Annotated in this window: 41 protein-coding genes; 20 read left to right on the plus strand and 21 right to left on the minus strand. The window is 67.9% G+C overall.

Annotated features, from left to right (window positions below; all coding sequences use genetic code 11):
• Window positions 1-41: 41 nt before the first annotated feature.
• The 3 genes from hslU to ROR02_RS04665 all read right to left on the minus strand — a co-directional run bounded on the left by hslU (window position 42) and on the right by ROR02_RS04665 (window position 2,561).
• Complete coding sequence (gene hslU / locus ROR02_RS04655; RefSeq protein ID WP_147162852.1) at window positions 42-1,352, minus strand: ATP-dependent protease ATPase subunit HslU; 1,311 nt, start codon at window positions 1,350-1,352, stop codon at window positions 42-44.
• Window positions 1,349-1,909, minus strand: coding sequence for an ATP-dependent protease subunit HslV (gene hslV / locus ROR02_RS04660; RefSeq protein ID WP_147162853.1), 561 nt, complete (start codon window positions 1,907-1,909; stop codon window positions 1,349-1,351). Before hslV ends, hslU begins: the two co-directional genes overlap by 4 nt.
• Window positions 1,910-2,123: 214 nt before the next feature.
• A complete protein-coding gene (locus ROR02_RS04665) occupies window positions 2,124-2,561 on the minus strand; it encodes a helix-turn-helix domain-containing protein (protein ID WP_170244962.1) in 438 nt (145 codons plus the stop codon).
• 204 nt (window positions 2,562-2,765) lie between these two features.
• Between ROR02_RS04665 and hisB the strand changes: the two genes are divergently transcribed.
• The 6 genes from hisB to ROR02_RS04695 all read left to right on the plus strand — a co-directional run bounded on the left by hisB (window position 2,766) and on the right by ROR02_RS04695 (window position 6,632).
• A complete protein-coding gene (hisB, locus tag ROR02_RS04670) occupies window positions 2,766-3,401 on the plus strand; it encodes an imidazoleglycerol-phosphate dehydratase HisB (RefSeq protein ID WP_147162855.1) in 636 nt (211 codons plus the stop codon).
• A 254-nt stretch (window positions 3,402-3,655) separates the two neighbouring features.
• Entirely contained in the window at window positions 3,656-4,312 is a 657-nt protein-coding gene (gene hisH, locus ROR02_RS04675) for an imidazole glycerol phosphate synthase subunit HisH (RefSeq protein ID WP_147162856.1), read from the plus strand.
• A 28-nt stretch (window positions 4,313-4,340) separates the two neighbouring features.
• Window positions 4,341-5,066 carry a 1-(5-phosphoribosyl)-5-[(5-phosphoribosylamino)methylideneamino]imidazole-4-carboxamide isomerase gene (hisA, locus tag ROR02_RS04680; protein WP_147162857.1) on the plus strand — a complete coding sequence of 242 codons (726 nt, stop codon included), beginning with the start codon at window positions 4,341-4,343 and terminating at the stop codon, window positions 5,064-5,066.
• Window positions 5,067-5,099: 33 nt separating this feature from the next.
• Window positions 5,100-5,861, plus strand: coding sequence for an imidazole glycerol phosphate synthase subunit HisF (gene hisF / locus ROR02_RS04685; protein ID WP_147162858.1), 762 nt, complete (start codon window positions 5,100-5,102; stop codon window positions 5,859-5,861).
• A 25-nt stretch (window positions 5,862-5,886) separates the two neighbouring features.
• Window positions 5,887-6,228 (plus strand): phosphoribosyl-ATP diphosphatase, encoded by a 342-nt coding sequence (locus ROR02_RS04690; RefSeq protein ID WP_147162859.1) that lies wholly within the window; start codon window positions 5,887-5,889, stop codon window positions 6,226-6,228.
• A 35-nt stretch (window positions 6,229-6,263) separates the two neighbouring features.
• Window positions 6,264-6,632 carry a histidine triad nucleotide-binding protein gene (locus ROR02_RS04695; protein WP_147162860.1) on the plus strand — a complete coding sequence of 123 codons (369 nt, stop codon included), beginning with the start codon at window positions 6,264-6,266 and terminating at the stop codon, window positions 6,630-6,632.
• 116 nt (window positions 6,633-6,748) lie between these two features.
• Here ROR02_RS04695 and ROR02_RS04700 read toward each other — a convergent pair whose 3' ends face one another.
• The 6 genes from ROR02_RS04700 to ROR02_RS04725 form a co-directional block, all read right to left on the minus strand.
• On the minus strand, window positions 6,749-7,255 hold the full coding sequence (locus tag ROR02_RS04700) for a helix-turn-helix domain-containing protein (RefSeq protein WP_147162861.1): 507 nt from the start codon (window positions 7,253-7,255) through the stop codon (window positions 6,749-6,751).
• A gap of 50 nt (window positions 7,256-7,305) precedes the next feature.
• On the minus strand, window positions 7,306-7,623 hold the full coding sequence (locus ROR02_RS04705; protein ID WP_147162862.1) for a DUF4258 domain-containing protein: 318 nt from the start codon (window positions 7,621-7,623) through the stop codon (window positions 7,306-7,308).
• A 159-nt stretch (window positions 7,624-7,782) separates the two neighbouring features.
• On the minus strand, window positions 7,783-8,640 hold the full coding sequence (locus ROR02_RS04710) for a hypothetical protein (protein ID WP_147162863.1): 858 nt from the start codon (window positions 8,638-8,640) through the stop codon (window positions 7,783-7,785).
• A 35-nt stretch (window positions 8,641-8,675) separates the two neighbouring features.
• Window positions 8,676-10,583, minus strand: a complete 1,908-nt coding sequence (locus ROR02_RS04715; RefSeq protein WP_246135404.1) for an acetoacetate--CoA ligase — start codon at window positions 10,581-10,583, stop codon at window positions 8,676-8,678.
• A 243-nt stretch (window positions 10,584-10,826) separates the two neighbouring features.
• Window positions 10,827-12,407, minus strand: a complete 1,581-nt coding sequence (gene purH, locus ROR02_RS04720; RefSeq protein ID WP_147162864.1) for a bifunctional phosphoribosylaminoimidazolecarboxamide formyltransferase/IMP cyclohydrolase — start codon at window positions 12,405-12,407, stop codon at window positions 10,827-10,829.
• A gap of 336 nt (window positions 12,408-12,743) precedes the next feature.
• Window positions 12,744-13,535 (minus strand): winged helix-turn-helix domain-containing protein, encoded by a 792-nt coding sequence (locus tag ROR02_RS04725; RefSeq protein ID WP_147162865.1) that lies wholly within the window; start codon window positions 13,533-13,535, stop codon window positions 12,744-12,746.
• A 186-nt stretch (window positions 13,536-13,721) separates the two neighbouring features.
• Here ROR02_RS04725 and ribA point away from each other — a divergent pair, with 186 nt between their 5' ends.
• The 3 genes from ribA to ROR02_RS04740 all read left to right on the plus strand — a co-directional run bounded on the left by ribA (window position 13,722) and on the right by ROR02_RS04740 (window position 17,521).
• Window positions 13,722-14,849 carry a GTP cyclohydrolase II gene (ribA, locus tag ROR02_RS04730; RefSeq protein WP_147162889.1) on the plus strand — a complete coding sequence of 376 codons (1,128 nt, stop codon included), beginning with the start codon at window positions 13,722-13,724 and terminating at the stop codon, window positions 14,847-14,849.
• A 233-nt stretch (window positions 14,850-15,082) separates the two neighbouring features.
• Window positions 15,083-16,804 carry a hypothetical protein gene (locus tag ROR02_RS04735; protein ID WP_147162866.1) on the plus strand — a complete coding sequence of 574 codons (1,722 nt, stop codon included), beginning with the start codon at window positions 15,083-15,085 and terminating at the stop codon, window positions 16,802-16,804.
• Window positions 16,805-16,957: 153 nt separating this feature from the next.
• A complete protein-coding gene (locus tag ROR02_RS04740; RefSeq protein ID WP_147162867.1) occupies window positions 16,958-17,521 on the plus strand; it encodes a L,D-transpeptidase family protein in 564 nt (187 codons plus the stop codon).
• A gap of 17 nt (window positions 17,522-17,538) precedes the next feature.
• Here ROR02_RS04740 and ROR02_RS04745 read toward each other — a convergent pair whose 3' ends face one another.
• Window positions 17,539-18,252: a YggS family pyridoxal phosphate-dependent enzyme gene (locus ROR02_RS04745; protein ID WP_147162868.1), complete on the minus strand. Its 714-nt coding sequence runs from the start codon at window positions 18,250-18,252 to the stop codon at window positions 17,539-17,541.
• Between the two features lie 84 nt (window positions 18,253-18,336).
• On the opposite strand from ROR02_RS04745, the gene ROR02_RS04750 reads away from it, so the two are divergent.
• The 5 genes from ROR02_RS04750 (at window position 18,337) to holA (ending at window position 24,075) form a co-directional block, all read left to right on the plus strand.
• Window positions 18,337-19,023: a thiamine phosphate synthase gene (locus ROR02_RS04750; RefSeq protein WP_246135400.1), complete on the plus strand. Its 687-nt coding sequence runs from the start codon at window positions 18,337-18,339 to the stop codon at window positions 19,021-19,023.
• 175 nt (window positions 19,024-19,198) lie between these two features.
• Window positions 19,199-19,717, plus strand: a complete 519-nt coding sequence (locus tag ROR02_RS04755) for a DUF3576 domain-containing protein (RefSeq protein ID WP_246135401.1) — start codon at window positions 19,199-19,201, stop codon at window positions 19,715-19,717.
• 79 nt (window positions 19,718-19,796) lie between these two features.
• A complete protein-coding gene (leuS, locus tag ROR02_RS04760) occupies window positions 19,797-22,385 on the plus strand; it encodes a leucine--tRNA ligase (protein ID WP_147162870.1) in 2,589 nt (862 codons plus the stop codon).
• Window positions 22,386-22,447: 62 nt separating this feature from the next.
• A complete protein-coding gene (locus tag ROR02_RS04765; protein ID WP_147162871.1) occupies window positions 22,448-23,017 on the plus strand; it encodes a twin-arginine translocation pathway signal protein in 570 nt (189 codons plus the stop codon).
• Between the two features lie 20 nt (window positions 23,018-23,037).
• Entirely contained in the window at window positions 23,038-24,075 is a 1,038-nt protein-coding gene (holA, locus tag ROR02_RS04770; RefSeq protein WP_147162872.1) for a DNA polymerase III subunit delta, read from the plus strand.
• A gap of 135 nt (window positions 24,076-24,210) precedes the next feature.
• Here holA and ROR02_RS16550 read toward each other — a convergent pair whose 3' ends face one another.
• Window positions 24,211-24,384 carry a hypothetical protein gene (locus ROR02_RS16550; protein WP_170244963.1) on the minus strand — a complete coding sequence of 58 codons (174 nt, stop codon included), beginning with the start codon at window positions 24,382-24,384 and terminating at the stop codon, window positions 24,211-24,213.
• A 661-nt stretch (window positions 24,385-25,045) separates the two neighbouring features.
• Here ROR02_RS16550 and ROR02_RS04775 point away from each other — a divergent pair.
• Window positions 25,046-26,521 carry a M23 family metallopeptidase gene (locus ROR02_RS04775; protein WP_246135402.1) on the plus strand — a complete coding sequence of 492 codons (1,476 nt, stop codon included), beginning with the start codon at window positions 25,046-25,048 and terminating at the stop codon, window positions 26,519-26,521.
• Between the two features lie 93 nt (window positions 26,522-26,614).
• Here ROR02_RS04775 and ROR02_RS04780 read toward each other — a convergent pair whose 3' ends face one another.
• From ROR02_RS04780 to ROR02_RS04800, 5 genes are all read right to left on the minus strand, one after another.
• Window positions 26,615-29,449, minus strand: coding sequence for an ATP-binding protein (locus ROR02_RS04780; RefSeq protein ID WP_147162874.1), 2,835 nt, complete (start codon window positions 29,447-29,449; stop codon window positions 26,615-26,617).
• Window positions 29,446-30,642, minus strand: a complete 1,197-nt coding sequence (locus ROR02_RS04785) for a hypothetical protein (RefSeq protein ID WP_147162875.1) — start codon at window positions 30,640-30,642, stop codon at window positions 29,446-29,448. The genes ROR02_RS04780 and ROR02_RS04785 overlap by 4 nt, the downstream gene beginning before the upstream one ends.
• 223 nt (window positions 30,643-30,865) lie before the next feature.
• On the minus strand, window positions 30,866-31,666 hold the full coding sequence (locus ROR02_RS04790; RefSeq protein ID WP_147162876.1) for an RNA methyltransferase: 801 nt from the start codon (window positions 31,664-31,666) through the stop codon (window positions 30,866-30,868).
• 100 nt (window positions 31,667-31,766) lie between these two features.
• Window positions 31,767-33,365 carry a citramalate synthase gene (cimA, locus tag ROR02_RS04795; RefSeq protein ID WP_147162877.1) on the minus strand — a complete coding sequence of 533 codons (1,599 nt, stop codon included), beginning with the start codon at window positions 33,363-33,365 and terminating at the stop codon, window positions 31,767-31,769.
• A gap of 76 nt (window positions 33,366-33,441) precedes the next feature.
• Window positions 33,442-35,028: a benzoate-CoA ligase family protein gene (locus tag ROR02_RS04800; protein WP_246135403.1), complete on the minus strand. Its 1,587-nt coding sequence runs from the start codon at window positions 35,026-35,028 to the stop codon at window positions 33,442-33,444.
• A gap of 323 nt (window positions 35,029-35,351) precedes the next feature.
• On the opposite strand from ROR02_RS04800, the gene fdxA reads away from it, so the two are divergent.
• Both fdxA and ROR02_RS04810 read left to right on the plus strand, forming a co-directional pair.
• Window positions 35,352-35,684 (plus strand): ferredoxin FdxA, encoded by a 333-nt coding sequence (gene fdxA, locus ROR02_RS04805; RefSeq protein ID WP_147162878.1) that lies wholly within the window; start codon window positions 35,352-35,354, stop codon window positions 35,682-35,684.
• Window positions 35,685-36,211: 527 nt separating this feature from the next.
• Complete coding sequence (locus tag ROR02_RS04810) at window positions 36,212-36,709, plus strand: CarD family transcriptional regulator (RefSeq protein ID WP_147162879.1); 498 nt, start codon at window positions 36,212-36,214, stop codon at window positions 36,707-36,709.
• A 114-nt stretch (window positions 36,710-36,823) separates the two neighbouring features.
• Here the strand turns inward: ROR02_RS04810 and ROR02_RS04815 are convergent, their stop codons facing one another.
• Window positions 36,824-38,383, minus strand: a complete 1,560-nt coding sequence (locus ROR02_RS04815) for a DHA2 family efflux MFS transporter permease subunit (RefSeq protein ID WP_147162880.1) — start codon at window positions 38,381-38,383, stop codon at window positions 36,824-36,826.
• 4 nt (window positions 38,384-38,387) lie between these two features.
• On the minus strand, window positions 38,388-39,566 hold the full coding sequence (locus tag ROR02_RS04820) for an HlyD family secretion protein (RefSeq protein WP_147162881.1): 1,179 nt from the start codon (window positions 39,564-39,566) through the stop codon (window positions 38,388-38,390).
• A 226-nt stretch (window positions 39,567-39,792) separates the two neighbouring features.
• Between ROR02_RS04820 and ROR02_RS04825 the strand changes: the two genes are divergently transcribed.
• Window positions 39,793-40,440, plus strand: coding sequence for a TetR/AcrR family transcriptional regulator (locus ROR02_RS04825; protein ID WP_170244965.1), 648 nt, complete (start codon window positions 39,793-39,795; stop codon window positions 40,438-40,440).
• Window positions 40,441-40,563: 123 nt separating this feature from the next.
• Here ROR02_RS04825 and ROR02_RS04830 read toward each other — a convergent pair whose 3' ends face one another.
• The 3 genes from ROR02_RS04830 to mutS form a co-directional block, all read right to left on the minus strand.
• The gene (locus tag ROR02_RS04830; RefSeq protein ID WP_147162883.1) at window positions 40,564-42,552 is read right to left on the minus strand and encodes an acetyl-CoA carboxylase biotin carboxylase subunit; all 1,989 of its coding nucleotides are present in this window, start codon (window positions 42,550-42,552) and stop codon (window positions 40,564-40,566) included.
• A gap of 164 nt (window positions 42,553-42,716) precedes the next feature.
• Window positions 42,717-44,249, minus strand: a complete 1,533-nt coding sequence (locus ROR02_RS04835; RefSeq protein WP_147162884.1) for an acyl-CoA carboxylase subunit beta — start codon at window positions 44,247-44,249, stop codon at window positions 42,717-42,719.
• A 511-nt stretch (window positions 44,250-44,760) separates the two neighbouring features.
• On the minus strand, window positions 44,761-47,613 hold the full coding sequence (gene mutS / locus ROR02_RS04840; RefSeq protein WP_147162885.1) for a DNA mismatch repair protein MutS: 2,853 nt from the start codon (window positions 47,611-47,613) through the stop codon (window positions 44,761-44,763).
• A gap of 326 nt (window positions 47,614-47,939) precedes the next feature.
• Between mutS and ROR02_RS04845 the strand changes: the two genes are divergently transcribed.
• Together ROR02_RS04845 and ROR02_RS04850 are read left to right on the plus strand one after the other, a co-directional pair.
• A complete protein-coding gene (locus ROR02_RS04845) occupies window positions 47,940-50,204 on the plus strand; it encodes an NADP-dependent malic enzyme (protein WP_147162886.1) in 2,265 nt (754 codons plus the stop codon).
• 330 nt (window positions 50,205-50,534) lie between these two features.
• Window positions 50,535-51,962, plus strand: a complete 1,428-nt coding sequence (locus ROR02_RS04850) for an ATP-binding protein (RefSeq protein WP_147162887.1) — start codon at window positions 50,535-50,537, stop codon at window positions 51,960-51,962.

The raw sequence follows: 51,962 nt of genomic DNA on the forward strand, positions 1-51,962 counted from the left end.
GCGGGGTCTGGGGAGGTCCGGCCTCCCCAGACTTCCATTCCCTACAAAATGAACCGCGACAGGTCGGCCTTGGCCGCCAGCTCGCCCACGCGCTCGCGAACCATCTCGGGGGTGACGACCACGGTTTCGCCGGCGCGGTCGGTGGCCGTGAAGCTGATTTCTTCCAGCAGGCGTTCGAGCACCGTGTGCAGGCGCCGGGCGCCGATATTCTCCACCGCGCGGTTGATTTCGGTCGCGATGGCGGCAATGGCTTCCACGGTTTCGTCGGGGAATTCCAAGGTCACGTCCTCGGTCGCGAGCAGGGCCTTGTACTGCTTGAGCAAGCTGGCCTCGGGCTCGGTGAGGATGCGGGTGAAGTCCTCGGCCGACAGCGCCTTCAGTTCAACGCGGATCGGCAGGCGGCCCTGAAGCTCGGGCAGCAGGTCGGACGGCTTGCTGATGTGAAACGCGCCCGAGGCGATGAACAGGATATGGTCGGTTTTGACCGGGCCGTACTTGGTGGTCACCGAGGTGCCCTCGATCAGGGGCAGCAGGTCGCGCTGCACCCCTTCGCGGCTGACATCGGCGCCCCGGCGTTCGGTCGAGCCGGCGATCTTGTCCATTTCATCCAGGAAGACGATGCCGTTGTTTTCCACCGCGATCAGGGCCTGGGCCACCACCTGGTCCTGGTCCAGCAGCTTGTCGGCTTCCTCGCGCACCAAAACATCGTGGCTTTCGGCCACGCTGAGGCGGCGCGTGCGGGTGCGTCCGCCAAAGGCCTTGCCCAGCATGTCGCCCAGGTTGACCATGCCCATCTGCGCCCCGGGCATGCCGGGGATATCCATGGTGGGCAGGGACAGGCCCGAGCTATCCTGGACCTGAACCTCGATCTCGCGGTCGTTCAGCTCGCCTTCGCGCAGCTTCTTGCGGAACTTCTGGCGGGTTTCGCTGGAGGCCCCGGTGCCGACCAGGGCATCAAGCACCCGTTCCTCGGCGTTCAATTCGGCCTTGGCGGTGACCATCTTGCGCTGACGGTCGCGTTCATGGCCGATGGCCACTTCGACCAGATCGCGAATGATGCTTTCGACATCGCGGCCAACATACCCAACTTCGGTGAACTTGGTGGCCTCGACCTTGATGAACGGGGCCTGGGCCAGCTTGGCCAGGCGTCGCGCGATCTCGGTCTTGCCGACACCGGTGGGCCCGATCATCAAAATGTTCTTGGGCAGGACCTCGTCGCGCAGGGGGTCGGGCAACTGCTGGCGCCGCCAGCGGTTGCGCAGGGCCACGGCGACGGCCCGCTTGGCGTCGCGCTGACCGACGATGTAGCGGTCCAGTTCAGAGACGATTTCGCGGGGGCTGAAAGCGGTCATAGGCGTTCCAGGGTCAAGGAGGTGTTGGTGTAGATGCAGATGTCGGCGGCAATGGCCATGGACCGCCGGGCAATGGTCTCGGCGTCCAGGTCGAGATCGGGACCCGACAGGGCGCGGGCGGCGGCCAGGGCGTAGGCGCCACCGGATCCGATGCCAATCAGGCCGTCGTCGGGCTCCAGGACATCGCCGGTGCCGGTCAGCACAAGGGAAATATTCTTGTCGGCCACGGCCATCATGGCTTCCAGGCGGCGCAGGTAGCGGTCGGTGCGCCAGTCCTTGGCCATTTCGACGCACGCGCGGGTAAGCTGGCCGGGGTGTTGTTCCAGCTTGGCTTCCAGGCGTTCAAACAAGGTGAAGGCGTCGGCGGTGGCGCCGGCGAAACCCGCGATGACCGTGCCATCGGCCAGCGGGCGCACCTTGCGCGCCGTGGCTTTCATCACCGTGTTGCCGAACGTGACCTGGCCATCGCCGGCAATGACCACCTCGCCCTTCCGGCGAACGGCAAGGATGGTGGTTCCATGCCAGGGGGCGGAGGAGTCGGGCGGGGAAACACTCATGAAGGGCCTCTTTCCACGCGGGAGGGGCGAGAAGGAAAATGGACGGCGCACGGCTCGCCCCAGGCCTGGGCGACGTCGGGAGGAGAAACGGCCGGCAGGCGCAACGCCCCGGGGAGGGCGTTCGGGCGGGCGCGCCTGGGGCCGGCGGGAAGGGGTGGGCGGCGCGGGCGGCGCGAACCGGAGGCAAGGCCGGCCCGCACCTACCCGGCCGATCTCATTCCCGTCCGGACAGGCTTTTGAGCAAGTCAAGGGCGCGCTTGCGCACATGCTCGGTGGGCAGGCGCCAGTAGGCGCGGATCAACTCCAGGGTTTCGTTCTTCTGGAGGGGATCTTGCTCGTAGGCGGGGATGGCCGGCTCGGCCAGCCCGGTCAGGTCGGGGACCACCGGGGCCTTGCGCACCGACGTCACATCCTCGCCAATATCCTCGAAGAAAAAGGCGACAGGCACGCCAAGGACCTTCGAGATATCGTAGAGACGGCTGGCGCTGACCCGGTTGGATCCCCGTTCATACTTCTGGATCTGCTGGAACGTCACGCCCACCGCGTTGGCAAGCTGCTCCTGGCTCATCCCCAGCAGGGTGCGCCGCAAGCGCAGACGCCGGCCGACATGCACGTCCACGGGGTCGGGCGACTTGTTGACACCGTCTCCCATGACCTCTTCGTTTTTTGACCTTCTCACGTTCTTGCCCCATGATCTATGCGGGTTTATCCATATGGACCCGGTCCTGAAACCGTAGCGTGTCCGGGCCCACGACTCCAGCGTTTTAACCGGCCAAGGTGCGATGAGGGCGTTGTTTCACCCGTCCTCCTCCCCAGTATACACTTATAAAGCGCACATTCAAGGAGGTTGCACGGAATGAGAACGGCCACCGTCACACGGCTGACCCGGGAAACCGAAATCACCGTCTCGGTTGACCTGGATGGCACGGGGCGCTCCACGATCGCGACCGGTATCGGTTTCCTTGATCACATGCTAGAGCAACTCTCGCGCCATAGCCTTATGGACTTATCTGTGCACGCGAAGGGGGATATCCAGGTCGATGATCATCATACGACCGAAGATATAGGCCTGGCGCTCGGTCAGGCGGTGTCGCAGGCCCTGGGCAATCGCCAGGGAATCCAACGCTATGGGTCGGCTTTAATCCCCATGGATGAAGCCTTGACCCAGGTCGCGCTTGACCTGTCGAACCGCCCCTATCTGATCTGGAAGGTAGACTTTAGCAAGGAGCGCCTGGGCGATCTGGCGACCGAGGTGATCAAGGAATGGTTCCAGGCATTTTCGCAAACCGCGGGAGTGACCTTGCACGTTGCAAACCATTATGGGGAAAACAATCACCATATCGCGGAGTCGTGTTTCAAGGGGCTGGCGCGCGCGTTGCGCGAGGCGTGGGCGATTGATCCCCGCCGCGCCGACGCCATTCCCTCGACAAAGGGCGTGCTCGACAGCCTGGGCAGCGCGCCGGGGATGATCGGATCCCCGCCCGCGCCGTGAGTGCCGCCCGACGGCGGTGGTTGTGGTGAGTTCCGCCCGACGGCGGCGGTTCATGTGATTGCCGCTCGACGGCGGCGGTTCATGTGATTGCCGCTCGACAGCGGCGGTTCATGTGATTGCCGCTCGACAGCCGCCGCCGCGCGGATGCTATGATCGCCCCGGCCAGGCCCGGGGGACCCCGTGGCACGGGGGCACCGCCTGGCCCTGGCGACGGTTGTCTTTTTCGTGTTTGTCTTCTCCCATCGAGGATCGCCATGCTGGTTGCGATCATTGACTACGGTTCCGGCAACCTGCGCTCGGCCGCCAAGGCGATCGAGCGGGCGGCGCGCGACGCGGGCCTTTCGGCCGACGTCCGGGTGACGCCCGATGCCCGGGTCGCGGCCCAGGCCGACCGCCTCGTCCTGCCCGGCGTGGGTGCCTTCGCCGATTGCCGGCGCGGCCTGGAAGCGCTGCCCGACATGATCGAAACCCTGGGCGTTGCCGTGCACGACCGTGCCCGCCCGTTCCTGGGGATTTGCGTGGGCATGCAGCTGCTGGCCACGCGCGGCCTGGAACATGGCAACCACCCCGGCCTGGACTGGATCCCGGGCGAGGTGCGGGCCATCGATCCCGCCGCAGGTGCCGGCGAGCCGCCCTTGCGCGTGCCGCACATGGGATGGAATGCCCTGGACTTCGAGGCCGGCGCGCACCCGGTGCTCGATGGCCTGGACCCGGGCACCCACGTGTATTTCGTCCACAGTTATCACCTGGTGCCCGACACCCCGGCCCACCGGCTGGCGGCCGTGTCCTATGGCGCGCCGCTCAGTGCCGTGGTTGGCCGCGATACCCTGGTGGGGACCCAGTTCCACCCCGAAAAAAGCCAGGCCGCCGGCCTGCGCCTGCTCACCAACTTCCTGCGCTGGGCGCCCTGACGCCCCCGGCCCACTCACGGATTGCCCGATGATCTTGTTTCCGGCCATCGACCTGAAGGACGGTCAATGCGTGCGCCTGCTCAAGGGCGACATGGACAAGGCCACGGTGTTCGGCGTCGACCCGGCCGCCCAGGCCCGGCGCTTCACCGATGCCGGATGCCGCTGGCTCCACGTGGTTGACCTCAACGGCGCCTTCGCCGGCCGCCCGGTGAACGCCGACGCGGTCAAGGCCATCCTGGCGGCGGTCAGCGTGCCGGTGCAACTGGGGGGCGGCATTCGCGACCATGCGACCATCGACCACTGGCTTGATCTGGGCGTGCGCCGGGTCATCCTGGGCACGGTGGCCCTGCGCGATCCCGAGCTGGTGCGCGAGGCCTGCCGGCGTCATCCCGGGCGGGTCGCGGTGGGCATCGATGCCCGCGACGGCATGGTGGCGGTGGAAGGCTGGGCGGAAACCAGCACGGTCAGCGCCCTGGAGCTGGCCCGGCGTTTCGAGGACGCGGGCGTGGCCGCCCTGATCCACACCGACATCGACCGCGATGGCGCCATGGGGGGCCCCAACGTCGAGGCGTCGGCGGCCCTGGCCGAGCAGGTGAGCACCCCGGTCATCGTGTCGGGGGGCGTGTCGTGCCTGGAGGACCTGCTGGCGGTCAAGGCCCAGGCCCATCGGGGCATCGAAGGGGCGATCAGCGGCCGCGCCTTGTATGACGGACGCCTGGATCTGGCCGCCGCGCTGGCGGCGCTCGCGGCGTGATCGGGATCTTCGAGTGAGAAAGGGGGTTGGCGGATGCTGACCATGCGCATCATTCCCTGCCTCGACGTCAAGGACGGCCGGGTGGTCAAGGGGATCAATTTCGTTGACCTGCGCGACGCCGGCGACCCGGTGGAGCAGGCCCGCCTTTACGACGCTGCCGGCGCCGACGAGCTGTGTTTCCTGGATATCACCGCCAGCCACGAAAACCGCGACACGCTGTTCGACGTGGTGGCGCGCACCGCCGAGCAGTGCTTCATGCCCCTGACCGTGGGCGGTGGCGTGCGCACGATCGAGGACATTCGCAAGCTGCTGCTGGCCGGGGCCGACAAGGTGTCGATCAACACGGCGGCCGTGCACAATCCCGAGTTCGTGGGCGAGGCGGCGCGCAAGTTCGGCAACCAGTGCATCGTGGTGGCGATCGACGCCAAGGCGGTGGGGCCCGGTCGCTTCGAGATCTTCACCCACGGCGGGCGCCGGCCCACCGGCATTGATGCCGTGGCCTGGGCCCAGCGCATGGTGTCGCTGGGCGCGGGGGAAATCCTGCTGACCTCGATGGACCGCGACGGCACGGGAGAGGGCTTCAACCTGCCCCTGACCCGGGCCATCGCCGACGCGGTGCCGGTGCCGGTGATCGCCTCCGGGGGGGTGGGCACCTTGGACCATCTCGTGGAAGGGGTGCGCGAGGGTCACGCGACCGGGGTGCTGGCCGCGTCCATTTTCCACTTCGGCACCTTCACCATTGCCCAGGCCAAGGCCCACATGGCGGCGGCCGGCATTCCCATGCGCCTGACCTGATCCCCTTCATCTTGGAAGCGTTGCCATGAGCCAGTCCGCCGCCGTTCCCGGGCCCGAGATCATTGAAGCCCTGTACGCCGTGATCGCCAGCCGGCGCGGGGTTGATCCCGATCAGTCGTACACCGCGCGGCTGTTCGCCAAGGGGCGCGTCAAGATCTGCAACAAGATGGGGGAAGAGGCGTTCGAGGTGGCCGCCGCCGCCCTGGCCGAGGGACCCGATCATGTGGTCTCGGAAAGCGCCGACCTGCTCTATCACCTGATGGTGCTGTGGGCCGACACCGGGGTAGAGCCCGCGTCGGTGTGGGCCGAGCTGGCGCGCCGCTTTGGCACCTCGGGCATTGATGAAAAGGCCGCCCGCAAGGGCTGAGAGGTTTGTTTCCCCGCGACTTCGGAGAGTCTGCCATGGCCTATGACGACAACAACATTTTCGCGCGCATCCTGCGGGGCGAAATCCCGTGTCGCAAGGTGTACGAGGACGAGCACACCCTGGCCTTCCACGACATCAACCCGCAAGCCCCGGTGCATGTGCTGGTGATCCCCAAGGGGCCTTACACCGATTGGAACGACTTCGCGGCCCGGGGTTCGGATACGGAAATCGCGGCTCTGGTGCGTGCGGTGGATGTGGTGGCCAAGCAGTTGGGCGTGGTGGAAGACGGGTTCCGGGTGTTGTCGAACATCGGCGTCAACGGCCACCAGGAAGTGCCCCACCTGCACATCCACCTGTTCGCCGGCCGTCGCCTGGGCCGCATGGTCCCGCCCGCCGAGGCGTGAGCGGCCTTCGTGCCGTTTTGGGCCGGGCCGATATGGGCATCGGAGCGCCGTGGGAGGACGATGGGTCCGGGCGCTCCGACCTGTTTTCATCCGAGATCCCGAACGGTGGTTCCGGGTCACGCGGCGGCCTTGTCCCAGCCCCGAATCCCTTCGTCTTCCGTTCGATCGCGCACCACCACCCGCTCGAAAACGACTCGGGGGAGGGGAGCGTCATCGGATTTGATGATTTTCATCCGCACAATGTCTGCCTGGTCGTAGCGCAGCGTGGGCACGGCCTTGTGAAGCAGGGCGCACACATTGTGCCTTAACAGCTTTTCGGAATAGCCCCCAATCCCCTTTTCCCCCTGCTCCCAGCGGGAAATGGTCTCGGGCGTGACTTCCATGGCCTCGGCGAATTGCCGTCCGTTCATTTCCAGGGCCTTGCGGATGAACCGAACATCCTTGCCGGAAAGCTGCAAGGGATTCAGAGCACGGACCAACGCCACGGCCTTTGCCAATCCCGGGCTATCGGGCATTTCAAAGGTTGTTTCTCCGCACGCTTCGCAGACTTCCCGAATGACGGCGTTTTTGATGACAACAATCATGCCCCCCATGGTTTCCTGATATTCGGGCAGGATTTCCACGCGTGGGGGGGGAGCGCCGCATCCGCAACAAGCTCGCACGATGCCTTTCTTCATGGTCTTCGCACCCAAGCCGTGATGATTTTTATTTTGATCTCTCGTTCGTAAGCGACAACAACGATTTCAAGGCGCCGTTCATCCATGTCGGAACCAACGCAGTTCCACGTTTCCTCGAATTGGTTTTGCTCTACCTTTTGAACCGTGGCGCGCCGCAATACATACTCTACGTCGTTTCGAAGGATGTCGGCTTTCGTCATCTCCTCAAGCGCGTGGAAGGTGTACTTGAATCCGCAATCATGGGCAGAAACCAGAGCGTGAAGACGCTTCGTGTGTGCCGGAAAGATCGGGGTGGGGACGTTCCGGCGTGCCATGTTCCCGCTCCTTCGTTGACGATCGAGGAAGCCTGATGAATTGATCCATCATCAATGCAAAATGTGGATGGAAGAGAACATTTCCGCTGGCTTAGCTTCGTCAAGATGTCAACGATCTTGATCGAGAGTCAAGAAATTTGGTCCCGCCCGTGCCTCTCCTCAGCTTCCGGGGCCTTGCAGGCAGGCGGCGGCGCCCTGGGTGGGATCGCACAGGCGAACGCCCTTGAGCAGGCCCACGGCGGTGTCGCGGTCGGTGGTCGTGATGGGGGGGCCTTCGTTGCCAAAGGGCGAGGTGCGCCAGATGCGTTGCACCATGTAGGAGCCCTGCCGCCCCAGCACGTACAAAAAGAACGACGCTTCCCCCAGGTCCACATCCCTGCGCCGGTGGCATCCCATGGTCCAGAAGGCGCGGCCGATGCCGTCGGTGACGTTGGTTTGGGGCGGCGTGGCCGTGTGGGCGCGGCAGCTGGTTTCGTAATCCTTGGTCGTGCGCTGATGGGCTTCTTGCAGCGACGGCGTGCCGGCGCCGCGCGCCATGGTCACCACCACCATGTCCTTCCAGTTCTGGCCCGATTGTCCCTCGGGCACGAAGACGGCGCGCCGGTAGGTGTCGCCGGTGCTGCTGTTCAGGATTTCCCAGCCCGGAGGCAAGGTGAGAACGAGCATTTCCGCCCCCTGGGGCGCGGCCGGAGTGGTCGGGGGGGCGGGAGAGGCCGAGGGCAGGGCGGGGGTGCCGGGCACGGCGGGACCGGTGGGGGAAACCGGAAGCGCGCCGGCCCCGGCGGCCGAGGGGATCAAGGCGGGCGTGGTGCCGGTGGTGCCCGAGGTCGCGGAGGGGTTCAGCAGGCGGGGGCCCGATCCGCTTTGCTGCGCCCAGGCCGGGGTCCCGAGGGCCAGGGTCCCGAGGGCCAGGGTCCCGAGGGCCGAGGCCCCCAGGGTCAGCGCCAGCACGCTCCCCCCAACCAGAAGCCGGCCGGAGCAAGGGGCGCCATCGGGTCGGAATCGGGGGGAGCGCATGGGCACGGTGTCCTTTTATCTGAAGGCGAGACGGATCAGGCGCGCAGCTCGGGGCGGTTCATGAACTCGTCGAGGGCCTCGGGGTTGGCCAGGGCCTCCTTGTTGCGCACCGCTCGGCCGTGGATGACATCGCGCACCGCCAGCTCCACGATTTTATTCGATTTGGTGCGCGGGATGTCGTGAACCTGCAAGACCCGGGCGGGCACGTGGCGCGGGGTGCAGTTTTCGCGGATGCGGCCCTTGATGCGGCCTTCCAGGGCGTCGTCCAGGACGTGACCCTCGGTCAGCACCACGAACAGGAGCACGCGCACGTCGCCGTCCCATTCCTGACCAACCACGATGGCCTCGCGGATTTCGGCCAGGGTTTCCACCTGGCGGTAAATCTCGGCGGTGCCGATGCGCACGCCCCCCGGGTTCAAGGTGGCGTCCGAGCGCCCGTACACGATGATGCCACCGCGCGGCGTCAGTTCCACCCAGTCGCCATGCGTCCACACGCCGGGAAAGCGCTCGAAATAGGCCGCGTGGTAGCGCCGGCCGTCGGGATCGTTCCAAAACCCGATGGGGGCGCTGGGAAAGGCGCGGGTGCACACCAGTTCGCCCTTGGTCGCGGTGAGCGGTTTTCCGTCGTCGTCGAACACCGCCACCGCCATGCCCAGGCCGCGTTTCTGGATCTCGCCGGCATGGACCGGATCAATCGGGCTCCCCAGCATGAAGCACGACAGGATATCGGTGCCGCCCGAGATCGAGGCCAGGTGAACGTCGGCCTTGATGGCCTCGTAGACGTATTCAAAGCCCTCGGGCACCAGGGGCGAGCCGGTCGAGGCAATCACCCGCAGCCGCCCCAGGTCGTGGGTGTCGATGGGGCGCAGGCCCTGCTTGCGCTGGGCATCCAGCCACTTGGCCGAGGTGCCAAAAAACGAGCACCCTTCCTCCTGGGCGTAGTCCCACAGCACGTTGCCATCGGGGGCGAAGGGCGAGCCGTCGTACAGCATCAAGGTTGCCCCCGCCCCCAGGGCCGCGACCAGCCAGTTCCACATCATCCAGCCGCAGGTCGTATAGTAGAAAACCATGTCGCCGGGGCGGGTGTCGCAGTGCAGGATGTGTTCCTTCAGCTGTTGCAGCAAGGTGCCGCCGTGGCCGTGCACGATGCACTTGGGCACCCCGGTGGTGCCGCTGCTGTACATGATCACCAGGGGGTGGTCGAAGGGCACGCGGGTGAAGGCCAGGGGCGCGGGATCAAGGCCGGCCAGGAAGGCGTCCCAGCTCACGGTGCGGGGATCCTTGGGCGTTTCGGGGCCCGCGCCGGCGTAGGGGATGCGCACCACGGCCGTCAGCGAGGGCAGGGCGGCGGCGATGTCGTTTACCTTGGCGTCGCAGGGGTGGACCTTGCCGTTGTAGAAATAGCCATCCACCGAGAACAGAACCTTGGGTTCGATCTGGCCGAAGCGGTCGAGCACGCCTTGCACGCCAAAGTCGGGCGAAGCCGATGACCACACGGCGCCCAGGCTGGCGGTGGCCAGGAAGCCGATCACGGCCTCGGGCATATTGGGCAGCAGGCCGGCCACCCGGTCGCCGGGGCCCACCCCGGCCCGGGCCAGGGCCTGGGCCACCAGGCTCACCTGGTCGCGCAACGCCTTGTGGCTCAGGCGTCGGCGCACCTTGTCCTCGGCCCGGAAAACGAGGGCGTCGGCCTCGGGGTCGCGCCCGGGGCCAAGCAGGGTTTCGGCCATGTTGAGCGAGGCCCCGGCGAACCAGCGCGCGCCGGGCAGGCGGGTGGAGTCATCGACCACCGGGCCTTCGCCCCTGGAGCCGATCACGCCGCAAAAATCCCACACGGCCGACCAGAATTCGGCCGGATGGTCGATCGACCACTGCCAAAGGGCATCGTAGTGGGGCAGGGGGGATTGGTATTGCTCGGCGATCTGGTGGCGAAAGGCGGTCATCTGGGCGGCGGCGACCCGCTGCGGGGACGGGCGCCACAAGGGTTGAACGTCTTCGGACACGGCTTTTTTCTCCCTGTGGGTGGTCTTGAAGCACACCTCGCCGGCAAGTGTGCGCTCGCAACCGCCCTGCCGCAAGCCAGGGAAAGGCACCAAGGAAAACGCCCGGGGCGCGGGGCTCCGGGCGTTCGGGGGCGCGTTCAAGGACGCGCCGCTGGTCTTTCTTCGGTTTGCCCGAAGCCGCTGTTAGTGGCGGAAGTGGCGCAGGCCGGTGAAGACCATGGCCAGGCCGGCCTCGTCGGCGGCGCGGATGACCTCGTCGTCGCGCACGCTGCCACCGGGCTGAATCACGGCGGTGGCGCCGGCCCGCGCGGCGGCCAGCAGACCGTCGGCGAAGGGGAAGAAGGCATCGGAGGCCACGACCGAGCCCTGGGTGGCGGGCACGGCCTGGCCGGCGGCGGCGGCCGCTTCCTCGGCCTTCCACGAGGCGATGCGCGCGCTGTCCACCCGGCTCATCTGGCCGGCGCCGATGCCCACGGTGGCGCCGTCGCGCACGTAGACGATGGCGTTGGACTTGACATGCTTGCACACCTTGAAGGCGAACAAAAGGTCGGCCATTTCCCGTTCATTGGGGGCGCGGCGGGTGACGACCTTGAGGTCGGCGGCCAGCAGGTCGGCGGCGTCGCGGTCTTGCACCAGGAAGCCGCCGGCCACCGAACGCACGGTCAGCTCGGGGGTGGTGGGATCGGCGGTCACGCCGGTGAGCAGCAAGCGCAGGTTCTTCTTGGCGGCGAACACGGCCAGGGCGTCGTCATCGGCGTCGGGCGCGATCACCACTTCGGTGAAGATGCCGGTGATCGCCTCGGCGGACACGCGGTCCAGGCGGCGGTTCACGGCGACGATGCCGCCAAAGGCGCTGACCGGATCACAGGCGAGGGCGGCCTTGTAGGCATCGACGATCGACCCCGCGCGGGCCACGCCGCAGGGGTTCGCGTGCTTGATGATGGCCACCGCCGGCTCGGTGATTTCGCACACCAGCTCGAACGCGGCGTCGGTGTCGTTGATGTTGTTGTACGACAGTTCCTTGCCCTGCACCTGGCGGGCGTTGGCCACGCCCGGGCGGGTGATGCCGTGGGCATAGAAGCCGGCCTTCTGGTGGGGGTTCTCGCCGTAGCGCAGCGACTGGCGCAGGCGGCCGGCGAAGACGATGTGACGGGGGTTTTCCTCGCCGATGCGCTCTTGGAACCAGCGCGAGATGGCGCCGTCATAGGCGCCGCAGCGGGCAAAGGCAGCCGCCGCGAGCGAGCGGCGCAGGTCGGGGGTGGTGGCGCCGTCGTTGGCGCGCATCGCGGCCATGACCGGCTCGTAGTCCTCGGGGTCGGTGATGACGGTCACGAAGGCGTGGTTCTTGGCCGCGCCCCGGATCAGCGACGGGCCGCCGATGTCGATGTTTTCCACGCATTCGTCAAAGCCGGCGCCGCGCGCCACCGTGGCCTCGAACGGGTAGAGGTTGACCACCACCAGGTCGATGGGGGGAATGGCGTGTTCCTCCATCGCCTGCTGGTGGTCGGGGTTGTCGCGAATGCCCAGGATGCCGCCATGGATGCGCGGGTGCAGGGTCTTGACCCGCCCGTCGAGCATTTCGGGCGAGCCGGTGTAGTCGGCGACCTCGGTGACCGCAAGGCCCGCCTCCATCAGGGCGCGGGCGCTGCCGCCGGTGGAAAGAAGCTCGACACCCCGTTCGGCCAGGAAGCGGGCGAAGGGGACCAGGCCCGTCTTGTCGGAAACGCTGATCAGGGCACGGCGAACGGGAAGGGGATGCGACACGGGCGGGATTCCTCGAAGCAGAAGGCCAGGGGCGAAAAGGGCCCGCCCTCCCGCACGGCGCGCGGGGCAGGGCAGGCGGAATGGAAATGCCACCCGCCGACGGACGCGTCGATCCGCGTGGAGTCGCCGGGGGCGGGGGGAACCCGGGGGGTCAGGGAAGGAACCCGACCGCGCGCCCGGTTTCGGATGAACCAAGAGGATGAGTGTGATCGTTCCGGGGTGGGCGTGTTCGCGATTCGAAAAGGGGGGCTCCCTTTTGAAGGACATGGCTTCGGGGCGCGATCGCGAAAACGGCCCGAAGCAAGCAGAAAGCTTCCCTAGAGTACCATCGGTTCATCAAACCGGCAAGGCAGGGCTGACGCTCAGTCGATAGCCGCCCTCGGTTGTGAGCAGGACCGACTCCTGGGCCGGGTCGGGATCGAGCTTGCGGCGCAGGCGGTAGACGTGGGTTTCCAGGGTATGGGTATCCACCGCGCTGCCATAATCCCATACCTCGTGAAGCAGGGCTTCCCGGCTCGCGCCCGTGTCGCCATGGCGGCACAAGGCGGCAAGCAGGGCGCTTTCCTTGTCGGTCAGGCGGATCCGGGCGCCGTCGGCGCGCCCGATCAGCATCCGCTCGTCGGGGTGAAACCAGAACGCGCCCACGGGCAGGGGGGGGGAGGTCCGCGCCGGCGCGCACGGGCGCAAGGCGGCAAGCCGCGCCAGCAGCTCGGCCAGGCGGACCGGCTTGGTCATGACCTCGCCCTCCTCGGGGGCGTCGGCGGGGAGGGCGTCGTCAGGGGAGACGGTTCCGGGCGCGACCAGGCGCAGGGCGGGGGCCCGCATCCCGGCCTCGCGCAGGGCGGCCAGGGTGGCGCGGCCCGTGGGGTCGGGCGCGGTTGCGTCGATGACGACCAGGTCGGGCACCACGAAGCCGGGCGGCCAGGGACCAGGTGGCCAGGGACCGGGTCCGGTCCGGTCGGGGGAGGGGGCCTCCAGGGCTTCGTCCGAGGGAGGCAGAAGGGCTTCGGCGGCCGAGGCGGCCTCGTGGACAACCGCGAACGATCCCCCCGCGCGCAGCGACTCGGCCAGCGCCCCGCGCAGCAAGGCATCGGCACCGATCAGCAGCAGGGCCTTTCCCGACGACATGAATGAGACTCTCCCCTTTCGGATCCGCGCCCGACAGGAATATCATCCCCGTTCTTTCTTTGGTATCAGGAGAGCGGCCCGGCCTGTGCCGACGTCGCCCTGATCTCCCGGACCCGCTGGATTGACCCTGTGACCGACGCGCCTTTTTCCCTGACCGACCTTCCCTTTTCCGCCGTGCCTGGAGCGATGACCGCCGACGAGGCCCGCGACGGCGCCTTGCTGTTCCGGGTGGCGCGCGCGCTGGCCGAGACCCGGCTGGGGGTGCCCGTGCTGGTGCGCGGGGCCAACCCCGCCCTTGAACCCACCGCCGTGGCCATGGTTCCGGCCGAGTCGATCAGCGACGCGGCCCTGGCGGCCCTGGCCGCGCTGGGAACCGGGGAGCCCGTGCGCGTGGTGCTGACCGGGCGACGGGCCGCCGTGCTGGGGCTGATCGGCCCCGACCAGCCGCCGCTGGCGGTGGCCGTGACCCTGGCCACCGCGCCCGATCGCGCCCGGATTGCCCGCCTGGCCGACCCGTGCCTGGACCTGGAAGGCCCCCTGCCCGCCCTCGCCAGTGTCGAGCCGCTGCCGGCCGACTCGGCGGCCGGGGCTGCCGTGCTGCTGGCCAAGCTGGCCCGCCTGTTGCCCGCCGCCGTGATCTGCCCGGTGGCCTGGGACCGGCTGGGCGACGGGCGTCCGCTGGCGGTCGAGGGTGCCGACGTGGCCGAATACCAGCTGGCGGCGGCGCGCTCGCTGCGCCAGGTGGGCGAGGCGCGGGTGCCCCTGGCCGGCGCCGAGGATACCCGGATCCTGGCCTTCCGGCCCGCCGATGGCGGCACCGAGCACGTGGCCATCGTGGTGGGCACCTTGGACCCGTCGCGGCCGGTGCTGGCCCGCCTGCACTCCGAATGTTTCACGGGGGACCTGCTGGGGTCGCTGCGCTGTGACTGCGGCGACCAGCTGCGCGGCGCGATCGAGGCCATCGCCGCCCAGGGCAGCGGCGTGCTGCTCTACCTGGCCCAGGAAGGCCGGGGGATTGGCCTGGTCAACAAGCTGCGGGCCTATCAGTTGCAAGACCAGGGGTTCGATACCCTGGACGCCAACGGGCAGCTGGGCTTCGACGACGACGAGCGCATTTACCTGCCGGCGGCGCGCATCTTGTCGCAGCTGGGCATCACCCAGGTCCGGCTGCTGACCAACAATCCCTTGAAGGTGGAAGCGCTGTCGCGCCATGGGGTTGATGTGGTGGAACGGGTGCCGCACATCTACGCGCCCAATCCCCATAACCGGCGCTATCTGGAAACCAAGGCCCGGCGCGGCGGTCATCTTTTCTGAACGCCTTCGGGTCCAGGATAGGCGGACCGGGCAGCCGATTCCGGGGCACCGGGCAGAAAGTTCCGCTTGGGGGGCGATCCCCCCCGTTCCCGGAAAGCGGAGTCTGGCCAAGGGGTTGTCCGGCCTTGGCTGTTGGCGTTGGCACGGTTTTTGATTATGATTCCTGGTGACTCTCACGCTTCGTGACCGTCCGGCACCCTCCCTGCCCGTCCTTACCCGCACGAGGGACTCCCATGGCCGTCGACACTTCCGCCGCCCTCCCGGCTTCCACTGCGTCGGCCGCTTCCCCGTCGGCCGCCTCCACCGATGGCTATCGGATCGAAGGCGACAAGGTCATCAACGACGATTTCCTGAGCGATCTGTCGTTTTGGGATTTGCTTGATGTCGTCAATCCCCTGCAACACATCCCCCTGGTGGGCAATGTTTACCGTCACCTGACCGGCGACGAGCTGAAATCCGGCCCGCGTCTGGCCGGGGGATTCCTGTTTGGCGGTCCGTTCGGGCTGGCGGGCGCGGCCATCAACGTCGTGGCGGAAAAAGCCACGGGCGAGGACCTGGGCGACCATCTGATCGCGGCCGTGATTGGCGAGGACGACAAACCCCAGGCCACCGCCTCCGCCGGACAACCGGCCGCGTCGCCGGCGGCCTCCTCGGGGCCGGTCAATCTGTTGACGGCGGCGTGGGCCCAGGGGGGCGCGGCCAGCGCCGCCGGCGCGGGGGGCGGTGCCCCGGGTGCCGCCGGAACGGCCGCCGTGGTGGCCCGGGGCGTTGACCCGGTCAATCCCCCGCTGGGCTACGACGCCCTCACGCCGCCGGGGGTGGCTCCGGCGGCGGCCTCCCCTGCCCCGGCTTCGGGTAGTGGAACGGGCGGCCCGCCGCCCCAGATCGATGTGATCATACCGCAGCAGCAGGCCCGGGCCTCGGGCTCCGCCCCCTCTGTCGCGCCCTTGGGCTACGATGCCCTGGCCCAGGCCACCCAGGAAAGCACGGGGGCGACCCTGGCCGCCCTGTCGGCGGGCCAGGGCTCGGGCCTGGCCCCGCAACTGGCCTCGGCCACCGTGCCGGCACCGGCTTCCGGCGAAGCCGCCCACGCCAGCACGGCCGCCGCCTCGCACGCCCTGCCCTCGTCCGCTTCCCATGCTTCCCGGGCTGCCCATGCCCAGGGGGCGCAGGGAATGAGCCTGTCCGATTACCAGAGCCGGGCCGGCCGCACCGGGCCGGTGGTCCATAACCTGGGCGGGCGGCCGCTGCCGTCGGTGCCCCCGGGCGCTTCGGCGGCGTCTTCCGCTTCGTCGGGCGCTTCGTCGGGCGCTTCGTTGTCTTCCGCTTCGGCCGCGCCGCAACTGGCCGCCGCCGCCCCGGCGCCCTCGTCGGCGCCCTCGGGCCTCACCGATGGCATGACCGCGCGCCAGCTCCTGGAAATGCGCCTGGACCATGCCGGGGCGGCCGCGACCCCGGAACCCGCCGTGGATCCGGCGACCGTGCCTTTGGGCGAGAATGCCTTGCAGACCATGACCGTGGCCTCGGCTCCGTCGGGCTTCATGGCGCCGCCCGCGTCGTCGTCCACCGGCACCTTCCAGGCCGCTGCCCGCACCGAGGCGCGCCAGCCGGCGCTGGCCCAGCGCGCTGCCCTTCCGGCCGGTGCCCCGCTCGCGCCGTTGCCCGCCGTGGGGGGAGAGGAAACGGCCCGCGTCTCGACGCCACCGGTCGAGGAGGCCATGCCGGCCGACTCCGCTCCGGCTCCGGCACCCGCCAGCGCCGCCTCCGGGGAACAGGCGTCCCCCGCTCCGGACGCGTCGCCCTCCCCCTTGGGCGAAGCCCCGGCGCCGTCCACGCCCGAAGCCACCGGAACCAACGATCAGGGTTGGTACATGGAGCGGATGCTTCGGAACCTGGAAAAATACGAAAAGGCACGCGGCGCGATCCCCCTGGGCGGAACCCGCATCAATGCCTGAATAGCCGGCCTCTTGCCTCTTTCCGATCCATGAAAGAGAACGAATGGGATCCCGGCCATCGTCCGGATTGGGCATGGGCGCACGTCCGCCGACGGCGGGCCGCTTGTTCGATCCCATGTCGGAACAAAAGCCACGTGTCCTTGAGGGGGGGTGATGTCGGTCTGGAATATTCCGGGTGCGGATGAAAATCCCGCCGGCGCGCGGCCACCGGTCGCGCGGATCGTGGTCACCCCCGACGGAAACCTTCGGGCGGGGACCTGGACGGCCCCGGCGCGGTTGGGGCGATCGGGCGTGAAGCAGGACAAGGTTGAAGGCGACGGGGCCACCCCGGCGGGGGTGTTTGCCCTGCGCTGGGTGTTCTATCGCCCGGACCGGGAAACGGCGCCGCTCACGGGGCTGCCGGTACGGGCCCTGACGCCCACCCTGGGCTGGTGCGACGATCCCGCCGACCCGGCCTATAACCGCGAGGTCACGCTCCCCTACCCGGCCAGCGCGGAATCGATGTGGCGCGACGATGGCCTTTATGACCTGGGGGTGGTGCTGGGCCACAACGACGATCCCGTGGTGCCGGGAGCCGGCAGTGCCGTGTTCTTGCACGTCGCCGACCCCGGGGGGCGCCCCACCGCCGGGTGCGTGGCCCTGGCCCTGGCCGACCTGCGCGCCCTCCTCGCCGTGTGCGGGCCGGCCACGGTGCTGGAGATCCGGGCCGGCGCCTGAGGGAAGCAAGGAGGCGTTCAGGGCTTGGGGCGGCTGCCAAACAAGGCGGTGCCCAGGCGCACGTGGGTGGCGCCAAAGGTGATGGCCACGGGGAAATCGGCGCTCATGCCCATGCTGAGCACCGGCAGGTCGTGGCGTCGGGCGATTTCGCGCAGCAGGGCGAAGTGCGGGGCCGGCTCCTCGTCCACCGGGGGCACGCACATCAGCCCTTCCACCCGCAGGCCCCAGGTTTCCCGGGCCTGGCGCAGGAAATCGTCGGCCTCGCGGGGCGGGATTCCGGCCTTTTGCGGTTCCTCGCCGGTGTTGACCTGGATCAGAACGGGCAGGATCCTGCCCTGGCGGGCCATCTCGGCGGCCAGGGCCTCGGCAAGGCGCGGACGGTCCACGCTGTCGATGGCGTCGAACAGGGCCACGGCCTCGCGGACCTTGTTGGTTTGCAAGGGCCCGATCAGGCGCAACTGGATATCGGGAAAGCGCTCGCGCAGGGCGGGCCACTTGGTGGCGGCTTCCTGCACCCGGTTTTCGCCGAACACCCGCTGCCCGGCTTCCAGGGCGGGGATCAGGGCCTCGGCGGGCTGGGTCTTGCTGACGGCGACCAGGGTCACGCCGGCCGGATCGCGTTCGACCGCGCGGCAGGCATCGGCCAGGGCGGCGCGGGCCTCGCTCAGGCGTTGGGCCGCGTCGACCAGGGAAGAGGAGTCGGGCAGGGAAGAGGAGTCGGGATGGGTCATGACGGCAAAGTCCAGGCAGGGGTCCGGCGGGGCGGGCACCAAGGACCACGGAAAGGGGATCCCCAGGAGTAGGAGGACCCGGGCGTGATCGCAAGTCTTGCGTCCCAGGCCCGGCGCCTGGCGCGTGCGCTGCGGGGCAAGGGGTCGGCCAGGAGGACCCCGGGGGCCGCGCAGGGCCGGCCCGTGGCGGCGGTGCTGCTGAGCGACCCCAGGCGGCTCCCCGATCCGACCGCGTGCCTGGATGCCCTGCCCCGGGGGGGCCTGGTGGTGGTGCGCGCCCATGGCCTGCCAGCCGCCGAGGGCGTGGCGCTCGCGGTCCGGCTCGGGCGGCGGGCGCGGCGCCTGGGCCTGCGGGTGGCGCTGGCGGCGAGCGGGCCGTGGCCCCCCCTGCCCCGGGGCCTGGACGGGGTGCACCTGCCCGAGGGGGTGGCGCGCCGGGTTCCCCTGGCGCGGGTCTTGTTGTGGCGTCGGGCCGGGGCCGGCCGGATCCTGTGCTGCGCGGCGCACGGGGCGGCGGGCCTCGCCCGGGCGCGAGCCTTGAAAGCGTCGGTGGTGATGCTCTCGCCGGTGTTTCCAACCCGAAGCCATCCCGGGGCGCCGGGCCTGGGGCCGCTGCGCGCGGCGTTGCTGGCGGCGGGGGGAAGGAAGCGGCCCGGGCCGCGCGTGATGGCTCTTGGGGGCGTGAACACACGCACCGCCCGGCGCCTGCCCCCGGGCGCCCTGGGCGGGGTGGCGGCGATCGAGGGCTGGGCCGAGGGGGAGCGCGCGTGACGGGGATGGAAAATCTTGACAGCCCCCGGTATGGTTGGCCTCCCATAGCGGGGCCCGGCATGCCGGGCGGTCTCCGCGCGTCGTCCATAGACAGGCTGGTAGGGTAGGCTCACCCATGTCCCATCTTAAAAGTGGTCTTGCGTCCTCCCGTCGCTTTCGGGCGGGAGTGGCGGGAATGGCGGGTCTCCTGGCCCTGACGCTCACGGCCTGCGAGGGCTCGAAGGCGGTCTATCCCGAAACCGATCGCAGCACCGGCCAGCGGGTCATGGTCGATCCCGCCAATCCGCCCGAGCGCAAGGGCCTGTTTGGTCCGGGCGGGCTGAGCCTGCTGGGCGACGACAAAAGCAAGGAAGACGCCGGCGCCACCGGCGTGGGCGTGAACAGCTTCCTGTGGCGGGCGTCGCTCGACACCATTGCCTTCATGCCCCTGACCTCGGCCGATCCGTTTGGCGGCGTGATCCTGTCGGACTGGTATTCCCCGCCCGGCGCGCCCGACGAGCGCTTCAAGGCCAATGTGTACATTCTGGGCAAGGGCCTGCGCGCCGATGGCATCAAGGTGGCGGTGTTCCGCCAGACCCGCGACGCCCGGGGCACCTGGACCGAGGCGCCGGTCAACGCGCGCATGGCCTCCGACATGGAAAACATCATCCTCACCCGGGCGCGGCAGCTGCGCCTGGCCGTGCTGGAAAAGTGACCCCCGGGCGGCGGTTCGAACGGGGGGGCCGCCCGCCTTCTTCCCCTTCCCCGACGTATTAAGGAAGGCACCCCTTAGAATGGCGTCCGAGGACCGCTACTCCTTCAGGGAAACCGAAGCCCACTGGCAACGCGTCTGGACCGAAGCCGGCTGCTTCAAGGCCGTCGTCGATCCCGCCCGGCCCAAGTACTACGTCCTGGAAATGTTCCCCTATCCGTCGGGGCGCATCCACATGGGCCACGTGCGCAACTACACGCTGGGGGACGTGGTGGCCCGCTTCAAGCGGGCCCAGGGTTTCAATGTCCTGCATCCCATGGGCTGGGACGCCTTTGGCCTGCCGGCCGAGAATGCCGCCATCCAGCGGGGCGTCCATCCGGGAGAGTGGACCCGGCGCAACATCGCCGTGATGCGCGACCAGTTCCGGCCGATGGGTCTGTCCATCGACTGGGACCGCGAGGTCAGCACCTGCGAACCCGCCTACTACAAGCACGAACAGAAGATGTTCCTGGACTTCGTGAAGGCCGGCCTGGCCTACCGCAAGGAGTCCTGGGTCAACTGGGACCCGGTGGAACACACCGTGCTGGCCAACGAACAGGTGATCGACGGCAAGGGCTGGCGCTCGGGCGCGCCGGTCGAGCGGCGCAAGCTGTCGCAATGGTTCTTGCGCATCACCGCCTACGCCCAGGATCTGCTCGACTCCATCGCCACCTTGGACCGCTGGCCGGACAAGGTGCGCCTGATGCAAACCAACTGGATCGGGCGTTCGGAAGGGGCGCGGGTGCGCTTCCCCCTGGTCGGGCGCGACGACAGCCTTGAGGTGTTCACCACCCGGCCCGACACGCTGTTTGGCGCCTCGTTCTGCGCCATTTCGGCCAATCATCCCCTGGCGAGCGAACTGGCGGCAACCGACGGCGCCCTGGCCGAGTTCATTGCCGAATGCGGCCGCATGGGCACCAGCGAAGCCGACATCGAAACCGCCGAGAAGAAGGGCTACGACACCGGCTTGCGGGTGCGTCATCCCTTCGTGGCCGATGCGACCTTGCCCGTGTACGTGGCCAACTTCGTGCTGATGGAATACGGCACCGGGGCGATCTTCGGCTGTCCGGCCCATGATCAGCGCGACATGGATTTCGCGCGCAAGTATGGCCTGGCCGTGACCACGGTGGTGGCCCCGGTGGGCGAGGACGCCGAAGCCTTCGCCGCCCGGCAGGACCAGAGCACCGAGGCGTTCACGGGCGACGGCGTGGCCATCCGCTCGGAATTCCTGAACGGCTTGTCGGTGGCCGAGGCCAAGGCGGCGGCGATCGCGCGCATCGCCGAGCTGGGCCTGGGCGAGGGCGTGGTGCAGTTCCGCCTGCGCGACTGGGGCGTGTCGCGCCAGCGCTACTGGGGCTGCCCGATCCCCATGATCCATTGCGATCACTGCGGCATCGTGCCGGTGCCCGAGGATCAGTTGCCGGTGCAACTGCCCGACGACGTGACCTTCGACAAGCCCGGCAACCCGCTGGATCATCATCCCACCTGGAAGCATGTGAACTGTCCGGTGTGCGGCCGCCCGGCCCGGCGCGAAACCGACACCTTCGACACGTTCTTTGAAAGCTCGTGGTATTTCGCGCGCTTCTGCTCGCCCCAGACCGACGACGTGGCCTTCGATCGCGCGGCCGTGGACTACTGGCTGCCGGTGGATCAGTACGTGGGCGGCGTCGAACACGCGGTGTTGCACCTTTTGTACTCGCGCTTCTTCACCCGGGCCTTGCGGGAGTGCGGCTATCTGGGCCTGGCCGAGCCTTTTGCCGGCCTGTTTACCCAGGGCATGATCTGCCATGAAACCTACCGCGCGCCCGATGGCGGTTGGATGGGGCCCGACGACATCACCCGCACCGCCGACGGGCTGGTGGTCCGGGCCAGGGACGGGGCACCGGTCACGGTGGGCCGCTCGGAAAAGATGTCGAAGTCCAAGATGAACGTGGTCGATCCCACCGCCACCTTGGAATCCCATGGCGCCGACGCCGCGCGGCTGTTCATGCTCTCCGACTGCCCGCCCGAACGGGACATGGACTGGTCGGACGCGGGCATTGATGGCGCGTCGCGCTACATTGCCCGCCTGTGGCGCCTCGCCACCCAGCCGCCCGTGGATCTGGGGCCGGCGGGGGCTCCCCTGCCCGACACCTTGTCGCCGGCGGCCGAGGCCTTGCGCCGTCAGGCGCACAAGACCATGGCCGGGGTCACCGAGGACCTGGAGAAGTTCCGCTTCAACAACGCGGTCGCCCGCGTGCGCGAGCTGACCAACGCCCTTGCCGCCCTTGATCCGGCCACCCCGGACGCGGGCCCGGTGGTGCGCTTCGCCCTGGAAACGGTGGTGCGTCTGGCCGCGCCCATGATTCCGCACATCGCGGAAGAAGTGTGGCGGCTGCTGGGCCACGACACCGTGCTGGCGACCACGCCGTGGCCGCAATGGTCCGAGGAGGCCTTGCGCGACGACGTGATCACGGTGGTGGTCCAGGTGTGTGGCAAGCGGCGCGGCAGTGTTGACCTTCCCGTGGATGCGCCGGAGGATCAGGCCCGGGCGGCGGCCCTGGCCCTGCCAACGGTGATCGCGCAGGTGGGCGACAAGCCGGTGCGCAAGGTGATCCTGGTTCCCAACCGGATCATCAACATTATTGTCTAAGGCAAAGGGCCGGGCCCCGGGGTCCGGCCCTTTCCCCTTGTTCCAACCAGGAGGCCTGACCGGTGTCGCCCGTGCTGTCCCGTCGCCGTGCTGGCGTTTCCCTGGCCCTGGGGGCCCTTGGCCTGGCCGGATGCGGTTTTCGCTCGGCCCTGGCCGACCGGCCGGGTCCGGGGGGGACCGCGTCGGTCCCGGCCCTTCTGGGCCTGATCTACGTTCACCGGGTTGAATCGGGGGGCGACGACGACACCCGGCTGGCCCAGGCGCTGCGCAATGCCCTGCTCGACCGAATGGGGTTGCCCGACCGGCCGGCGTTTGGCCTGGCGATTTCGGTGCGCCGCGCGCTCACGGGCAGCGGGATCAACCTGGCCGGCAAGATCACCCACCAGACCCTGACCGCCAACGCCACCTTCACGCTGCGCGCCTTGAACCAGGAAGGGGCCGAGGCGCCGCGCGATCTGGTGTTTGGGACGGAATCGGCGTGGTCGTCGTTTGACCGCCTGGATTCCCCGTTCGCCGACCGGGTGGCGGTGCGCGATCTCGACGACCGGGTGGCGCATTCCCTGGCCGATCAGATTTACACCCGGATCGCCGCCTATTTCGTCGAGGTGGGCGGCCCCACCCGGCGCGGCTAGGGCGTGCCCGGAAACGGCCCATGAAGCTGACCGGCGCCTTGATTCAGACCTTTTTGAAAACGCCCGACCCCAAGGTACGGGCGGTGCTGGTGTATGGCGCCGACGAAGGGCTGGTGCGCGAACGCCTCGATCGTCTGCTGCGCACCGTGGTGGACGACCCGGGCGACCCGTTTCGGGTGTGCGAGCTGACCGGCGACGACCTGACCCGCGATCCCGCCCGTCTGGCCGACGAGGCGGCGGCCCTGTCGATGACCGGGGGGCGGCGGGTGGTGCGGGTGCGCGACGTGGGCGACGCGCACGCCTCGCGGCTCAAGCCCTTCTTGGAACACCCGATGGGCGAGGCCCTGGTTTTGGTGCAAGGGGGCACGCTGGGGGCGCGCTCCAGCTTGCGGGTGCTGTTCGAGGGCAGCCCGATCGCCGCCGCCCTGCCCTGCTACGCCGACGAAGGCCGGACCCTGGAAACCGTGATCCGCGACATGCTGGCGGCGGCGGGGCTGGCGGCGGATTCGGAGGTCATGGGGTTCCTGACCGATCAGCTGGGGGGCGATCGGGCGCTGACCCGCTCGGAAATCGACAAGCTGATCACCTATTGCGGGCGCAAGGACCGGGTGGAACTGGCCGATGCCCAGGCCTCGGTGGGCGACACCGCCCGCCTGGAGATGGACGATCTGGTCCACGCGGTGGCCGAGGGCGAGGCGGCGCGGGCGCTGCGGGTGCTTGATCGCCAGCGCCGCGAGGGCACGGCGGCCGTGGCCCTGGTTCGCGCCCTGGCCCGCCATTTCATGCGCCTGCATCAGGTGGCGGGACTGGTCGCCGAGGGCCGATCCTTGGAACAGGCGATGGCCACGCTGAAGCCGCCGGTGATCTTCACCGCCAGTGCCCGCTTCCGGGCCCAGGCCTCGGCGTGGCCGGTGGCGCGCCTCGCGCAGGCGCTGGAGTTGATCCTGGAAGCCGAAATCGACCTGAAATCCAGCGGCGTGGTGGAACGCTCCACCCTGGAACGCCTGGTGCTGCGCCTGACCCGGGCCGCCCAGGCCTCGCGGCCCCGGCGGCGATGAGCGAGAGGGTGCCCGGGCAAGGCGGGCAGCGCGTTGTGTCCGCTCCCCCCTGAAGTGGGCAGACTCTAGTAGACAAGAAGGGGGCAAGGGAATAAGGCAAGGGGCCCGAGGGAGGGCCCCTTCAGGCGCTCCCGGCTAGATCGAGGCGCGGGGGCCGATGAAAAACCAGGTGATGAACCCGACCCCGGGCACCAGAAGCAGCGCCAGCCACAACGCCTTCGCGAACGAGGAAATGGTACGGCAGACCACGACGTTGGTCCCCGCCCACACGAAGCAGCCCAGCAAAATGAAAAAGCCAATGACTTGCATGACCGTGCGCCCTTGTTGGTGTGGGGTCCTGGCGAGGTCCCCCCTTCCGTCCTTTTGAACAGGGCCCGCCGGCCCCATTCCCCGCCTTCGCCAGAAGGGCTTGAACCCAGGCGTGATGTCAAGAGACGGCGAGGGGCGCCTTGTCGCTCTCTTTCCTTGTCGCGTCGCAACAAAACAAGCGGGGCGTCCCGTCGACCGGCGGACGGACGTTAACGGTTTGTCCCATTCGACTCCACGGGGCGGGGCGGTATCCGAGTCTCTGTAGACCTGGCATTAATCTTTGTTTGCAAATGGATGCGCTGGACATTTTCATGTGTCACATCATGATGTTGCGCTTCAAGATGACCCCACGGCGTTTAAGGTTTGACAAGGGGCCCGCTGCTTCCGCATTCTCCGCGCAGGGAACACGGCTTGGAGCGTGGGCTGGCAACGGTCGTTTTCATTCCCGGCGCATGATCCTTGGATCAGGCCGGCCACCCGCCGCAAGACACCAACGCCAAACCAGACGGGGAGTTCCACGATGACACCGACCGCGAGGCCGGTCCTCTTCACCCTATTGGGGTCTCTTGTGGGGGCCACGTGCGGAACCCTGGCCTATTTCGGGGCCGGGTTGGGTCCCCTCCCGGGAACGGGGGGGACGGGGGATCCGCAACCGGCTCAGGTGGCGCTGGCGACCCCCCTGCCCGGGGATGGGGGTCAGGATCTGCCCCTGGCCCTGCGCGAGGAGGATCACCTGGCCACGGTGGCCCCGCGTTCGTTCGCCGCGACCCTTCCCACCGCCCCCTCGGCCTCCCCGGGGACCGAAAAGCGCCAGGAAGACACCCCGGAACCGCTTTCTCCCTGGACCACCCACGATACACTGCCCTCGGCGGACGAGGCCGAAGGCACCGACACCACCGCCCTGGATGATCCTGGGGATCCCGGCGACCTCGTTTCCGACACCGACGACGCCGACGCCTCCCCCGCCGTGGCGGACGGCGCACCCCCCGACTCCTCCGACACCGCCAGCTCCGGCCCGATCGAAGTCACCTTGACCGTGGCCTCGGGCGAAACCCTGATGGGCCTGCTGATCGACCAGGACGTGGATCGCGGCCTTGCCCAGGCGGCGGTGGAAGCCCTGCGTCCGGTGTTCGATCCGCGCGCCCTGCGCGCCGGCCAGGAAGTGACCCTTTCCTACACCTCGTCGTCGGCCGACGATCTGAAATGGCAAGGCCTCAGCTTCGAGCCCTCGGTGGGCACCACCGTTTCCCTGGCCCGGGCCGACGATGACACCATCACGGTGGACAAGCAGCAAGCGCCGCTGGTGCGCCGGGTGGCCCGCTACGATGGCACCATTCATTCCAGCTTTTTCGAGGCGGGGATGAAGGCCGGCGCGCCGCAACGGGTCCTGGCCGACATGATCCGCATCTTTTCATACGACATCGACTTCCAGCGTGACCTGCGCGAGCAAGACACGTTCGAGATGTTCTTTGAGCAGATGGATACCGACGACGGCCGCACGGTGCGCACCGGTGACCTGCTCTATGCCTCGATGACCGTTTCCGGCAAGCGCTACAGCCTGTACCGCTTCGAGGACTCCGACGGCGGCGTTGATTATTACAACGAAAAGGGCGAGGGGATCCGCAAGGCCCTGCTGCGCACGCCCATCAACGGCGCCCGGCTTTCGTCGGGCTTTGGCATGCGCCGCCACCCGATTCTGGGCTATTCCAAGATGCACAAGGGCGTGGACTTCGCCGCGCCCACCGGCACCCCGATTTATGCCGCCGGTGATGGCGTGATCGAACGCGCCGGTCCGACCAACGGCTATGGCAACTATATCCGCCTGCGCCACACCGCCGAGTTTTCCACCGCCTACGGTCACATGAGCCGGTTCGCAAGCGGCATGCGCCCGGGCGTGCGCGTGCGCCAGGGGCAGGTGATCGGTTTCGTGGGCAGCACCGGCCGCTCCACGGGGCCGCACCTGCATTATGAAATCCTGCGCGGCAATGCCCAGGTCAACCCGATGAACGTCCGCTTCGCGGCCAGCAAGGCCCTGCTGGGCAAGGATCTGGCGGCCTTCCGCAAGGAACGCGAGCGCATCGCCGTGGCCTTCCGCAACACGCCCTCGGGCACCAAGGTGGCCAGCGCGGCGCATTAAACCGGTCGTCGTTGCAAGGCTTGAGGGGGGAAGCGCTCGCCGCTTCCCCCCTTTTTTGCGATCGGCGGCCGGGGCCGCGCGATCGGTTTTGGCTCAGCGTTTGCGGCTTCTCTTTTTCGCGGCGCGCGGGGTGGGGTCCGGCAGGCCGCGCACGCGACGGATCCAGGTGGCCACGTCGGGGTCAAGGCGGGCCAGGATCCGCTCCGGCTTTTCGGCCGCGTCCACGTCGGCCAGCGCCCGCAGCAGGATGGCCTGGGCCGGGGCCTCGGGCGCCAGATCCGTGGTCAGCAGTCCGGCGACATCGCGCAACAGCCCCGGATCGCGGCAGGCTCCGGCAAGGCCCGCCACAACGTTCGAGATCCATGAATTGAAACCGGCCGGGGGATACGGCATGTCGGCGCCGAAGGCGGCGAGACGCGGCAGGATACCGGCCGCCGATGCGAAACCCATCGCGCGGCCTTCGTCCCGGCCGGTCGCGGCGATGGCCCTCCCGATCTCCTGTCCAAAAAAGTACAGTGGTTTCGCGTTTGCGAATGCCTCGCGGCGGTCGTGAAGGAGGGCGTCCAGGCTCTCCCAGGCGCGCGCCCGTGCAGCTGCGGCGAAAAGGCCGGCAAGAGCAATCCTCCAGTCGGCAGTGTTCGCGTCCGGCTGGGTGTGGCATAGGTCCATCCATCGACCGAACAGCGCGATCGCCTGGGGACAGGGAGTCTCGGCCGCACTCTCCAGCACGATCGACACTGACCACATTGCGGTGAACGCCTTGTCGGCGGAGAAGGCCAACTCGGCGCTTTCCAAGGCGGTCGCCGCAGCATCTTCCCTCTGCTCCGTGTCCCGGAGCGAGAAAACGACGAGCCTCAGGGCGTCCGCCTGCTCGTCCACAGCGCCAGCCTGGGCAGCCAACGCGGCGGCTTCCCGCCCGATTGCGATGGCTTCCTGGTGGTCGCCCCGTTGGCGAAGCGAGAAGGCAACAAGGCCCAACGCCATGGCTTGACCCCGGATGTCGTTGGCCTTTTCGGCGAGCGCGGCGGCTTCCCGTCCGGTTGCGAGGACCTCCTGGTGGTCGCCAAGTTCGCCAAGCGAGAAGGCGACGAGGAGCAACGCCCTGGCCTGCCCCCGGATGTCGTTGGTCTTTTCGGCCAGCGCGGCCGCTTTCCGCCCGGTTGCGATGGCTGCGTCGTGCTCACCCAAAGCACCGAGAGACCATGCAAGATCCGTTAATCCTTCCGTCCGTGCGGTCGGGGGCCAGTCGTTGAACACGTCCGGGCCAATCCGGCGCAGGCACGTGACCGCTTCCTGGATTCGATCAAGTTCATCAACAAGCAGAAATGTCCGCTCCAGGGCCAACAGGGCCTCGGCGGTCTTGTCGTTCGCGGTCTCCGCGAGGGCCCGCGTGAGGGTGCGATCGGCCTCTTCGGCCATGCCCATCCGCGCCAGGGCCTGGGCCTGGATGATTGCCCGGACGAGAGGGTCCCCATCGGCCCCGCCCAGCCCATAGGCCGTCTCGGGGCAGGCGTCCATGCGCGCGACAATCTCCGCGACCGGCAGCGGCAGGCACCCGGGCCGCACGCTCTCCAGCCGTTCCAGACGACCGGCCCAATCCGTGCGATAAGGGCTGTCGCCGTCCCCGCCCCCCTCCGCCGCCAGATCGGCGAACACCCGCGCCTCGGCCGGGCGGCCCTGGTCGAGGTAGGCCAGCGCCTGATCGCGCTGTTCGGTGCGGGAGTAGAAGGCGCGCAGGAAATCCAGGATGGTTGTCAGGGGCGAGTCCTGGGCGCTCTGGTTGCCCTGGCGCAGGCGGTAGAAATGCACGAACACGCGGTCGGTAACCTGATAGAGCACCGACCGGCCGCCGGGCTCGTCATAGCCCCGGATGATGTCGGTGCGTTGCAGATCCTGCATGATGCGGGCAATGGCGTTCTGGCCGTCGGCGCCGACCCGGGCGGCCAGATCGGTTTGCGAGGTCGGCTCGCCCCCCCGGATGAGGGCGTCCAGCAATCCCTGGGCCAGGGGCGGCAAGTCGTCGATGCGCCGCCGGTAGTAGTCGGCCAGCTTGTCGGCCAGGGCGGTCATGGTCTGGGCCACGCTCAGGGCGTCTTGCGTGTCCAGCACGTCGGCCAGCAACTGGGCCAAACGGGGGTTGCCGCCAATGAAGTCGGCAATGGCCCGGGCCTTGGCCCGCCGGTCGTCATCCAGGGGCGGTTTGCCGTGGGAGCGCCGATGACGGTCGAAATAGGCGATGCAGTCCTCCGGGGTCCAGGGGCGCAGGCGGATGGACTGGAAGGCCTGGAACAGCGGCCGGTCATAGTCCATGTCCACGGTGCCGGTGGCCGTGGCCAGCACCATCACCCGGTTGCCGGGGCGGTCCAGCCATCCGCGCAGGCGCTGTTCGGCGATCTCCTCCTTGAACAAGGAGGACAGCAGGAAGTCGAAGTTCTCGATGGCCACCACCGCCAGCCCCTGCCCGCCGGGGAACGACCGATCGAGTTCCGCTTCCAGGGTGTTGGCGGCCTCGTTCCAGTGCGCGGCCTCCTTCGCCGGGTCGGGCCATTGGAACATGGACTCCGTCCAGCTCCCGTCCTCGCCGGTGCGCAGGTCGGCCAGCTTGTGGGCGATGTACGCCAGCAGCGCGTGGGGATTGCGCGTGACGTTTTTTTGCTCCTCGGGCAGCAGCACGAACCGCAGCGGGGCGCTTTCCGTGTCCAGGTCCCCGGCCCGGATCTGGACCAGCCGGGTGAGGAAGGACTTGCCGAACCCGCGCGGGCCGTAAATCAGCACGTGTTGCAGGGTGCCCGGCGCGGCGGCATGGCTGCGGCGCACCGCGTCCAGGACCTGGGCGGTTTCCTCCTCCCGGCCCGTGGCCAGCGCGCGCACCGCGTCGTCGGTCATGCGGTGCGTCATGAAGGTTTGGATCAGCGGGTGGTCGCTCATCCCCGGGCCCCCAGGTTGGATTGTTTCCACCACAGGGTCGTCAGGCGCGAGGCCGGGCGCCACACGCGGTCATCGTTCGCGCCCATGTCGCGATCAAGGAAGCCATCCTCCCGCAGCATGGTCAGGGCGGTGCGGATATCAACCGTGTCGTAGGGGGGGGACGGTTCCAGCACCGGTTCGGGCCGGCCGTCCGGCGTGTCCAGCACCGCGCGCAGGATCGGCAGAAGAACGCTGTCGGCATGGGCGCGATCGGTCTCGCGGTACCGGCCCAGGGTCTTGTCGAACTGGTTGATGAACAGATCATGCAGATCGGCCCGCACCTGGCGCCGGAACAGGGCTTCCAGGGTGTCGGGCGGTGGTGGCGCGGCGCGGTCCAGGGCTTGCAGTCCCTTGACCAGAAAACAGGGATAGAACGCACCACAGGCGCTCAGGAAGGCGCTGGTGTGCTCCGCCGTCCAGGAGCCGTTCGAGGGCTCGTGCGTGGCCTGGGTAACAAAGGCGCGGGCTTCCTCCTCGGTCAGTTCCGGCACCGTGAACGCCTGAAGGTCGTTCAGGTGCTCCCTGTCAAATTTGTACTGGCGGACCAGCCCCGTCAGGCCGATGGATCCGGTCAGCAGCATGCGCAGCCCGTTTTCGCGCCATTGCCGCATGGAGGCGAGCAGGGCATTGACGCGCGCGGCGGCCGTGGCGGGCTCCGCCTGCGCCATGTTGCGGATCAGGAAGGAAAATTCGTCCACGATCAGGGTTTTGGGGGAGCGATCCCGGGCCAGGGCATCGGCGATTTCGCTGGAAATGAGCGGCCAGTACCCCGAGATCAGATCCTGCGTTTCCGTGCCCTTGGACACCAGCCCCTTCAAGGCATTGCGCAGTGTCTCCGGCAGGGCCGGGTTGCCGGACAGGAGGTCCAGCATCTTCCCCGGGATCGATTCCTTCGGGATCCCCCTGAGGATGGCGAACAGGAACTGGTCGATCGAGTTAATGCCCTGGGCATCCACGAAAACGACGGTGTGACCCTCGGTCCTCGCCAGCGTTTCCTGGGCATGAAGGCGCAAGGTGGATTTGCCGATCCGCCGCAGCCCGAACAGGCTGAGGCCGTTGGTTTCCGACATTTTCCGCATCATGTCGGCTTCAAGCGCGGGGCGGGCGAACCGCTGGTTTCCCGAAACGGGCCCCCCGTAGAACAGCTCCAGCATGGCACGCCTCCTTTGTATCCGCGAAATCAGATATCTGAGGTTACGGATACCATGCCCCCAGCCCGAGGGCAAGTATGTTCTCTGGCGTATATCTGAAATTTTACATACAAGGCTGGGGCGGCCCGGTGTGGGGGGCCGCACGGCGCGCATCGCGGGGTGTGGTGGAGGAGGCGGCGGCCGGAGGGGGCTTCAAAGGCCCCGAACGTCCGGCCGTCCGGGGGGCTTACGCCTGTTCCTCGCCCGGGTCGGCGGGCCCGCGCCGGCCGTGGCGCAGTTCCTTGACGATGCCGTGCAAGGTGCGGATTTCCTGTTCGGTCAGGGCCGCGCGTTCAAACAATCCCCGGATATTGCGGATCATGCCCGGGCGCTTGTCCAGGTTGCGCAGGAAGCCCGAGGCGTCCAGTTCCCGCTCCAGGTGGGTGAAAAAGCCCAGGAGATCGGCCCGGGTCGCCGGGCGGCTGGCGTTGATCACCAGCTGTTCGGGGGGCGCCTCGCTCGCGGCCTGGAACCACTCGTAGCCCAGCAGCAAAACCGCCTGCGCAAGGTTGAGCGAGCAGTACGCGGGATTAAGCGGCACCTCGATCACCGCGTCGGCGAGCGCCACGTCGTCGTTGCCCAGACCGGTCCGCTCGGGCCCGAACAGCACGCCCGAGCGCTCGCCCTGGGCCCCGAAGGCGCGCAGGTTCGCCGCCGCCGCGCGGGGGGTGAGCACCCATTTCACCATGTCGCGCCGGCGCGCGGTGGTGGCGTACACCCGGTTCAGGTCGGCAATCGCCGCCTCGACGGTTTCAAAGGGCTGGGCATCGCGCAACAGGCCGTCGGCGCCCGAGGAGGCGGCAATGGCCTTGTCGGCCAGCCAGTCCTCGCGCGGGGCCACCAGGCGCAGGCGGGTGAGGCCGCAGTTGAGCATGGCGCGGGCCACCATGCCCACGTTTTCCGCCAGTTGCGGACGCACCAAAACAATCACGGGCGCAGTCGCCGGATCGGCAAGCTGGGCCGCGCGGGTATGGTCGGTTCCGGCCACTCGGTTTTCCTCGGTCCTCGTCTTGTTTAGGGAAGGGAACAACGCCCCCGGGTTTGAATCCGGGGGTGTCATCGTGCCCCCGAAGGGGGGGCGGGAAGGGTCAGGCTGCCTTTTGCCCGCTTTTGAACAGGCGGTAGGTCAGCGCGTCGTGCAAGGCGTTGAAGCTCGCGTCTATCACGTTGGCCGACACCCCCACGGTGGTCCAGCGGTTGCCCTTGGCGTCGGCGCTTTCAATCATCACCCGGGTGACGGCGGCGGTCGCGGCGTCGGGGGTCAGGATGCGCACCTTGTAATCCACCAAACGCAAATCCCCCAGCACGGGATAGACCGGCAGCAGGACCTTGCGCAAGGCGGCATCCAGGGCGTTGACCGGACCATTGCCCTCGGCCACCGTCATGTGCCGTTCGCCGGCGATTTCCATCTTGATGGTGGCTTCCGAAAGGGTGATCAGCTCGCCCCGGGCGTTCCAGCGCCGTTCGTCGATCACGCGAAAGCTGCTGAGGCGGAAATACTCGGGCACCTCGGCCAGTTCGCGCCGCGCCAGCAGTTCGAAGCTGGCTTCGGCGCCATCAAAGGCGAAGCCCTTGGCTTCCATCTGCTTGACCGTTTCGAGCAGGTGGCCGATGCGCTCGTCCGCGGCGCCGACTTCCAGGCCGATTTCGCGGAAACGGGCCAGCACGTTGGACCGTCCGGCCTGGTTCGACACCAGGATCTGGCGCTGGTTGCCCACCGCTTCCGGCGGCACGTGTTCATAGCAACGGGGATCGCGCTCCACCGCCGACACATGCAAGCCGCCCTTGTGGGCAAAGGCGCTGTCGCCCACGTAGGGCGCGCGGCGATCGGGGGCGCGGTTGAGGCGCTCGTCCAGCAGGCGCGAGACATGCTTGAGCCGGGCCAGGTCGTGGGTGGTCAGGCCGGTTTCGTAGCCCAGCTTCAGCATCAGGCTGGGGATGATGCTGATCAGGTTGGCGTTGCCGCAACGCTCGCCCAGGCCGTTCAAGGTGCCTTGCACCTGCCGCACGCCGGCCATCACGGCGGCCAGGCTGTTGGCCACCGCGTTTTCGGTGTCGTTGTGGCAGTGGATGCCAAGGTGGGATCCGGGAATGACCTTGGTCACCTCGGCGACGATGCCGGCAACCTCGCCGGGCAAGGTGCCGCCGTTGGTGTCGCACAGCACCACCCAGCGGGCACCGGCATCCAGGGCGGCCTTCAGGCAGGAAAGCGCGTACTCGGGATTGCTTTTGTAGCCATCGAAGAAGTGTTCGGCGTCGAACAGGGCTTCGTTGACGGTGGCGGCGGTGTGGGCGATGGAATCGGCGATCATGCGCCGGTTTTCATCCAGATCGACCCCCAGCGCCACCTTGCATTGGAAATCCCAGGTCTTGCCGACCAGGGTCACGACCCGGGCCGGCGTGGAAAGCAGGGTCTGCAAGCCGGGATCGTTGGCGGCGCTGCGCCCGGCGCGGCGGGTCATGCCAAAGGCCGCGAGCTGCCCCCGGGTGAACTCGGGAGGGTGGGCGAAAAAGGTGTCGTCGGTATCGTTGGCCCCGGGCCAGCCGCCTTCGACGTAATCAATGCCCAGCGCGTCCAGCTCCCGGGCAATGGCCGTCTTGTCGGCGGCGGAGAAGTCAACGCCCTGGGTCTGCGCGCCGTCGCGCAGGGTGCTGTCGTACAAGTAAACGCGCTTTTCACGGCTCATTGGGGTATCCGCCTCGCGGGAAAAAGAACGGGATCTGGAACAATGCCCGCTTTCCGCCCCGGCCTCAAGCATGGCTTCAGCGGTCGTTCTCCCACCCGTCGCCCCGACGCAAACGGAAGCGCTGGATCTTGCCGGTGGCGGTCTTGGGCAGATCCTCGACGAAATGGAAGGTGCGCGGATACTTGTAGGGCGCGAGGCGGGTCTTGCAGTGGGCCTGCAAGGCGGCTTCCAGCAAGGGCCCGGCGCTCACCCCGGCGGTGGGCACCACCCAGGCCTCGGGCTTGACCAGGCCGTGCGCGTCCTCGCGCCCGACCACCGCCACTTCCAGCACGGAGGGGTGTTCAATAAGGGCGCCTTCGATCTCGAAGGGCGAGCACCAGATGCCCCCCACCTTCAGCATGTCGTCGGAACGGCCGTGATAGGTGAAGTAGCCTTCGGCGTCGCAGGAATAGGTGTCGCCGGTGTCCAGCCAGCCGCGTTCGAACGGGACATCCAGGCGCCCGTTCCCGCGCCAGTAGCCCAAGGTGAGGGACGGGCCGCGAATCAGCAGCCGCCCCACCTCCCCCACCGGCACCGGGTGGTCGCCATCATCGACGATGCGCGCCTCGAAGCCCTCGACCAGACAGCCGCTGGTGCCGGGGCGCGGCCTGTCGAGGCGGTTGGAAATGAAAATGTGCAAGGCCTCGGTCGAGCCGATGCCATCGAGCGGCGCAAGCCCGGTGGCGGCGTGCCAGCGGTGAAACAGATCGGGCGGCAGGGCCTCGCCCGCCGACACGCACAGCCGGAGCGACGACAGATCGGGCGAGCGCGTCTTCAAGGCCTCCAGCAAGGCGGCGTACAAGGTGGGCACGCCGAAATACACGCTGGGCCGGAAGCGCTCGATCATGGCGAAGGTGTTGGACGGCGTGGGCCGCTCGGCCAGCAGCACCGCCGTGCCCCCCACCCACAACGGAAACGTCATGGCGTTGCCCAGGCCATAGGCGAAAAACAGCTTGGCGGCCGAAAAACAGATGTCGTCGGCCCGCAGGCCCAAGGTGCGCACGCCATACAGCTCGGCCGTGGCCACGAGATCGCGGTGCGCGTGCACCACCGCCTTGGGCCGGCCGGTGGATCCCGAGGAATAAAGCCAAAGGCACGGCGCTTCCGGTCCCGCGTCCACCGCGTCGAAGGTGTCGGGGCCATGCTCGAACAAAAGGGGCGCGGCCTCGCTGACCGGCAGGGCCACGGGCAAGGCGTCGGGCACCAGCGACAGCGCGGCCGTGACATCGCTGGCGCAGGCATCGGACCAGATCAACCCCCGGCATCCCGAATGGTCGATCATGAAGGCATAGTCGGGGGCCCGCAGCAGCGTGTTGACCGGCACCGGTATGATGCCCGCCTTCATCGCTCCCCAGAACAGGAAATAGAAGGCCGGTTCGTCGCGGATCACCAAAAGCAGCCGGTCGCCCCGGACAAGCCCCAGGCGCACCAGGCCATGGGCCGCCCGGTTGACGCCGTGCGCCAGCGCCTCGTAGGTCAGGACCTGATCCAGGGAACACAGCGCCGGCCTGGTGGCCCTTCCTTCGGCCAGGTGGCGGTCGATGAACACGCGCGCGGCGTTGAACCCGGGGGGAAGGTCTTCCCCCGGCATGGCGTTGGCGTGGGGCGCGTGGGTGGTCATCATGGCCGGCGCGGTCCCTCCCCCCCTTGTATCGTGAGCCTCCCCTCGCCGTGGGGCCCCGTCTGGAGGGGGCCGTGGGTCGGGTCCTTGTGACAAGCCCTTGACTGCACCCCAAGCCCGCGCCGCCGTCAAGAGGAGCAACAGGGCCATCGGGTGAAGCGCTGGGGCCCGTCGGGCCCGGCCGGTCACTTCTGGGCTGACGGCGCGCGGGAGCGATGGTATCACCCTTGGGTAAGCACGCTCCCGGCTCGTGCCGGCCTTCCGGGACGCGGTGCAAGCCCGATCCGCCCGGCGGCCGGGGGCACAACCACGGGAACCCTGAACCCATGAGCTACGTGGTCACGGAAAACTGCATCAAGTGCAAATATCAGGATTGCGTCGAGGTCTGCCCGGTTGACTGCTTCTATGAAGGGGCGAATTTTCTCGTCATCAATCCGGACGAGTGCATCGACTGTGGCGTCTGCGAGCCAGAGTGCCCGGCCGAAGCCATCGTTCCCGATTCGGAAGAGCGGGCCGCGCCGTGGACCGAAATTAATCGAAAGTATGCGTCCGTTTGGCCTAATATTTTGCGCAAGGGAACGGTGCCGGCCGACGCCGATACCTGGAATGGCAAGTCCGGAAAGGTCGCCTTGTTGAGTGAAAGCCCCGCGCCCCGCTGATCGCGACCGCACCCCGTCGCCGAACGCGGGGACGGGGTGTTTTTCGTCTTGGGCAAGGCGCGCGCGGTATCGCCTTGCGACTTTGATCTGTCATTTTCCGTTATTGTGTGATATAAATCACAATCTGCTGCGGGTTCGTGGCAGAGCCGGCCCACCGACGTGGATCATGGTCCATGTCGGGATCGCTCCCCTTATTTTCTTAAGGGGCAATCCCACGGCTGGGACTCCGGAAACAACCATCGGGGAGCAAGGATCCACCAGCGTCTTGGTCGGGCGGAGTCTGGCCGGCTAGGCGTAAGAGGATCGTTCCCGAGCTGGAGACTGTCACGCGCGGCGTCCCTTGGCGCCGGCGAAAAAGGGGGTTTTCCAATTGGTCGGCCACGAACCGGAGTGTTCGTTCCAGTCCGGCCATATCCATCGGCAGTTGCGGATCTTGCGAAGAGTCTTGCCTTTGTCCTGACGCCGGCGGTGACGCGACCCCGGCGCAATGGAGGGCGTGAGGCTCTTACATGGAGAGAAAAATCAACATGACCAACTCGTGTCAGTACGCGCCCGGCGATTATGTCGTGTATCCGGCGCACGGTGTCGGACAGGTTCTGGCCATCGAGCACCAGACCATCGGCGGCCATGCCCTTGATTTGCTGGTCATCGCCTTCGATCGCGATCGCATGAAGCTGCGTATTCCGGTCACCAAGGTCCGGGAGTCGGGGTTGCGCCGGCTGTCGACGCGCAAGACCATGGAAAGCGCCCTGGTCACCTTGCGCGGCAAGGCACGGGTCAAGCGCACCATGTGGAGCCGCCGCGCCCAGGAATACGAGGCCAAGATCAATTCCGGCGATCCGGTTTCCATCGCCGAAGTGGTTCGTGATCTGTACCGCAGTGCCACCCAACCGGAACAATCCTACTCCGAACGCCAGATTTACGAGCTTGCCCTGGAGCGCCTGACCTGCGAGCTGGCCGCCATCGAAGCCATTGATGCCATGCAGGCCACCCAGAAGGTTGAAAAGCTGCTGAACGCCGCCTGAGCGTTCCAGGCGGTTCTTTCTTGTTTTGGGGGCTTCTTCCCTTCCGGCCCCCGTGCGCCCCAGCCCTGGCGCCGCCCTCTCCTGGAAAGGGGACGGCGCCAGGGGCGGGGTTTTTTAATGCCCGCCTCCGCCTCCGCCTCCGGGGCTACCGCCCTTGGGGCCCGAGGAAAGAGGCGCGAGCCAGACCAGGGCCGCGCTCACCAGGAATAGCACCATGGTGACCAGGAAAATCTGAATCAATGCCTGGGTCGAGGCCTGCTGTTCCACCAGCAAGGCCAGCTGCGCCCGTGCCTGATCCGACGACAGGCCCAGTGCCATCAGGTCATTCAAGGTGCGCCCCATGTCGGGCATCGCGCTGACCAGGGCATCGCGGTTGGCCTGGGTCTGGTCGGCCCAGGCGGTCGCGGTCACCGAGGCCCCCACGGCGCCGGCCAGGGTGCGCAGGAAGGCCATCACGCCCGCTGCCGACGCCGTTTCCTCGGGGGCCACCGCGCGCATCGACAACACCGTGAGCGGCACGAAGAAAAAGGGCATGCCAATGCCTTGCAGGAACTGGGGCAGGGCAAAGGTCAGGAAATTGGCGTCGCTGGTCCAGCCCGCGCGCAGCCAGGCCATGGCCCCGAGCCAGGCCACGCCGGCCGACACCAGCAAACGCGGATCGACCCGCCCGGCCAGGCGGGCCGCCACCGGGGAAAAGACCACGGCCAGCAACCCGTGCATGGCCAGCACGTAGCCGGCCCATGTCGCCGGGTAGCCCTCCATCGACTGGAGCCACTGCGGAATCACCACCACCGACGAAAAGAAGGCGCCAAAGGCAAAGGCCAGCACGCTGGTGCTGACCGCGAATCCGCGATGGCGAAAGACCTTGAGGTTCACCACCGGATCGCGCTCGGTCAGCTCCCAGATCAGGAACACCACGAAGCCAATGGCGGCGGTCACACCCAGGCCGACGATGACCGGCGACTCGAACCAGTTTTTTTCGCGTCCGGTATCGAGCATGATTTGCAAGGCGGCAACCCACACCAGCATCAACACCAGGCCAATCCGGTCGATGCGGGGCTTGCGCAAGGGGGTTTCCGCCGGGCGCAGCAGGCGCAAGGCCCCCATCACGCAAATGATCACGATCGGCACGTTGATGAAAAAGATCCACGGCCACGACCAGTTATCGCTGATGTATCCGCCCAGGATCGGGCCGGCGACGGGGGCGGTGACCGTGGTCATGGCCCAGGTGCCCATGGCCGAGGCATGACGTTCGCGCGGGAAGACGCGCAGCATCAAGGTTTGCGACAACGGCATGATCGGGCCGCCGCACAACCCCTGCCCGATGCGAAACAGCACCAGGCCGCCCAGCGAGTCGGTGAGGCCGCACAGAACGGAAAACACCCCGAATCCGGCCATGGCCAGGGTAAACACGGTGACCGCCCCAAAACGCTGGGCCAGCCAGCCGGTGAGAGGCACCGAAATGGCCTCGGCCACGGCGTAGGAGGTGATGACCCATGTCCCCTGGGTCATCGAAATGCCCAGGCTGCCGGCGATGTGGGGCACCGACACGTTGGCAATGGTCATGTCGAGCACGACCATGAAATTGGCCAGCGACAGCACCACCCCGGCCAAGCCGAGGCTGGGGCCGTGCAGCAGGCCGGTTCCGGCGGCGGGGGCGGGGCTCGTGGCCATGGGATTACTCCGCGTCGGGGGTCGCGCCGGTGTCGATTTCGGCGGTCATCGACAGCCCCACCCGCAGCGGGTGCGCCGCCAGGTCGGCCGGATCCAGGGACACGCGCACCGGCAGGCGCTGCACCACCTTGATCCAGTTGCCGGTGGCGTTCTGGGCGGGAATCAGGGCCATGACCGAGCCGGTTCCGGCCGCGAAGCCTTCCACCGTGCCGTGATAGGCGACCTTGGAGCCATAGAGGTCGGCGTGCAGCGTGGCGGGCTGCCCCACCCTCACCCGCTTCAACTGGCTTTCCTTGAAATTCGCGTTCACGTAAACCGCCCCCAAGGGGACAAGACGCATCAGGGACTGGCCGGCCGCCACCCGCTGGCCAACCTCGACCGCCTTGCGCGCGATGGTTCCCGCCACGGGGGCGGCGATCACGGCCCGCGACAGATCCAGGCGGGCCTGGGCCAGACGCAACCGCGCGGCCTGGACATCGGGGGCGGTTTCAAGGGTGGTGCCGTCGATCAGGGCCCGGGTCGCGGCCAGGGAGGCTTCGGCGGCGTCGCGGCTGGCGTGGGCTTGCAAAACCGCCGCTTCCGCCTCGCGCACCGCCGCCTCGGCTTCGTCGCGGGCGGTTTCGGAGGCGGTCAATTCCTCGATCGAGACGGTGTGCGAGGGGCGCAGGGCCCGGCGACGCTCGGCCTCGGTGGTGGTGCGGCGCAACACGGCGCGGGCCGACACCACCCGCGCCTCGGCCGAGGTCACGTCGGCGGCGCGGGCGGCCAGTTGAGCCTGAAGGGAACGCACCGTGGCCTCGGTCTGGCGAAAGGCGCGTTCGGCCTGCGAGAGGGCGGCCTCGGCCTGCTGCACCGCGAGGCGCAAATCGGCGTCGTCGAGGGTGACCAGCACGGTGCCGGCCTCGACCGCCTGGGTATCGACAACCCCGACCGACTTCACCGGTGCCGCGACCAGGGGCGTGATATCCAGCATGTCGGCGGCGACATAGGCGTTGTCGGTTTCAACATAGCGGTCGCCCAGGACGATCTCCTTGACGGCCACGCTCGCCCCTACCGCCAACACCAGCACGGCGAATCCCAGCAGCAAGCGGCGACGCAACGGGGAGGCCGGGCGCTCCGGCGTCGATGGGGAGGGGGCAGGGGACGGCTCGCGCGCCGGCCCGGAAGGGGGAGCGTTCGACAAAGGGGCTTTCCTTCATGGAACTCGGATGGAGCGCACGGCCCAGGCGTTCCAGGCGAGGCGCGAAGAGATATGGACCGTACTGGACGGTACAGCATATGTGCGGGATCTGGCGGCTTGTCAACGCAAAACCGTACTGTATAGTACGGCCATGGCCCTGGACCGAGATCCGAAAAGTGGGAACCGCGTATCGGATCAGTCTACCGTGAAGAGAAGGAGTGAGAGCACCGTGGCCGGATCTGGTTCAGCACACGGGGCTCTGGGGCGGCGCGAGGCGCGCAAGCATGACCGGCGGGCAGCCATCATCGAGGTGGCCCGGGCCCTGTTTTTCGAGCGTGGCTACGCGGACACGCCGATGTCGCTGATTGCGTCCCGGGTGGGCGGATCGAAAACCACCCTGTGGAGCTACTTCCCGTCGAAGGCGGACCTGTTCGCCGCCGTTCTCGACGAAGTCACGGCGCGCCTTCAGGGGCGTTCGATCGAAGCGCTGTCGCTGGAGACCGGAATCAAGGAAGGCTTGTACCGCTTCTGTCTGGCGTTTTCCGACATGATCCTGACCGACGAGGCGGTGCGCTTGCAGCGGATGATCGCCGCCGAGGCCCAGCGCTTCCCCGAACTGGGCAAGCTGTTTTACGAACGCGGCCCGAAGGCCACCTTGCGCCGGCTGGAGCATTACCTGGGCACCGCCATGGCGGTGGGCAAATTGCGTCCGGCGGATCCCACCCTGGCCGCGCGCCATCTGGTTTCGTTGTGCCAGGGGGCCACCTTGTCGTGGCGCCTGTGGAACGCCGGCCCCGAGCCCACGCCCGAGCAGGTTGAACGCGACGTGGCCCTGGGGCTCGATGTCTTCCTGCGCGCCTACGCCCCGGGGCCGTGACGTCTTCCTTGTTTCATTGATCTGGAGTCTGTCCGTTCCACGTTGAAGCGGACAGACTCCAGATCCTTTTGTTCGAGCTTGCCTTTTCGGGAAAAGCGGTCCCCCCCTTTTCCCTGACAAACGTTAGACTTCGAATTCCAGGATCTTCTGGTCGACGGCCAGGCTGTCGCCGGGGCGGGCATGGACGCGGGCCACCACGCCATCGCGTTCGGCGCGCAGGATGTTTTCCATCTTCATCGCCTCGACCACCGCCAGGGTTTCCCCGGCCTTGATCTCGGCCCCTTCCTCGACCGCCAGCGACACCAGAAGGCCCGGCATCGGCGACAGCAGGAAACGCGACAGGTCGGGCGGCGCCTTGTGCGGCATCAGGTCGGCGTAATGGGCCGCCTCGGGCGTCAGCACCAGGGCCGTTTCCTGGCTTCCGGCATGGGACAGGTGATAGGCCACCCCCCGGTTTTCGATCTGCACCACCACCGGCCGGTCGCCAATGGTCGCCCGGAACAGGGGCTGGCCAAAGTCCCAGGCGTGGGTGATGGCAATCAGGCGGTCGTCCATCTCGACTTCATGGCCGCCCGAGGTCGCGCGCACCTTGACCGGATACGCGGTGTCGCCCAGGCGCACCACCCAGCCCTCGCGCACCTTCTTCTCGTGGCCCTTGATCTGGCCGCTGATCTTGGCGTTGCGAGCGACCACCTTGTGATGGACCGCCGCCGCGACCGACACCAGCACGGTGGGATCGTCGGGGGGCAGGTGGGCGGCATCGAAGCCGTTCGGGTATTCCTCGGCGATGAAGTTGGTGGTCAAACGCCCTTCAACGAAGCGTTCGCGCGACAACAGCGAGGCCAGGAACGGAATGTTGTGCGAAATTCCCCGGATGTAGAAGGAATCCAGCGCCCGGCGCATGCGCGACGTCGCCTCGCGGCGGTCCTTGCCGTAGGTGATCAGCTTGGCGACCATCGGGTCGTAGAACATGCTGATCTCGCCGCCTTCCTGCACGCCGGTATCGACGCGCACCTGGCCCGGGACCTCGATCGGCGGAATGTAGCGCACGAGGCGGCCGGTCGAGGGCAGGAAGTTGCGGAACGGATCCTCGGCATAGATGCGGCATTCCAGCGACCAGCCATTGAGACGAATATCGTCCTGGCGCAAGGTCAGCTTTTCACCGGCGGCGATGCGGATCATCCATTCCACCAGGTCAAGGCCCGTCACCATTTCGGTGACCGGATGCTCCACCTGAAGGCGGGTGTTCATTTCAAGGAAATAGAAATTGCGGTTGGCGTCGACGATGAATTCGACGGTGCCGGCCGACTTGTAATCCACGGCGCGGGCCAGGGCCACGGCCTGCTCGCCCATCGCCTTGCGCACCTCGGGGGTGAGGAAGGGCGAGGGCGCCTCCTCGATCACCTTCTGGTGACGACGCTGGATCGAACACTCGCGCTCGCCGACGTACAGGAAGGTCTCGCCGTCGGCCAGGATCTGGATTTCGATGTGGCGGGGCTGTTCAATGAACTTTTCAACGAACACCCGGTCGTCGGCGAAGCTGGAGCGCGCTTCGTTGGCCGCCGACAAGAAGCCCTCGCGCGCTTCCTCGTCGGTGCGCGCCACGCGCATGCCCTTGCCGCCACCGCCGGCCGATGCCTTGATCATCACCGGATAGCCGATGGAGCGGGCAATGGCCACCGCCTCGTCGGCATCGGCGATGATGCCCATGTGGCCGGGAACCGTGCTCACGCCGGCGGCCGCGGCCAGCTTCTTGGATTCAATCTTGTCGCCCATCGCCTCGATGGCGCGGGTCTCGGGACCGATGAAGGCCACGCCAGCCGCGGTCAACGCGGTCTGGAACGCCTTGTTCTCGGACAGGAAGCCATAGCCCGGGTGCACGGCCTGGGCGCCGGTGTCGCGGCAGGCCTGAACCAGGCGGTCGATGACCAGGTAGCTTTGCGCCGATGCCGAGGCACCGATGTGCACCCGTTCATCGGCCATGTCCACGTGGAGCGCGTCGCGGTCGGCATCCGAGAACACGGCCACGGTTTTGATGCCCATGCGACGGGCGGTCTTGATGACGCGGCAGGCGATTTCGCCGCGATTGGCAATCAGGATCTTCTCAAACATCAGGTGCCCCGGTTGGCTGGCTTCTGTCTCATGGGTGGTCGGTCGGCGGCCGGCCCTGGCGGATCCCCAAGGGGCCGGCGCCCTGCGTGGCGCCCTGCCCCCCGGAGCGTCCCTGTCAGGGCCCGCGCGCCAGGCGCCGGATCCGTCTGACAGGGCGCCTTTCGTTACAGAGGAATGTTACCGTGCTTGCGCCAGGGATTCTTGATGTCCTTGTTGCGCAGCATGGCCAACGACCGGCACACGCGCTTGCGCGTGCCGTAGGGCATGATGACTTCATCAATGAACCCGCGCGAGCCCGCCACGAACGGATTGGCGAACAGCTGGCGGTATTCCTCGGTGCGCTGGGCGATCTTCTCGGGATCGCTCATGTCCTGGCGGAAAATGATTTCCACCGCGCCCTTGGGTCCCATCACCGCGATTTCGGCGCTGGGCCAGGCGTAGTTGACGTCGCCGCGCAGGTGCTTGGAGCTCATCACGTCGTAGGCGCCACCGTAGGCCTTGCGGGTGATCACCGTCACCTTGGGCACCGTGGCCTCGGCAAAGGCGTACAACAGCTTGGCGCCGTGCTTGATGATGCCGCCGTATTCCTGCGCCGTTCCCGGCAGGAAGCCCGGCACGTCGACGAAGGTCACGATGGGAATATTGAAGGCGTCGCAAAAACGCACGAACCGCGCGCCTTTACGGGCGCTGTCGATGTCGAGGCAGCCCGCCAGCACCATCGGCTGGTTGGCGACGAAGCCCACCGTCGAGCCTTCCATGCGCCCGAAGCCGGTGATCAGGTTGCCGGCGTAGTTGGGGGCGATTTCGAAGAAGTCCCCTTCGTCCACAACCTTCTCGATCAGCTCCTTCATGTCGTAGGGCTTGTTCGGGTTGTTGGGGATCAGGGAGTCAAGCGAGTAATCCAGCCGGTCCCAGGGGTCGTTGGTCGGGCGGACCGGGGGCTTTTCCTTGTTCGACGACGGCAGGAAGTCCATGAACCGGCGCAGCTGCAGCAGGGCATGCACGTCGTTTTCAAACGACAGGTCAGCCACGCCCGACTTGCTGGTATGCGTGATCGCGCCGCCCAGTTCCTCGGCCGTCACCTGCTCGTGCGTCACCGTCTTGACCACGTCGGGACCGGTCACGAACATGTAAGAACTGTCTTCGACCATGAAAATGTAGTCGGTCATGGCGGGGGAGTACACCGCGCCACCGGCGCACGGCCCCATGATCATCGAGATCTGCGGGATCACGCCCGACGCCATCACGTTGCGCTGAAACACCTCGGCGTAGCCCGCCAGGCTGTCCACGCCTTCTTGGATGCGCGCGCCGCCGGAGTCATTCAGGCCAATGACCGGGGCCCCCACCGCCATCGCCTTGTCCATGATCTTGCAGATCTTGATGGCGTGGGTTTCGGACAAGGATCCACCCAGGACCGTGAAGTCCTGGCTAAACAAAAACACCAGCCGGCCGTTGATGGTGCCGTGGCCAACGACCACGCCATCGCCCGGAATCCGGTTTTCGTCCATGCCGAATTCGTTGCAGCGGTGTTCAACGAAGGTATCCCACTCCTCAAAGGAGCCGGGGTCGAGCAGCAGGTCGATGCGTTCGCGGGCGGTCAGCTTGCCCTTGGCGTGCTGGTTATCGATCCGGCGCGGACCTCCACCCAGGCGCGCCGCGGCTCGTTTTGCATCGAGCTGGCGGATGATGTCGTGCATTCAACGGTTCCTGTACGGACTGGCGGCGAGGGCGCGGAGTATATCCTTGCCCAAATACCGAAACCAGCTTTTCTTTTGTTGCGTGAAACACGCAATCCGGGACCGTAATTCCGCGTTTACTCCGCTTTTCCCCCCCGGAACGCCGTGATTTCAGGGACGAAATTTGTCCCCGACTCTCCCTCAGCAAGGCGGGAAGGCCGCAGGGGAAATAAAAGCGGAAGGTGTCCGTCTTCGCGAACCGACACACCTTCGCAACATTGAGCGAGTCGAAACTCATGCCCATTCCGAAAAAGGCGTCCTTTCCGTCTTGCAGCGCGGCAAAACGGGTGGACTCCTGCCCGGGGAGGGCTCTCGATTTCGCGGCGGCTGGTTGGCAGGCGTTGTTTTTCGGTTCCTTTTGCCTGGTTCCAAGTAATGCCGCACCCGAGGAAAGAGGGGGGCGCCCCCTCCTAAAGGAGGTCTTCGCCTCCCCCTTCGGCGAGTTCAAGCAAGAAAGCCTTGCACCTCCGCTTTAGGTGCCAAGCATTCCGCGCAGGCGATACAGGGCCTCCTGGGCCTGACGGGGTGTCAGATCGTCGGGTTCCAGGGCCGCGAGCGCCGCGATCACCGCCGACGCGGCCGACTCAGGCGCCGGATCGGGCGCCGGATCGGGCACGGGGTCGGGGTCCGGCTCGGGGGTCGGCTCGGGGGTCGGCTCGGGGGTCGGCTCGGGGTCGGGGGCGCGGGTCCGGGCGGCGGCGAACAAGGGCAGGTCGTCGGCGCGGCGCGTCGGGCCCAGGGGGCCCTCGCCCTTTTCCAGTTGGGCCAGGATTTCCTCGGCGCGCCGGATCACCGGGGCGGGCAGGCCGGCCAGGCGGGCGACGTGAATGCCATACGAGCGATCCGCCGCCCCCGGCCCGACCTCGTGCAGGAAGATCACCTGCTTTTTCCATTCGCGGATGCGCATGGTGTGGCAGGCCAGTGCCGGCAGGCGGGCCGAAAGCGCGGTGAGCTCATGGTAATGGGTGGCGAACAAGGCGCGGCAGCGGTTGGCGTCGTGCAGGGATTCGACCGTGGCCCAGGCGATGGAAAGCCCGTCGTAGGTCGCGGTGCCGCGCCCGATTTCGTCGAGGATGACCAGCGAGCGCTCGGTGGCCTGGTGCAAGATGGCGGCCGTTTCCACCATTTCAACCATGAAGGTGGAGCGCCCGCGCGCGAGATCGTCGGCGGCGCCCACCCGGCTGAACAGGCGGTCAACCACCCCCAGCCGCGCCGAGGTGGCGGGCACGTAGGAACCGATCTGGGCCAGGATCGCGATCAGGGCGTTCTGGCGCAGGAACGTGGACTTGCCCGCCATGTTGGGTCCGGTCAGCAGCCACAGGCGTTGCCCGGGCGCCAGGTCGCAGTCGTTGGCCACGAAGGCCTCGCCCCCCTGCCCGGCCAGGGCCGCCTCCACCACCGGGTGACGGCCGCCGGTGATCGAGAAGGCCAGGGAACCGTCGATCTCGGGGCGGCAATAGCGCTGGCGCTCGGCCAGCTCGGCCAGGCCCGTTGCCACGTCCAGGCGGGCCAGCGCCCCGGCGGCGCGGTCGATCGCCGGCCCCCGTGCCAGCACCAGGGCGCGCAGATCCTCGAACAGGGCCAGTTCCAGGGCCAGGGCCTTGTCGGCCGCGCCCCGGATGCGGTCCTCCAGCTCCGACAGTTCCACGGTGGTGAAGCGCACCTGGCTGGCCAGGGTCTGGCGGTGCATGAAGGGGTTGGCCGCGCCGTCGCCTCCCGATCCCGGCGCGGCGTTCATCAGGCGGTCGGCGCGGCCCGCCGGCACCTCGATGAAATAGCCCAGCACATTATTATGCTTGATCTTGAGGGCCTGAATGCCGGTCTCGGTCGTGTAGCGGGCCTGCAAGGCGGCGATCAGGCGGCGGCTTTCGTCGCGCAGGCCGCGCAGTTCATCGAGGCCGGCGTGAAATCCGGGCCGGATGAAGCCACCATCGCGGACCATCGGGGGGGGCTCGTCGGCCAGGGCGCGGTCCAGGTGATCAACCAGGGTGTCGTGTTCCCCCAGGTCGTCGAGCCACGCGGCGACGGCGGCCGGCGGCGCCTGCCCCGAGGAAACGGCCTGGCCCACCGCCAGCCGCATCCGGGGCACCAGGGCAAGGCCCCGGGCCACCGCCTCCAGGTCGCGCGGGCCGCCCCGCCCCAGGGAAAGCCGCGACAGGGCCCGTGCCATGTCGGGACACCCCGCCAGGTGGGCGCGCACCTCGGCCCGCGCGGCCGTGGCGGCGACGAACAGGCCCACCGCGTCCAGGCGTTCGGTGATCGCGCGCGCGTCGGTCAGGGGCGCGGCCAGGTATCCGGCCAGCAAGCGCCCGCCGGGGCCGGTCACCGTGTGGTCGATCACGGCCAGCAGGCTGCCCTTGCGCTCGCCCGACAGGGTTTCGTGCAGTTCCAGGTTGCGCCGGGTCGCCGGGTCCAGGCCCATCACCGCGCCCTCGTCCAGGCGGCGCGGCGGGCTCAGTCGGGGGAGCTGGCCGGCCTGGGTCAGGCTGACATAATCAATGACCGCGCCCAGGGCCGTGACCTCGGCCGGGGAAAAGGCGCCGAAGGCATCGAGCGCCGCCACCTCGAACACCGCGTGCAGGCGCCGGCGGGCGTTGTCGGGGTCGAAGCGGCTGGCGGGCAGCGGAGAGAGGGCCGCGCCCGACAGGGCCAGCGGCTCGCCCACCACCGGATCGGCCAGCACGGACTCGGGCACCACCATCTCGCCCGGGGCGAGGCGGGCCAGGGCCGGGGCCAGGGTGGCCGGGCTCACGGCCTGGGCGCCGACCTCGCCGGTGGACACATCGACCCAGGCCAGGCCCAGGGTGTCGCGCCCCTTGATCAGCGCCGCCAGGTAATTGGGCCGGCGCGCCTCCAGCAAGGTGTCCTCGGTCAGGGTGCCCGGCGTGACCACCCGCACCACCGCGCGGTTGACCACCGCCTTGGCCCCGCGCAGGCGCCGGGCCTCGGCCGGGTCCTCCACCTGTTCGCAGATCGCCACCTTGAAGCCGGCCCGGATCAGCCGCGCGAGGTACCCTTCATGGGCGTGGACCGGTACCCCGCACATGGGAATGGGCTCGCCCTGGTGGCGTCCGCGCTGGGTCAGGGCGATGTCGAGCGCCTGGGCGGCCCGGGCCGCGTCGTCGAAGAACAGTTCGTAGAAATCTCCCATGCGGAAGAACAGGAGGCTGTCGGGATGATCGGCCTTGATCGCCAGGTACTGGCTCATCAGGGGGGTGACATCGCCGGCGGGCGTGCTCGGGTCGGTCTCGGCCGGCGGAGCGGAGGACGAGACGGCGGCGAAAACCGGGGCAGGGCCCCGAAGGAAAGCGGGAAAGCGGGGCATGGATCCGGGTGGGTTAGAACCAATACGAGAACCGAGAGACGGTGACGAAGCCATAAAATAGCACGAGCGCCCCGCGCGCGGTCTAGGCAGCGCTGTCGGGCTGGGGCACAATAGCCCGCAAGTGGCGCCCCGACCCCCCGTTTCCAGGCCGTCGCGCGAGGGGACCCCCCGCGTTTCCCTTCCCGGCGGCGCCCGGTGCCGCCTCCCCCGATTCCCGGTTCGTGCCCGGTCCTGCCCCGTCTGGGGACAAGGGCCCGGTGCCCCGCCTTCCCCCGAGCGGCCGGAACCCGTCCTTCTCTTCTAGTCCCTTCAGGATTCCCGCATCCATGGCCGACGACACCAAACGCAATCTGGAACGCGAAGCCCTCCTGTTCCATTCCACGGGCCGCCCGGGCAAGATCGAGATTCATCCGACCAAGCCCCTGGCCACGCAACGCGACCTTTCCCTGGCCTATTCGCCCGGCGTTGCCGCGCCGTGCCTGGAAATCGCCCGCGACCCCACCACCGCCTATGACTACACCGCCAAGGGCAACTTGGTGGCCGTGATCTCGAACGGCACCGCCGTCTTGGGCCTGGGCGACCTGGGCGCCCTGGCCGGCAAGCCGGTGATGGAAGGCAAGGCGGTCCTGTTCAAGGCCTTCGCCGACGTTGATGGCATTGATCTGGAAATCGATACCCACGACGTGGACGCCTTCATCAACTGCGTGCGCTACCTGGGCCCCAGCTTCGGCGGCATCAACCTGGAAGACATCAAGGCCCCCGAGTGCTTCGTGATCGAAAGCCGCCTGCGCGAGCTCATGGACATTCCCGTGTTCCATGACGACCAGCATGGCACCGCCATCATCGCGGCCGCCGGTCTTCTGAACGCGCTCGACCTCACCGGGCGTTCGCTGACCGATGTTCGCCTCGTGGTCAACGGGGCCGGTGCCGCCGCCATTGCCTGCGTCGAGCTGATCAAGGCCATGGGCCTGCCCGGCGATCACGTGATGTTGTGCGACTCCAAGGGGGTTGTGCATCGTGGGCGCACCGATCTGAACCAATGGAAGTCCGCCCACGCCGTGGACACCGACGCGCGCACCCTGGCCGAGGCCATGGCGGGGGCCGACGTGTTCTTCGGGCTGTCGGTCAAGGGCGCGGTGACCCCGGAAATGGTCGCGGCCATGGCGCCCCGGCCGATCATTTTCGCCATGGCCAATCCGGACCCCGAAATCACGCCCGAGGATGTGCGCTCGGTGCGCCAGGACGCGATCATGGCCACGGGGCGTTCGGACTACCCCAACCAGATCAACAACGTGCTGGGCTTCCCCTACATTTTCCGGGGCGCCTTGGACGTGCGCGCGACCACCATCAACGACGACATGAAGATTGCCGCCGCCCGGGCCATCGCCGCCCTGGCCCGCGAGGACGTGCCCGACGAGGTCGCCGCCGCCTACGCCGGGCGCCGGTTGCGCTATGGGCCGGAATACATCATTCCCGTGCCGTTCGATCCGCGCCTGATCGCCGCCATTCCGCCGGCGGTGGCCGAGGCCGCCATGCGTTCGGGCGTGGCGCGCAAGCCGATCATCGACATGGAAACCTACCGCCGCGAGTTGTCGGCGCGCCTGGATCCCACCGCCGCCAGCTTGCAGGCGATCGCGGCCGAGGCCGCGGCCCGGCCCCGGCGCGTGGTCTTCGCCGAGGGCGAGGAAGAAAAGATGATCCGCGCCGCGCTGGCCTTCCGCAACGCGGGCTATGGCACCCCCATCCTGGTCGGGCGCGAGGACCGCATCCGCGAAACCATGGCCGGCCTTGGCCTGGGCGGCGATCTGGACGGCTTGGAAATCCAGAACGCCAAGCTGTCCTACCACACCAAGCACTACATGGATTTCATGTATCGGCGCTTGCAGCGTCAGGGTAGTTTGTACCGCGACGTGCAACGCATGGTCAACCAGGACCGCAACGTGTTCGCCGCGTGCATGGTGGCCCTTGAGGATGCCGACGCGATGGTGACCGGCACCACCCGCCACTTCCATGCCTGCTTGCAGGACATCTTGCGGGTGATCGAGCCCACCCCCAATGAACTGGTGTTCTCGGTTAGCTTGATGATCGCGCGCGGGCGCACGGTGTTCATTGCCGACACCAATGTCCACGAAGCGCCCACCGGCGAGGAACTGGCCGATATCGCGGTGCAGACCGCCGCCCTGGCCCGGCGCATGGGGCATGAACCGCGCGTGGCCCTGCTCTCGTACTCCACGTTTGGCGCGCCGGTGGGGCGGACCCCGGACCGCTCGCGCCAGGCGGTTTCGATCCTGGAGGAACGCCGGGTTTCGTTCGAATTCGACGGCGAGATTGGCGCCCACGTCGCCTTGGATCCGGAACTGCTGTCGCTTTATCCGTTCTGCCGTCTGTCGGGGCCGGCCAACGTGCTGATCATGCCGGGCCTGCATTCGGCCAACATCAGTTCCAAGCTGCTGCAGAAGCTGGGGGGGGCCACCACCATCGGCCCGCTTCTGATGGGCCTGTCGCGCCCGTGCCAGATTGTGCACATGGACGCGACCGTCTCCGACATCTTGCACATGGCCACCGTCGCCGCCGCCGAGGCGGGACGCTAAACCAACCCCGCCGCCGCCGAGGCGGGACGCTAAACCAACCCCGCCGTCGCCGGGGCGGGGCGCCAGACCAAGCCCCGCCGTCGCCGGGGCGGGGCGCCAGACCAAGTCCCACCGCCGGGGCGGGTGGCAAGCACCGTGCACGGTCCCGACCCTGGTGTCGGGGCCGCTTGACCCACCTGAGCACAACGGGGGCCGGCCCTGGCCGGGGCCCCCGTTTTTTTGCCTGTTGTGCTTCTCCTTTTCGCCTGTTCCTTGGTTTCTCCCCCCCGGTCGGAAGTCAGGAGGCGGTTCGCGCCTCCTGTTCCGCCCCCCGCGACGAAGGACCAACGCATGGATCGCCAGACGCCGGGCCTTGGACGCCTGATGAGCGTGGTGATGATGATCTGCGTGCCCACCACGGCCACCGTTCTGGGGCTGGCCGCCCTGGGCATGCTGCCCATTGGCGCCGCCGTGCTCTCGGTGCTTCTGGTGTGGATGCTCACCGCCTTGCTGGTTCGGTTTGCGTTTCGCGATCTGCTGGCGGCGACCCGCTACCTGCGCGATCTCGGCACCCACGCCAGCGAGGAGTCCCCGCCGCCGCCCGAGCTGCGCCTGGACGTGGCGCAAAGCGTGGTCAGTGCCGGGCGGGTGCTGGACCGGCTGTGGCGCCGGCGCGAACAGCATCTGCGCGACCAGGTTTCCTCCAGCGAGCGGGTGCTCGATACCCTGCCCGACCCTTTGCTGATGCTCGATGGCGAGGCCATCATCACCCGGGCCAACCGCGCCGCGCGCACCTTGTTCGCGCGCTCGATGACCGGCCAGGAGATCACCACCGTCCTGCGCGATCCCGGGGTGCTCGATGCGGTTGAGGCGGTGCTGGAGAAAATCCCCACCCGGCAGGTGGGATGGGTGATGCCGGGATCGGTGGAACGCGAGTTCGAGGTGCGCGCCACCCGCCTGCCGGCGCGGGGCATCGATGGCTCCCTGGTCATGGTGACCTTGCACGACATCACCGCCTTGCGCCGCCTGGAGCAGATGCGCGCCGATTTCGTGGCCAATGCCAGCCATGAACTGCGCACCCCGCTGGCCAGCCTGATTGGCTTCACCGAAACCCTGGCCACCAGCGCCCAGGACGACAGCGAGGCCCGCGAGCGGTTCTTGTCGATCATGCTTGAACAAGGCCGGCGCATGCAGCGCCTGATCGAGGATCTTCTGTCGCTGTCGCGCATCGAGATGGAAGAACACAGTCCGCCGGCCGACCCCGTGAACCTGATCGGCGTGATTGAAACCGTCGGCCGTCTCCTGGAAATCCGCGCGCGCGAGAAATCGATGGAAATCCGGGTGGAAACCACCAGCACCCCGGTTCCCGAGGTGATCGGCGACACCGACCAGCTGGCGCAGATCTTGCAAAACCTTGTGGATAACGCCTTGAAGTACGGGCGCCCGGCCACGCCGGTGGTGATCCGCCTGGGCGTGGTCGAGCGCGGTCCCGCCGCCATGCCCTCGGCCGTGCGCGCCCCTTGCCTCAAGGTGAGCGTGATCGACAGGGGGGAAGGCATCGCCAAGGAACACCTGCCGCGCCTGACCGAACGCTTTTATCGGGTCGACAAGGCGCGCTCGCGGGCCCTGGGGGGAACCGGCCTCGGGCTTGCCATCGTCAAGCACGTGGTCGCCCGCCATCGCGGCGCGCTTACCTTGGAAAGCGAGATCGGGCGGGGAACAACCGTCAATGTGTTCCTTCCCCTTTACGTTTCCCCCGGGGCGGAGGGACCCGTCTGA

The organism is Pararhodospirillum oryzae (assembly GCF_007992075.1).
Classification (GTDB): Bacteria; Pseudomonadota; Alphaproteobacteria; order Rhodospirillales; family Rhodospirillaceae; genus Pararhodospirillum; species Pararhodospirillum oryzae.

Coding starts and splice junctions, on each gene's coding strand:
- ROR02_RS04725 (WP_147162865.1), bottom strand. CDS start 13,535: ATGTCGTCGGGAAAGGCCCTGCTGCTGATCGGTGCCGATGCCTTGCTG.
- ROR02_RS04665 (WP_170244962.1), bottom strand. CDS start 2,561: ATGGGAGACGGTGTCAACAAGTCGCCCGACCCCGTGGACGTGCATGTC.
- fdxA (WP_147162878.1), top strand. CDS start 35,352: ATGAGCTACGTGGTCACGGAAAACTGCATCAAGTGCAAATATCAGGAT.
- ROR02_RS04745 (WP_147162868.1), bottom strand. CDS start 18,252: ATGACCCATCCCGACTCCTCTTCCCTGCCCGACTCCTCTTCCCTGGTC.
- ROR02_RS04710 (WP_147162863.1), bottom strand. CDS start 8,640: ATGCGCTCCCCCCGATTCCGACCCGATGGCGCCCCTTGCTCCGGCCGG.
- hisA (WP_147162857.1), top strand. CDS start 4,341: ATGATCTTGTTTCCGGCCATCGACCTGAAGGACGGTCAATGCGTGCGC.
- hslU (WP_147162852.1), bottom strand. CDS start 1,352: ATGACCGCTTTCAGCCCCCGCGAAATCGTCTCTGAACTGGACCGCTAC.
- ROR02_RS04780 (WP_147162874.1), bottom strand. CDS start 29,449: ATGAGCGACCACCCGCTGATCCAAACCTTCATGACGCACCGCATGACC.
- ROR02_RS04690 (WP_147162859.1), top strand. CDS start 5,887: ATGAGCCAGTCCGCCGCCGTTCCCGGGCCCGAGATCATTGAAGCCCTG.
- ROR02_RS04740 (WP_147162867.1), top strand. CDS start 16,958: ATGTCGGTCTGGAATATTCCGGGTGCGGATGAAAATCCCGCCGGCGCG.
- ROR02_RS04705 (WP_147162862.1), bottom strand. CDS start 7,623: ATGGCACGCCGGAACGTCCCCACCCCGATCTTTCCGGCACACACGAAG.
- ROR02_RS04850 (WP_147162887.1), top strand. CDS start 50,535: ATGGATCGCCAGACGCCGGGCCTTGGACGCCTGATGAGCGTGGTGATG.
- ROR02_RS04815 (WP_147162880.1), bottom strand. CDS start 38,383: ATGGCCACGAGCCCCGCCCCCGCCGCCGGAACCGGCCTGCTGCACGGC.
- ROR02_RS04800 (WP_246135403.1), bottom strand. CDS start 35,028: ATGATGACCACCCACGCGCCCCACGCCAACGCCATGCCGGGGGAAGAC.
- ROR02_RS04785 (WP_147162875.1), bottom strand. CDS start 30,642: ATGCTGGAGCTGTTCTACGGGGGGCCCGTTTCGGGAAACCAGCGGTTC.
- ROR02_RS04835 (WP_147162884.1), bottom strand. CDS start 44,249: ATGCACGACATCATCCGCCAGCTCGATGCAAAACGAGCCGCGGCGCGC.
- ROR02_RS16550 (WP_170244963.1), bottom strand. CDS start 24,384: ATGCAAGTCATTGGCTTTTTCATTTTGCTGGGCTGCTTCGTGTGGGCG.
- ROR02_RS04830 (WP_147162883.1), bottom strand. CDS start 42,552: ATGTTTGAGAAGATCCTGATTGCCAATCGCGGCGAAATCGCCTGCCGC.
- hslV (WP_147162853.1), bottom strand. CDS start 1,909: ATGAGTGTTTCCCCGCCCGACTCCTCCGCCCCCTGGCATGGAACCACC.
- ROR02_RS04695 (WP_147162860.1), top strand. CDS start 6,264: ATGGCCTATGACGACAACAACATTTTCGCGCGCATCCTGCGGGGCGAA.
- ROR02_RS04810 (WP_147162879.1), top strand. CDS start 36,212: ATGACCAACTCGTGTCAGTACGCGCCCGGCGATTATGTCGTGTATCCG.
- ribA (WP_147162889.1), top strand. CDS start 13,722: ATGACCGCCGACGAGGCCCGCGACGGCGCCTTGCTGTTCCGGGTGGCG.
- mutS (WP_147162885.1), bottom strand. CDS start 47,613: ATGCCCCGCTTTCCCGCTTTCCTTCGGGGCCCTGCCCCGGTTTTCGCC.
- ROR02_RS04715 (WP_246135404.1), bottom strand. CDS start 10,583: ATGACCGCCTTTCGCCACCAGATCGCCGAGCAATACCAATCCCCCCTG.
- ROR02_RS04735 (WP_147162866.1), top strand. CDS start 15,083: ATGGCCGTCGACACTTCCGCCGCCCTCCCGGCTTCCACTGCGTCGGCC.
- hisH (WP_147162856.1), top strand. CDS start 3,656: ATGCTGGTTGCGATCATTGACTACGGTTCCGGCAACCTGCGCTCGGCC.
- leuS (WP_147162870.1), top strand. CDS start 19,797: ATGGCGTCCGAGGACCGCTACTCCTTCAGGGAAACCGAAGCCCACTGG.
- cimA (WP_147162877.1), bottom strand. CDS start 33,365: ATGAGCCGTGAAAAGCGCGTTTACTTGTACGACAGCACCCTGCGCGAC.
- ROR02_RS04755 (WP_246135401.1), top strand. CDS start 19,199: ATGGCGGGTCTCCTGGCCCTGACGCTCACGGCCTGCGAGGGCTCGAAG.
- ROR02_RS04845 (WP_147162886.1), top strand. CDS start 47,940: ATGGCCGACGACACCAAACGCAATCTGGAACGCGAAGCCCTCCTGTTC.
- hisB (WP_147162855.1), top strand. CDS start 2,766: ATGAGAACGGCCACCGTCACACGGCTGACCCGGGAAACCGAAATCACC.
- holA (WP_147162872.1), top strand. CDS start 23,038: ATGAAGCTGACCGGCGCCTTGATTCAGACCTTTTTGAAAACGCCCGAC.
- hisF (WP_147162858.1), top strand. CDS start 5,100: ATGCTGACCATGCGCATCATTCCCTGCCTCGACGTCAAGGACGGCCGG.